The sequence below is a fragment of the Micromonospora sp. LZ34 genome (genome assembly GCF_052981855.1).
Map to the genome: position 1 here is coordinate 1 of NZ_JBRIQN010000001.1, position 56,755 is coordinate 56,755.

A 56,755-nucleotide genomic window follows, 5' to 3' on the forward strand; every position below is an offset into this window, starting at 1 on the left:
CCGGTACTAATAGGCCGAGGACTTGACTACAAAGCTGCTACGCGTCCACTGTGCAACTCCCGACAAACGAACACCCCACAAGTGTGGTGTTTGATAAGTCGATAGAGTTACGGCGGTCATGGCGGAGGGGAAACGCCCGGTAACATTCCGAACCCGGAAGCTAAGCCCTCCAGCGCCGATGGTACTGCACTCGGGAGGGTGTGGGAGAGTAGGACACCGCCGGACAACCTTTCCATTCAGGGCCACCCCCATTCGGGGGTGGCCCTGAATGCGTTTCCATCCCGAAACCACCGCGACCTCCGGGCGCGAGGGCGAGGCGACGATGACAGCCAAGGCGACGTCCCCGCGCGCCCGACGGTGGCAGCCAGGTGTATGGATGGACCCCCACCACGACGAGGGTGGGGCCGCCGTGCCCGGCTCAAGCCTGACCGCCCGGAGCCGGGCACGGCGGCCACACCCAACCGCGAGCAACTGCGGCGATGCACTGCGGCCAGCCACCGGGTGATCCGCCGAATCCACCCCCACCGGACGGCGCGTCTCGTACCGTCGTGGCGGGGCCCTGCCTCGTCGACGTGGGGAGCGGGTATGAAGATCGGCATCATCGGATCCGGGCACATCGGGGGGACGCTCACCCGCCGCCTTCGCGATCTCGGGCACGACGTCACGGTGGCCAATTCGCGCGGCCCGCAGACCCTGAGCCAACTGGCGCAGGAGACCGGCGCGACGGCCGGCACCATCGAGCAGGCCGCCAAGGACGCGGACCTGGTCGTGGTGGCGGTGCCGCTGAAGGCCGTACCGGACCTGCCGGCCGAGCCCTTCGCCGGCAAGGTGGTCGTCGACGCCGACAACTACTACCCCGAGCGGGACGGCGACATCCCCGACCTGCTGGACCGGAGCGTCACGTCCAGCCGGTGGACCGCCGACCACTTCACCGACGCCCGGGTGGTGAAGGCGTTCAACTCGATCATGGCGCAGCACCTGATGGAGTACGGGCGGCCGGCGGGCGAGGCGGGCCGGATCGCACTGCCGGTGGCCGGCGACGACGCCGCGGCCAAGCGGATGGTGATGGAACTGGTGGACGCTCTGGGCTTCGACCCGGTCGACGGCGGATCGCTGGACGAGAGCTGGCGCCAGCAGCCCGATACCCCGGTCTACGGTGCGGACCTGGACGCGGACGGCGTACGACAGGGACTGGCGCAGGCGCGGCCCTGAGCGCGTACGAGACAAGGATGCCCCGCCGGCGACAAGCCGGCGGGGCATCCGCGTGCGTGCGCCCGGCGGGCGTCAGGACGGTTCGGCGCCGCAGATGTAGCGGGGTTCCGCGTCGTAGCGCCAGGTGAACTTCTCCCGCTTGACGACCTTGCCGTCCTTGCGGATGACCCGGTACGCGTCCTGGGTGAAGCCGTCGATACCGTTCGCCGGGATGCACGACGGGCCCGGCTCCAGGTAGATGGTCTTCGGCTTGGTGATGTTCCGGCGCGGGCTGTACTCGGTCCGCACGCTGTCGTAGATCTTCGTGCTCCAGATCGACACGGTGATCGAGCTGGACGTGTACGAGGTGTCGATCAGCACGCCGTGCTCGGTGTTGTTGCGGAACTTGAAGTCCAGGTCTGGCCAGAAGATCGTCGACTCGATGACCGCCGGGTACCGGCTGAACCAGTAGGAGTGCGGCTTGTGCTCGACGTCCTCCAGCCCGGCGTAGTACGTGGCGTTGAACAGCGTGGTGGTGAACTGTGAGGTGCCGCCGCCCACGCCGGGCACCAGCTTGCCGTCCAGGATGACCGGGGCGTCCCGGTAGCCCTGGGCGTAACCGCGCTCGCCGGTGTGGCCGTTCAGCGAGAACGTCTCGCCCGGCAGCACCACCGTGCCGTCCACGTCCTTAGCGATGGTGACGATGTTCTGGCTGCGCGGCGAGGAGAGGCCGCCGGTGAACCGGGTGGTGAACGTGGAGACCTTCTCCTTGATCCCCAGCCCGGCCAGCTTCTCCGCGGTCAGCTCCGGCTGCGCCGGCTTCAGCTCGCCGGTGATCTCCCGGCCGTCCGTCTTCGGCAGGACCGCGAGCAGGTCGCGGGCGAGCGCCGCGCTGTCCAGCTGCTGCCCGGGCCGGCCGTTGTCGACCACCTTCGGCTTGCCGCCGGAGATGGTCATCCGGGCGTCCTTCGGCGGCGCCTCGATCGCCGCCAGGTCGTCCCCGAGCGCCGCGCGCAGCCGCTTCACGTCCACCTGCGGGGTCAGGGTGCCGGCCTTGTCGGCGGTGAACCGCAGGCTCTTCGCGATCGCCTTCGGCGGAATGCTGACCGAGCCCTTGTCGGTGGTGATCTTCACCGGCGCGGACACGGCCGGCTTCGCCAGCTCGGCGACCAGCCGGTCCACCTCCTCGGCGCTGGTCGCCGGGTGCGTCTCGACCAGCGGGACGGTGACCGGCTGCCCGCTCAGCCACCCCTGGCGCACCGCCTCGGCGGAGCGCTCCGGGTCGAGCGCCAGGCTCGGCTTCGGGTGGACCGCCTTGGGGGTGGTGCCGGAGAAGGTGATCGCCGGCATGGTCATCTTCCGGCCCTGGTCGCCGACGACCTTGCTCAGGGCGGCATCGAGCCGGGCCACGTCGACCGTGACCACCGGCGGGACCGTGCGGTTGCCGACCAGCCGGTCGACCGGGTGCGCCCGGGCCTCGGCCGCCGCCGCCACGGTCGCGTCCACGTCGACCGTGAGGCCGACGTCGGCCGGGTTGATCTCGGCGGTCCGCTCGCCCACCCGTACCGGCAGTGGCGCGGCGAGCTCGGCCGCGCGGCGGTCCAGTTCGGCGCGGAGCTCCCGGGCCGCGTCCGCCCGGCTCCGGCCGCCCAGCTCCGCGCCGAGCACCGTGGTGCCGCGCGGCACGTCACCGGCGTACGCGTAGGCGCCGACGCCGCCCACCGAGGCCAGCACCGCGGTGGCGACCCCGGCGGCGAGCAGCATCCGGACCCGGCGCCGCCGCGGCCGCCCGCCCGCGGGGCCGCCGGCCTCCGGCTCGTCACCGGGCCAACTGACCGCGGTGACCTGGACGGTGGGCCGGTCGTCGGCAGGTGGAAGTTTCTCGCCGTACAGCGTCACAGCAACCTCGATCGGGACGTGCCACGCGGGGAGCGTTCCCCCAGAAGACACCTACGGTAGCCAACGCCCGGGCGGTCGGGGAGTCTGCGCCCCGCGCCCGCCGGCACCGCGTGTCGCGCCGGCGTGTCGCCGGGGCCCGCCCGGTGCGCGGGCCCGTCGGCGGGCGTGACACGGTATGGGCATGCGGGTGGACGAGGTGGTCCTGGCGTACGGCGGCGGCTGGCTGGACCGGGCGGGGCCGCTGCGCACCGATCCGGACCGGATCGCCGCCCTTTTGGCCGATCCGAAGACCGGCGTGCTGCCGCTGTGGCGGGACCGCTGCCTGGTCACGGCCGACGAGGCGCCGGTGCGCCTGACCGCCGAGCGGGCCGCCGGGGTGCTCGCCGCCGCCGACGAGACGGTCTTCCTCGGCCTGGACGGTGACACCGCGGTCTTCGCCGTCGACCTCTCCGGCCAACCCGAGGCGGAGGCGGTCCGGCTGGCCGGGGCGGCCTCGGCGGTCGACGTGCGGACCCTGGTGGGCCGGCTCGGCCCGGCTGAGGCGTCCGCGCAGGCGTACGCGCGGGGCCTGCTGCACTGGCACCGGCAGCAGCGCTACTGCGGCAGCTGCGGCGCGCGGACCACGCCCCGCGACGGTGGGCACGTCCGCTCCTGCGCCGGCCCCCGCTGCGGGCGGCTGCTCTTCCCGCGGATCGAACCGGCGATCATCGTGCTGGTCGAGGCGCCCGGCACCCCGGACCGCTGCCTACTGGCCCGGCACCGCGGCGCGCCGGAGGGGGCGTACTCGACGCTCGCCGGGTTCGTCGAGGTGGGCGAGAGCCTGGAGGACGCGGTCCGGCGGGAGATGGCCGAGGAGGCCGGGGTGACGGTGACCGACCTGGCGTACCAGGGGTCGCAGGCGTGGCCCTTCCCGGCCGGGCTGATGGTCGGCTTCCGGGCCACCGTCGCCTCCGAGGCGGTGCGGGTCGACGGGGAGGAACTGGTGGAGGCGCGCTGGTTCACCCGCGACGAGCTGCGGGCGCGGGCGGCCGCGGGCCGGCCGCTCGGCCGGCCCGACTCGATCGACCACCACCTGCTGCACGGCTGGCTCAAGGGGTGACCGCCTCGACCGGCACCCCGTCCGGCCGCCGTCGGCTCGTCACCGCCATGCCGATCAGCGCCACCACGGCCGTGCCAAGGGCCGTCCACAGCAGGCCGGTGATGCTGCGGGGGGTGATCAGCACCGCGGCGACGACCAGCCCGGCGGTGGCCACCCAGAGCGGCGCGGCCGGCCACCGGACCCCGGCCGCCACCTGGGCGTTGAGCAGGACGAACACCACCGCGTACAGGGCTCCGATCGCGGCGAAGAGCGGGGCGTGGCCGCCGAGGTGGGTGTAGTCCGCCCCGCCGGCGAGCCGGAAGGCGAACCCGCCGGCGAGCGCCGAAGCAAGTACCAGTAGCAGCCCGCAGGCCCCGGTCAGGGTGAGCGCGACGGTCTGGCTGCGGCGGTCGCCGCGAGCCAGCCAGGGCAGGGCGAGCACGGTGACCACCTGGGGTGCCCAGAGCGCGCCCTTGGTGAGCACGGCGCCGATGGCGTACGCCCCGGACTCCGCCGGCGAGAGCAGCTGCCGGGCCAGGAACAGGTCGGCGTACGAGTCGACGAGCATCGCCAGGGTGGCTCCGCACCCGACGAGGATCTGGCCGGCGGTCAGCGGCGGTACTGCCGGGCCCGCCAGGGGCGCCGGCTCGGACGGCCGGGCCAGACGGGCCAGCGCCAGCGGGGCGAGGCCGGCGGTCAACGCACCCGCGAGCAGCGAACCGGTGAGGCCGGCGTCGAGCACGAGCCCGACGACGACCCCGCCGTAGCGGCCGGCGGCGAGCAGGGCCATCCCGACGGCCAGCCGCAGGAACTGCTGCCCGCCCTGCAACTCGCCGAGCCAGCGCGAGGAGAACACGACGGCCGCGGTGGTGACCGCGAGCAGCGCCGGAACTTCGACCGGTAGGTGGAGGGTCGTGGTGAGCAGCGGGGTGGCGGCGAGCAGCGCCCCGGCGGAGGTGGCGGTCGTGACCAGCGTCGCGCGCCCGGTGGCGGAGCGCCCGTGCCGGGCGTGGTGCACTGCCACCGCCAGTTGCAGACCGAGGCCGGGCACGCTGGCGATGGCGACCAGGCCGAGGGCGGTGGCGAGTGCGCTCAGATCGTCCGCGTCCAGCCGTCGGGCGGCGAGCACCGGCACCAGGTAGGCCAGTCCGTTGGTCAGTGTCGCGGCGATGGTGACGGCGACACCCGCGGTGCCCAGCCGCCGTGCCACCGAGTCCCTCGTCGTGGTCTGTGTCATACCGCTCCGTGTCCGCCTGCCGTTCCGCCGGCCACCCTACGGCGGCAGCGGTCACTGTAAATGAGCACCGCACAGCGGTGGTATCCGCCGATCCGGCTCGCTCCCGGGCTCCCGATCGAGCCCCGGACCGATCTCTGTCCTGTCGGCCAGCGCGCCAATCCCGCGGACGCGCTAACGTCTCGCGTCATGGCGCGTTCGAACGGTCTGCTGACCGAGGTGAGTTCCGGCATCGCTTCCCTGCTGCCCGAGCGGCTCGTCGCGGCCGCCATCCGGGGCGTGTATCCGCGCGTCGAGCCGGAGCTCGCCCGAATCGCAGACTTCGTGCCAGTCGGTGGCACCGCGGTCGATGTCGGCGCGTGGTACGGACCCTGGACCCGGCGCCTCCGCAGGCGCGCCGATCGGGTCGTCGCTGTGGAGCCCAACGCGCAGCTGGCTCGTTGCATCGGGGCCGCGTTCAGCGACGTGCGCGTGGTCGAGGCGGTCGCCTCGGACCGTCCGGGAAGTGCGGAACTGTTCCTTCCCAAGGCGGGGCCCGCGGTGGGTACCTCGTCGCTGGAGTACGGCGACGGGCAGTCGATCACCGTGTCCCGAGTGACGATCGACGGTCTGAGTCTCACCGACGTGCGGTTCATGAAGATCGACGTCGAGGGACACGAGCTGCCGACGTTGCGGGGGGCGGCGGAGACGATCCGGCGGGACCGGCCGGTCCTGCTGGTCGAAATCGAGGAGCGGATCCAGCCAGTCGAGCCGATCGTGGAGTTGCTCCAGAGCTGGGGCTACCGCGCCTACGTGCTTCCACGGGACCACTGGGTGCCGCTGGCGGAGTTCGATCTCGTCGGGCACCAGCGCTCCACGGTCGCCCGGGTACGGCAGAGCTTCGCCCGGCGCGTCATCGCGCCTCGCCCCCGCTACGTCAACTCCGTGCTGTTCCGGCACGACCGGCACTCGAGCTGAAAACCGTCAGGCGGGCGGTCACGGTTGGGGGACCAGGTTGCCGAGGGTGATCTCGTTCGTGCAGAGCCGCACGGTGCGGTCGGTGACCGTCAGCTCGAGCGTGTCGCCACCGCCGCCCATGAGTAGGAAGATCTGGCGTACCTCCCCGCCGCGGACCTGAAACTCTCGGGTCGCGCCGCCGTGGCGAAGGACGGCGCGGGAATCGCCGGTGCTGATGTAGGCGATCCGGACGACTCGCTCCCATTCATTCCTCAACCACTTGGTCAGCGGCATCCGGACCGTCTGCCCGCCGTCGACGCAGTGCCCCCAGACCCCCTCCGGGCCCGGCCGGATGGCGGTGCCCTCCACCCGCGCCAAGCGAATGTGGCCGGCCTCGTCGAACATCCACAGGGTCTCGGCCTCGGTGACGAACACCGGCTGCGGCTGGATCGGTCGGAAGAAGTGGGACTGCAGGTTGTCGGGCCGGGACAACGCCGCCACGACGCCTTCCGGGACCGGCTGATCGAAGAAGACCGTTCCCGGCGGCGCCTTGGAGAGCTCGCCCTGAGCTGTGTGCAGGTAGTCGCGGCCCTGTTTGACCGCCCAGTCATCTGCGAACTGGGCGCCGCTCCATGCGGTGCCCGACGCGGCGACCAGCGCGGCGACAAGCGCCCCGACGGAAGCCCTACGGCCCCACAGCGGCACCGGCCGGGTCCAGGACCGCGCCGGCGTCTCGCCCGTTGGATTGGCGAGACCGAGCAACGCGACGCCGATGCAGAGGGCGGCGACCACGACCACATCGCTGACGAAACGGGGCACCAGGCCCATCACCGCGCTGAGGCCCAGGCCGAGCCGTGTCGCCGCCAGCAGAGCCGCGACCAGCGCCAGGTATGCCCCGAGGAGCACCCAGGCCCGGAGGGCTGAGCGGCGTAGCCGGACGGTGACCACGATCAGCGCGAGGAAAACCGCCCCGGCCAGCCAACGGGCGGACACGTGCGGGGCGGCGGCCGCCGTGCCGTCGTCAGCGTCCAGCCAGTGCCAGGGGCCGCCGAGGAGCCCGGGAAGCAGCGTGTACCCGATCAGATGGCCCACGAAGGTCAGTACCGCGTCGGGTGAGCGGGACCCGGGCAGCGGTGACTGGGACCGGGACAGGTAGAGCCCGAGATACGCCAGGGAGAGGACGGTCAGTATCAACCAGGACGGCCAGTATCGGCGGACCGTGCGGATGATGCTGCCGACGGGTCCGCCGGTGACGGACAGGCAGGCGGTCAGCAGGAACACGAGCGGGACGATCAGCAGCGACTTCTCGAAGAAGAGCAGGCCGAGCAGCACCGACAAGGCGAGCGTCACCAGGTGACGTGCCTGCCGCGTTCGCACGTACCTCACCTGGGCGCTCATCGCCAGCACCATCGCCACCTGCATTGGCAGCAGCATCAGCCCGGTGGTGGCCATCGACGTCACTTCGAGGGTGAGCGGGCTGAACAGGAGCACGCACAGCGGGACGAGCAGACCCCAGCTCGGCGGCACGATGAGACGGAGCAGTCGGTAGAAGGCGACGCTGAGCACCGCCTGACCAGCCGTGAGCAGCAGTACGTACGGCCAGTAGGCGAGGCCTGCCGCGTGAGTGAACAGCCACGTGACGAGCAGCCCCGCCGGCATGAGGTGATTGTTGAACTGGCTGAGCAGGAAATCAACGGTCAGGTCCGACCCGGCAGCGCGGGCCGCGAGCACGAAGTCGTCCTGCGCGAGGTATCCCCGCGAGGCGATCTGCGCCCGCCAGGCCAACCCGATCACGATGAGCACGCCAGCCACAGAGCGGACAGGATCGGTCTTGACCCATGCGACGACCCGCGCGGCCCCGCCGATTCCGGCACTATCGGCCGCTGACGGAGGAGTCGCCGAATCGGCTGTTGCGGGTCCTGTCAGAGCCATGGCGCGAAGATTGCCACACGAGCGAGCGGACACCCATCGGACCAACGGGTCACGACATCGAATCCCTTGGTCCTATCCCTGTCTGGATTCCGCCATGACGGTGTGACGGCCGGCGCCGATCGGGGCGTACGCGGAGGGCCTGCCACGACCGCGACCGGCGACCGCGACGGCACGGCGGCCACCGGACCGAGCGAACTGTCGTCCCCAAGCTTCGGACACCCTCGTCCGGGCCGCGTACAGTGGCCGCGACTAGCGCGGCTCCGCGTCAAGCAAGCGTAGTGAAGAGGTCGGACGGTGCGGGAACGGCTGATGCTGCACGGCGTTGCCGTGGCGGTCACCGTACTGGTGCTGGCGCCGCTGGCCCGCCCCGGGTACGTACTCAGCTATGACATGGTGTTCGTGCCGCGTCAGGCGCTCGATTGGGAGTTGATCGCTCCGGCGCAGGCGCTGCCGCGGGCGGTGCCGCAGGACGCGGTGGTGGCGCTGGCCACCCAGGTCGCACCGGGGTGGCTGGTGCAGCGGCTCGTGCTTGCGGCGATCATCTACGCGGCCGCCGTCGGCGCCGGCCGGCTGGTGCCGACCAGCCGCCCGTCGGTCAGGGTGGTGGCGGCAGTCGGGTACGCGTGGACGCCGTACCTGGCGGAGCGGCTGCTGCTGGGTCAATGGGGGCTGCTGCTGGCGTACGCCGCGCTGCCCTGGTTGGTGTCGGCCGCGTTGGGAGTGCGGGCCGGGCGGCCGGGGGCGCTGCCCCGGCTCCTGCTGGCGGCTGCGGCGGCCGCGATCACCCCGACCGGCGGAGTGATCGCGTTCGTGGTCGCCGCCGCCCTGCTGCCCGGTCGGTACGTCCGTGCGGCGCGGTTCAGCGCGGTTGGTCTCACCGCGATTGCCGCGTTCAACACACCGTGGCTCGTCGCGGCGGTCCTTACGGCGGCTGATGGCCGGTCCGATCCAGCCGGGATCGTCGCCTTCGCCGCACGCGCGGAGAACTGGGGCGGCTCACTGGTGGCCCTGCTCGGCACCGGCGGGATCTGGAACAGCCAGACCACGCCGGCGAGCCGCAGTTCACCACTGGTGCCATTGGCGACCGCCGCGCTGCTGGTGATCGCAGCGGTGGGCGCCGCCGAGGCGTGGCGCCGGTGGCCGGCGGGCGTGGCGGCCCGACTGGGCCTGTTGGCCGTGGGTGGGCTCGCAGTGGCCGCGGCCGGCGTCCTCCCAGGCGGCACCGAAGGGTTGGGCTTCCTGGTCCGGCACGTGCCCGGCGCGGGGCTGGTGCGCGACGGGCACAAGTTCCTCATCCCGTACGCGCTGGCGCTGGCGCTCGGGTTGGCGCTCGGTGCGGAGCGTCTGGCTGACCGGTTGGTGCCGCGGCTCGGCAGAGTCGCCGCGCGGGTGCTGGTGGTGGGTCTGGCACTGCTACCGGTCGCGCTGCTGCCGGATCTGGTCTTCGGCGGGGCCGGCCGGTTGCGGCCGGTGAGTTATCCGACGGACTGGGACGCGGTGGCCCGGCAGGTTGCCGACCGCCCGGGTGAGGTGCTCTCCCTGCCCTTCCACGAATACCAGAGCTACCGGTGGAACGCCGGTCGAGTCGTGATCGACCCTGCGCCGCGCTATCTGCCCGCTCCGGTGCTGACCGACGACACGCTGCGGGTCGGTGACCTGGTCGTGGCCGGCGAGAACCCGCGAGCGGCGCGGGTCCGCGAACTGCTGGCCGCCGGTTCACCGGTGATCGGGACCGGCGTCCGGTGGGTGCTGGTCCGGCACGAGCCGAGCCTGCCCGTCACGCCGCAGACGCTGGCCGGACTCCGGCTTGTCCATGGCGGAGAGTACGTGTCGCTCTACGAGAACCCGGGATGGTCGCCGGACAGTACGGTCGGCCCGCTGTGGCCCGTTGCCGCGGCCCACCTCTTCGCAGCCGCGGCGGTCCTGGCGGCGGTGGCCGCCGGATTTCGGTCCTGCACCGCACCCCCGACCCGTGATACCGTCCGCGGCACGCGAGTCTCGCGGAAGGGAGAGGGTGCATGAGGTATCTGCCCGCGTTCGTCGCCGCCGGGGTCCTCGCGGTCGTGCTCGGCTTGCTCGGGAGCTTCGGCCTGCGGGCGGCTCTCAGCCCGTCGCCGGAGCAGATCTCCGCGGACGTCGCCCAGCAGACCGATACGGCGCCTCCGCCGCTTTACGGCGCGCGCTGACATTTCGCAGCCTCCGCCGATGGCGCCACCGCGCTATCGGCGGAGGCTTTGCTGGTCTGCCGAGGCGGACGCTCCCGCGATTTCGGCAACCAGGTTGGCGAAACGTGCTCCGGCAGCTTCCCAGGTGAACTGGGCGGCGTGCGCGTGCGCCGCCTCTCCCATCGCCTTGCGCCGTACGTCGTCGGCGAGGAGATCTCGCACCTGCGCGATGAACTCCTCCTCGTCGTCCGCGAGCATGCCGGTCTCCCCGTGCACCATCGCCTCCGCTACGCCACCGGCGTGACGGAACGCCACGGTCGGGGTGCCCCGCGCGCCAGCCTCCACGATTGTCAGCCCCCACCCCTCCTTGATCGAGGGGGTCAGCGCCAGCCATGCGGACGCGAGGGCCGCATGCTTCTCCTCTTCGGTGATGAAGCCGGCGAATCGGACGCGGTCCTGAATGTCCAGCTCGATGGCGAGATCGCGTAACGTCGACTCCCACCAGCCCTGCCCGGCAACGACCAGTTCCACGTCCGGCAGATCGGTGGCGAGCGCGGCGACTGTGCGCAGCGCGATTTCCACCCGCTTGTGCGGCACGAGCCGGCCAAGCACCAGCAGCGATGGGTGCGTGGTGCGCGGTGTGGATCCACCGATGACGTCGGGCGTGCCATTGGGGACGACATCGATCCGGTCTGCGGCCACGCCGAGTTCGGACAATTCGGTTTTGGTCGCTTGCGATACGGTGACGTATCGGCAGTGCCGATAGAGCCGAATGGCCAGCTTCGATTCGATCCACCAGCCGATCCGGGCGGACCAGGGGCCGAACACCACCGGCCACTGCTCGCGATGCACGTGATGGACGAGGGCGAGCACCGGGCGGCCGGCGTAGAGCGATGCGAAGAATGGCACGCCGTTGCAGACGTCGACAACCAGGTCTGGTCGGCCGAGCCCGCGGCGCCCCAGCCGGCCCATGCCGAGCCGCCCAGCGAGGTAGGTGAGGGCGGCCCGGGCGTAGACCGTGTGCCGGCCGCCCCGGCGCAGGATCCGCGTGCCGTCCGGTGTCGTCTCTTCCTGCGGCGCGCCATCGTGGCCCGCACACAGCAGGGTGACGCGGTGGCCTCTGCGGACCAGTTCTGCCGCGACCCGCTCGATGTAGACCTCGGACCCGCCTCCCTCCGGATTGCGGGTGTCCCGCCAGTTGAGGAACAGCACGTGGCGAGAGGGGGTATCGGGGGTATCCACGCTGCTCCTAGCTACTTGTGAGTAATCCCTCACGATCGCGTCACCCTAGGGCTCCCTGAGGTGCTGGCGCAACGGGTGCGTTTGACGCCCACCGCCGGAAGACCGTTCGTGACCAGGGGTTTGCCCGCAGCGGAAAACCTTGGCAGGGTGTTCCTGGCGCGCGGGCGGGCCGCCCGGCCGATGCGCGTTCTGCGGGCCGCTCCGGTGAGATGCGGCACGTCGGCATCTGGGCGGAGCGCTCACGGGTCAGGAGGTGGCAGCGAATGGGACGCGACGGCGCCGTACGGTGGCGGCGCCTTGTCGGCGGCTCGCCGTTGGTCCGGCGCCTCGCCGGCGCGTCTCCGGTGACGCTGCTGAGCGCGCTGTTGATCGTCGTGCTCGTCGCGTGGGCGGGCGTGGCCTACCTCAACTCGGTCTCCAACGGGGTCAACTGCGCCGAGCGGGTTCCCGTGCGCCTGGCTGTCGCGCCCGTGGTCGCCCCGGCGATCGAGCAGATCGCGAAGACGGCCGCGGATCGGCAGCCGTGCGTCTCGATTGCGGTGGAGGCCCGCCGGTCGGTCAGCGTGGCGGCGGACCTGGTGACTCCTGAGGCGGGGCAAGCCCCGGACGCCTGGCTGCCGGAGTCGACCTTCTGGCTGCGCCGGGCCCGTTCGGCCGGGGCGTTCGAGGTGCCGGAGCGGGGTACCCCGGTTGGCAGCTCGCCGGTTGTCCTCGCGCTGGCCGAGCCGGTCGCCGACCGGCTCGGTTGGCCGGCCAAGCAGATCAGCTGGGCCGCGTTGGTCGGCCCCGACGCGCAGGACGTCGAGGTCGGCATTCCCGACCCGGCCGAGGACTCGACCGGCGTCGCGGCCCTGCTGGGGATTCGGGCGCTGGCCGCCGGTGAACCGGAACCCGTCGCCGCCGTCGCCGCCGCGATGCGCCGGATCGCACCGAATACCGTCACGGCCGACGCCGGTGCGGTGCTTCCCACCCGGGCTGGTCTGCCCGAACGCGTGGATGCCGTCGCGACGACCGAGCAGGCCGTGATCCGGCACAACTCGCTGGCGGGCGCCAAGAAGTTGGTCACGGCGTACCCGGGCGACGCCGTGCCCTCCCTGGACCTGCCGTACGTCGTGTTGCCCGGCGCACGGGGCCCGGTCCGAGAGGCCGCGACCGGGTTCCTCGACGTGCTGCTCTCCCCGTCAGCTCGCGCCACCTTGGCCGCCCAGGGCTTCCGGACGGCCAATGGCTCCGCGCCAGAGGGCGCGTCCACCGACGGCCGGGTGCGGCTCGACGTGCGCGGTCCCGTCGCCCTGCCACCGGATGAGACCCTCACCGAGCTGCTGAACGGCTGGAGCGGTGTGCGGCGCAGTGCCCGGATCCTGACCGTCCTCGATATCTCGGGATCGATGGCGGCCCGGGTGCCGGACACCGGCGAGACCCGAATGTCCGCCACCATCAAGGCCGCCCAGGATGGTGCCGGACTGCTGCTCGACAGCAGCGAGATCGGTCTCTGGGTGTTCTCTACCCGTATCGACGGTGACCGCGACTACCGGGAAGTCCTGCCCGTCGGGCCGTTGCGGGAGCAGCGCGGGGAGCTGGTGGCTCGGCTCGGTGAGGTGCGGGTCAAGCCGAACGGCGGGACGGGTCTGTACGACACTGCTCTCGCCGCCTACCGCGAGGCCCGGCAGCACTGGACGCCGGGCCGGATCAATCTAGTGTTGATCATGACGGACGGGCAGAACGAGGACGTCGACAGCATCCGCCGCGACCAACTGCTTGCCGAGCTGGCGAAACTGCAGGACCCGCGGCGTCCGTTGCCGATTCTCTTCATCGGCCTCGGTGATGATGTCGACCGCGCTGAGCTGGAAGGGATCGCCGCCGCCACCCGCGGCAGGGTCTTCCTCGCCAAGCAGCCAGGCGGCATCCGCAAGATCTTCTTCTCTGCGCTGGCCGACCTGAGCTGCCTGCCACCAGAATGCCGTCGATGACCGCGCCCGCGTACTCACTACCATCCAGCGCATGCCAGCCGAGGTGACGGCACCCCGAGATCCCGGGCGGTCGCGCCAGCGCCTGCTCGGGAGCATCCCCCATGCGGTCGGACGGGCAGCCGGCTCGCCGGTCGCCACGCTGCCCATGCTCGTACTGACCGTGTTGGCGTTCCTGCAGCGACCGGGCGAGGTCACCTTCGACACGAAGCTGGATCTCGCCGCCAACCCGATGGACTTCCTCGGCCGCGCGCTGCATATGTGGAACCCCGAGGCCACCTCCGGCGAGCTGCAGAACCAGGCGTACGGCTACCTGTTTCCGATGGGTCCCTTCTTCGCCGTCGGCCAGCTGCTCGACGTGCCACCGTGGATCACCCAGCGGGTCTGGTGCGCGGCGCTGCTCTGTGGCGCCTTCCTCGGGGTGCTCCTGCTTGCCCGGGTTCTGCACATCGGCACCGAACCGACGCGGTGCGCCGCCGCGCTCGGCTATGCGCTGGCGCCTCGGATGCTCACCGAGATCGGGCTGCTCTCGGCCGAAATGCTGGTCGTGGCGCTACTGCCGTGGGTGCTGCTGCCATTGGCAGGCGTGCGCCGGCTCGGGTCTCCCCGACGCGCGGCGGCCCTGTCCGCGTTGGCAGTCCTGTGCATGAGCGGCGTCAATGCCGCCCTCGTGCTGACCGCGCTGGTCTTGCCGGGATTGTGGCTGCTGACGCGCCGGTGGGATCGCGCGCATCTGCGGCTCGTGGCGTGGTGGTGCGTCGCAGTCGCCGGCGTCACGCTCTGGTGGATCGTGCCGCTTCTGCTGCTCGGCCAGTACAGCCCGCCCTTCCTCGACTTCATCGAGTCGTCTACCACCACGACCGCGGTGGCCTCGCTGTTCCAGGCGGTACGCGGAACGAACCAGTGGGTCGCCTTCGTGGTGCAGGGCGAGCCGTGGTGGCCCGCAGGCTGGCTGCTGGTCGACAACCCGATTCTTATGGTCTTGACCGCGCTGGTGGCGACGGTCGGCCTGGCCGGCCTCGCTCGCCGCAGTCTGCCGGAGCGCCAATTCCTGGTTCTTGGCTTCCTGGCCGGGCTGACCCTGATGACCATCGGGTACGTGGGCAGCCTCGACAGCCCGCTGTCCGGCTCCGTTCGGGAACTGCTGGACGGCCCGCTCGCACCACTTCGCAACGTACACAAGTTCGAGCCGGTGCTGCGTCTGCCGATCATGCTCGGCCTCGCCCACGCAGTCGCAGTTGGCCTCCGTCGATTCCAGGACAGCAGTCTCGTCAGCCGCGGGCGTGCCGGCTCGCTGAGCCCGGTGCCCCCACTGCCTACCGGGGGCCTCCGGCGGGTGACCGACTCCGACGCGGCCCGACAGTGGCTTACCGTCGTACCCGTCCTCCTGCTGATCGCCGGAGCCGCCGCACCCGCATGGTTGGGCCAGCTCCGGCCCGGTCCGGGCTGGTCCGACCTGCCGGCGCACTGGCGGCAGGCGGCGTCCTGGCTCGGCGCCCACGATCCCGCTGCGCGGACCCTGGTCGTCCCGGCCTCCAGCTTCGGCCAGTACACGTGGGGCCGGACGGTCGACGAGCCGATCCAGGCGCTCGCGGAGGCGCCCTGGGCGTTGCGCCACCAGGTACCGCTGGGTTCGGCGGGACACACCCGCGTCATGGACACCGTCGAGGCGATTCTCGCACAGGGCCGAGGCTCGCCCGGTCTCGCCGACTTCCTGGCCCGGGCCGGCTACCGGCACCTGTTGGTGCGGCATGACCTCGACCGCACTCAGGTGAAGGCGCCGCCGGTGGCGGTGCTGCGTCGCGCGCTGGCCAACTCGCCCGGCCTGGTGCCGGTCGCATCGTTCGGCCCGGCCGTGCGCATGGATGACCGGCAGAGCAGCCCGGTCGACGTCGGCGCTGGCTCCGTGCCCGCAATCGAGGTGTACGAGGTCCGGCGGCCGGTGCCGCCGGCTACCGCCGTGCTCGCCGGCGACGTGCCAACCGTCAGCGGTGGCCCCGAATCGCTGTTGCCCCTGCTGGAACAGGGCCTGCTGGAACGCGACAGGCCGACAGTCCTCGCCGGGGATCGCCTCGGGCAGGGCGCCAACCAATGGATCGTGACCGACGGACTGCGCCGTCGGGAGCGCAACGTCGGCCGGGTCCACGACAATCTGAGCCAGACCCTCACCGCGGACGAGGCTGGGCGACAGGGTCGGGTCGCGCTGGATGTCGTGCCGTTCCCTGGGGATGAACACCAGACGGTGGCCGCGTACCAAGGGATCGAGTCGGTGACCGCGTCGACGGCGGCCAGCTTCGCCGACAATTTGGTCGCCGCTGAACCCTCCCACCTGCCGTTCGCGGCCATCGACGGCGAGCCAGGAACGGCCTGGCGGTCGGCGCCGTTGACCGAGCCGGTCGGCCAGTGGCTCGAGGTTGCCCTGGATACGCCGGGTCAGGTCAACGAGATCCGGTTGACCTTCGTCGACGACCTGGGCGTCGGCTGGCCGGTGACGCGCTTTCTCGTCACCACCGATCAGGGTTCCGTGGAACACGAGGTGGTGCCGAGCCGCGCCGACCACGCCTACTACACCTTGCCGGGCGTCACCACGAAGGTACGAGTGACCGTGCTCGCGGTGGCCGGCGGGCGCAACGAAGGCGGCGTCGGCATTCAGGAACTCTCCGTGCCGGACGTGGCGCCTCGCCGAGCGCTGCGGGTCCCGGCCGATCTGCCCAACTACGCCGGCCCCCCGCCGGCCTACTCCTTCAGCCGTGGGCCGGCCACGCGCGCCGCCTGCGTCGCCGATGGCGCAACGAACGGGCATGACGGCGGGGCCGTTCCCGACGCGAGGCGGTACGCGGCACCCGTCCGGTGCGACCGGTTCCTGGCCCGGGTCGGCGAGGAGCCGCTGGGCATCGATCGGCTCTTCCGCACCCCGACCGCGGCTCGGTATCAGGTGCACCTCACCGCCGTGGCGCGGCCTGGCGGGCAGGTGCCCCTGACCGGCAGCCCGCGGGCCGCCATGGTCTCCGCGTCGGCATCGTCGAAGCTGGCCGGCGATCCGGCGGTGGCCCCCCACGCCGCGGTCGACTCGGACCCGACCACGGCCTGGGTCGCCGACACCACCGACCCGCGACCGACGCTCCGCCTGTCATGGGAGGAACCTCGGCGCATCGGCGAGCTGCGGATCCGCGCTGCGAAGGGGCCGGTCGCCTCGGTGCCGCGCGTCGTCGAGCTGCGTACCTCGCGGGCCAGCCAGGTGGTGCGGCTCGGGCCGGACGGCTTGGCGCGGTTCACCCCGGTCCGGACCGATCGGATCGAGATCACCGTCCGCGAGGTCGACGTGCGGGTGGCGGACCGGCGGGGCGAGTGGCCCGCACCCGCCGGGATCGCCGAGATCGAGGTGCCGGCGCTGGCGGACCTGATCAGGCCGGTACGGGCGCCGACTCCGATCCGGGTTCCCTGCGGCGCCGGCCCGGCCGTGGAGATCGACGGGGTCCGCTACGAGACATCGGTCGCCGGCACGCTCGGCGACATAACCGCCGGGCGGCCGCTGCCGGTCACCCTCTGCGATGACGTCGCCGCCGACGGGGTGGACCTACCGCCCGGCGAGCACCGCCTGCGGACGACGGTGTCGGAGTCGTTCGTCGCGCAGGACGCCTGGCTCACGCCCGACGGCCCGACCCGCGCGGCCCCCCGCCACCGCGACGTGCAGGTGGTGGACTGGGCTGCGACGGACCGGACGGTGCGCGTTGGGGCCGGCGGGGAAGCCCTTCTGGTTGTGCCCGAGAACATGAACGCCGGCTGGCGCGCCACTCTGGACGGGCGAGTGCTGCCGACCACGCGGGTCGACGGCTGGCAGCAGGCGTGGGTGGTGCCCGCTGGCGAAACTGCTGAGGTGCGGCTGACATTCGTACCGGACACCGCGTACCGGGGCGGCCTGGCCATAGGGGCGCTGACTGCACTCGCCGTGGTCTGCCTGGCCGTCTGGCCGGTACGCCGGCGGTCGCCGGCCGGGCCGACGACGGGTCAGGCCAACGACGGGTGGATAGCCGGGGCACTGGTGGGGCTGATAGTCGCGCTGGGAGGCGTGCTCCCGGTGGTCATCGGCATCGCCGCGATGCTGCTGCGCCAGTTCATGCCCCGGGTGCTCCCGGCCGTCGTTCTCGCCGGGATGGCTGCGGCAACCGCGGGCGCCGTGGCCGGACGGCTTCAGGGCCACGGCCAGGAGTGGGCGTTCGGTCCATGGGTGCAGGCCGCGATGCTGGTGGCGGTGGGCGCGGTCGTCGCCTCGGCCATCCCTGTGCCGGGCCGGCGGAAAACCGATTCAGAACTCTCGACCGTGACCGCACAAGACGAGGACGGGACGACGCCGGGATGAGCCAACACCGACACGAAGGGGCCGACCCGCTGGTGCCTGACGGGCCGCGACCAGTCACTCCCGCCCGGGCCGGCGCCCGGAGCTTCGCGACCCTGCGCAGGTCGGTGACGCTGTTCCGCGGGTTCCTGCGGGAGCAGTCCGACCCCGACTACTTCTATCGCCTGCTGGCGGACGATTCGGTACGCCAGGTCGGCGGCTACGCAGATCTGGCGGGGCGGGTCGTGCTGGACGTCGGCGGTGGGCCCGGCTACTTCGCGGCGGCCTTCCGTGCCGCCGGTGCCCGTTACGTCGGCCTGGACCCCGACGTCGGGGAGTTCTCCGCTGGCGGGGAGTTGGTCTCGGGCATGGTACGGGGCAGCGGCACCTCGCTGCCGATCGGTCCATCCACAGTGGATATCTGTTTCTCCTCGAACGTACTCGAGCACGTAGCGCAACCCACCTTGATGCTCGACGAGATGGTCCGGGTCACCAAGCCCGGTGGCGTCGTCTTCGTGTCGTTCACACCGTGGCTGTCTCCCTGGGGTGGGCATGAGACGTCGCCCTGGCACTACCTGGGCGGCGAGCGCGCCTCGCGGCGGTACGTGCGGCGCACGGGCCGGGAGCCGAAGAACCAGTACGGGCAGAGCCTGTTCCCCGTCTCGATCGCCGACGCTGTCCGGTGGGCGCGGGCAAACCGGGCAGCGGTCGCGCTGATCGACGCCCTGCCCAGGTACCACCCCTGGTGGGCCCGGTGGATCGTGCGGGTGCCGGCTGTCCGAGAGGTCGGCTCGTGGAACTTCGCCATGGTCTTGCGCAAGGCGCGGCCGGCGGCGACCAACGCGGAAAAAGTTCGGCTGACTGGGGGTCGCCAGCAAAGTAACCAGGTAGTAACCTCGCCGCCGTATGACCAATGAACCGGGCGAAGTTTAAGGCCTCTTGGGGAGGAAACATGAAGCACCGCGCCATCGGTGCCGTGCTGTTTGGCCTCGGTGTCCTGCTCCTGATGTTCGCCGCCGGCCTGGCCTTCGTCGTCGCGCCCGCGGTGACGAAGCTTCCGTACGACCTCGATCGGTCGGCCTCGGTGGCAGAGGCACCTAAGGCGCGTTTCCTTCAGACCAAGAAGGTCGGCGACAAGGTCGAAATCAAGATCCACCAGGCCACCCTGCGCTCGACCGTCGCCGTCCAGCCGAACGTGAAGGCGACGGCGGACCTGACCGGGAACCTTGACTCGACTGCGGTGGTGTGGACGGTCGGCCAGACCGTCGACCGCACCGACCTCAAGGAACAGGTCAGCGCGTACGCGGCCGAGTTGGCCGTCGACCGGGTTTCCGGCGAGGGGTTGCCGTGGAGCGGGCAGTGGCTCGACGAGGCCCAGGAGCGGGCGGCCGTGCAGTTCGAGGGCCAGGTCTACAAGTTCCCCTTCAACACCGAGAAGAAGGAATACCGGATCTACGACCGGGACCTGCGCAAGGCGCTGCCCGCCCACTACAAGGGCACCGAGAAGGTCGACGGGGTCGAGGTCTATCGGTTCGAGCAGGTTATCGCCGGCCAGCCGCTCCAGATGGACGCCGCGCGGGTGGCGGCGCTGCTGGGAACCTTCGCCCCGGGCGCGACCGAGGGGAAGGTCGTCTACAGCAACACGCGTACGGTGTGGGTGGAGCCACTGACCGGGTCGTACGTCAAGGTGCGGGAAGTCCAGCGCAAGGTGCTCGTGCCCAATTCCGGGGCGGGGACGGTCCTGCTGGACGCCACGTTCGACAGCACCTCGGATTCGGTGGCCGCGTCGCTGAAACGCGCGCGGGAGAGCCGGCTGCAACTGCAGGCCATCGGGCTGTACGGGCCGATCACGCTCACCGTCCTCGGCATTGCTGCCATCATCGGTGGTCTGCTGATGGCGCGCCGCCGAGGAGATTTGTCGCCGGCGCCGCGGCACCGGGTCGGAGACGACGTGACGACGGAGGGGCATCAGGTTCCGCTCACCGACGAGATCCCGCCAGCGTCGCGTAGGTCGGACGACACGACCGCGCCGCTCCAGCGTTCCGCGTCCGATGAGGTGGAACGACGCTGACGTGATGAGACGGGGGTGGGCGGCCGGTCTCCCGGCCGCCCACCCCCGTCTCGCATCATGGCGGGCATGCAGCCAGGTCCCGCTGCCGACCATGACCGATCGCGCAGCCCCGGCCGGTGCGATCCCGTCCTCAGCGCTTGACCGCGAGCACCACCAGGATGGAAGCCAGCGACGGGCGGCGACCGAAGGCGCCATCCAGCCAGTGCAACGACCTGGGTACCCCGGGGAACCGGGCGCCGCGCACCGTCAGCGGGCGGAACCCCTCACGGCACAGCAGGTCGACGAGCGCCGTGCGGTTGAACAGGCGCAGATGGCCGACCGGCCGGGTGTCCTGCTTGAGCCGGCGCAGCGGCCCCGCTCCCACCTCTGTGGAGCGGCTGGACGTTTCATGGAACACGGGCTGGATGCCGGCGAGGAAGAGGATCCGGTTGTACCAGGCGTGCAAATTGGGCGTGGTGACGACCAGGTGACCCCCGGGCCGCAACACCCGGGCGCACTCCTCCACCAGCAGGTCCGGGTCGTAGAGGTGTTCGATCACCTCGGCGGCGTGCACCAGGTCGACCGACGCGTCCGGAAGTGGAATGCCCTCGCCCAGGTCGCACTTGTGGAATTGATAGGGCAGCATGGCGGCCTTGGCAAGTTGATGTTCCGAATAGTCGACCCCGACCCAGCTCACCGCGGGGTCGCCCACCTGGGCGTCGAGCTGAGCCAAGAAGCTCCCGTCGCCGCAACCCGCGTCGAGCACGGTCGCGGGCGGGCCGGACCGGCCGGCCAGCGTGGCGACGACCAGGTCCCGGGCAATGCGCTGGCGGGGCTCCAGCGCCGTGGAAACCTCGTCGCCCCACCCCTGCGCGTTGTAGTAGTCAATCAACCGCACCGTCACGCTGTCTCCCCGCGACCGCCCGAAACCAGCGAATGCACTCTACGGGAAAGCCGGCTGGTCACGAGAGTCGTGCTCGGGGGCCTGGTTTGGCCGATGGATGCTTACGAGGGCTCAGCGCATACCGTGTGCATCGCCAATCCTCGACGTACGGCAGATCCGGCTTCTGCCCGACAATCTCACCACCGTGCGCGGTAACCATGCCGGCCATGTGGCGGTCGGACACCACCGTCATTCTCATCGGCGCCGGGTAGCCGAGCAGTCGGCGCTGGCCCCAACTGATGAGCCGGTATGGCGCGAGCCGCCATACCATGCCTTTGACCGTCGGCATTGTCTTCGTCGGCACCTGAACGACAGCGACTCCGCCCGGTCGCAGTACGCGCAGGAATTCGATCAAGTAACGATCGATCGCCGCAGTGGGCAGGTGTTGCAGCACCAGTGCGCTGTAAACCAGGTCGAAGTGCCCGTCGGGGAATTGGCTCAGGTCGGCGGTGTCGTTGAGGAGGAACCGGCACTTCCCGCCGCTACGGTCCAACCGACGGGCAGCATCGAGCATGGGTGGGGCGATGTCCACGCCGATCACCTCATCGGCGTGGCTCGCCAAGGCCTGCGACAGCCGACCCACCCCGCAGCCGAAATCCAGCACTCGACCCCATCGGATGGGCAGGGCGAGTTGATCCAGCCAACAGACCGTTTCGTCGACATCGGCGCGCCCGGTGGACAGAAACTCCTCTATGTCCCAACTGCCTGCGCGCTTTCCAGGCAGCGACAACACCGCCCAGAGGGGGTCTTTCGTGCCCAGCGTGCTCCAGTCGCGCTGTAGCTCATCCAGTTCCACAGGTCACACACTAGGCCAGCCCCTCCCGGGGTCAACGGCTTCGTGCCCGCCCGCTCCGCACCGTCCGTACGGCCCCGCCGGGCGCTGACCGGCCCGCGAGGAGCGGCTCCGAGTCGGGTGCTTTACAGCCGTTACATTATTGTAATCTGTCGATATCATGGCCACGAAAGGTAGTGGCATCAGTATCTTATGTCCGCTTTGATGCCCTAATCGGGTCATGGCGCTCCGCTTCGGTCAACGGTCCGTCACACCGGCACATCAACCTGTCGCGCTCGTGTTACCGCCGGGTAGCGAGGGCCCTTGTGACCTACGCCGCCGTAGGTGCACCATCATCGGCACGCTCGTTACCCGCCGGTAGCCGAGCGGGGCCCGGTGCGGGGCCCCCTCACCTCCGCCGGCCGGCCACCGCCGCGACACCCCCCGAGGAGGAGCACGTGCAGGATCGGATCGAGAATCCGGGTCGTACCCGGTGGCGGCGCTTCGCCGCCATGATGGTGCCCGCGACGGCCGTCGCCGGCGCGATCGTCTTCGGCATGGCCAACGGGGCGATCGCCGCCTCGTTCGCCGTCTCCGGCCAGACGTTCAAGGTCTCCGCCTCGGAACTGCGCGGCGAGGGCTTCGTCCAGTACGGCGGCGTCGTCGAGGAGTCGGACGGCACCCGGCACCCGGTGGCCGTCTCCGGCATCCGCAACGCCAAGCTCTACGACCTCTGCCAGTCGGTGAAGGTGCCGGGCGCGCCGGTGGTGCTCACCATCAACGCAGGTGGCGGCGGCAAGCCCGCCGTGGCCAGCGGCCTGCTCATCGACATGGACTCGCTGCAGGGCGACGCCGAGTTCAAGAACATCAACATCGGGCAGGACGCCGCCACGCTCAAGGGCGGCCCGGAGGGCGCCAAGGGCGACAAGAAGGCGTTCGGGCAGCAGTCCGACACCATCGTCATCAAGGACCTGAAGCAGGTGGCCCGCTCCACCCACGCCGGCACCTTCACCCTCACCGGCCTCGACCTGCGGGTGAACGTCGGCGCGGACGCCAAGGAATGTTTCTGAGCTGACCCCGGGCCCGCGGCGGGCGTCCGCCGCGGGCCTGTTCTCGCCCCCGTCCCCTCAGTTCCGGCAGGAGGCGTACGTGACAACCGCCGAACCACAGCCCGCCCGGCCCGGCCGGCTCAGCGAGGCGTGGCGCCGGTTCCGCCGTTGGCGTCGGGCCCGGCCGTTCTGGGGCGGCCTGCTGACCGTGCTGGCCGGCCTGGAGATCTTCGGCACCACCCAGATGTCGCTGGGCGGTCTCTCCTTCCAGATGGGACCGACCGGCTTCCTCTCCTGGCTGATCCCCACCATCCTGGTGGCCTGCGGCCTGCTGATGTGGTTCAGCCCCCAGCAGCGGCTCTTCTACGCCGTCGTCGCCTCGGTGACCGCGGTCTTCTCGCTGATCGGGGTCAACCTCGGTGGCTTCTTCGTCGGCCTGCTGCTCGGCATGGTCGGCGCCGCGCTCGGTTTCGCCTGGGTCCCGGGCACCCGGCCGGCCGGCGACGGGTCGCCCACCCCGGCAGCGGAGCCGCCCGCGGACGAGCCGGTGGCCGCGGACGGCGGTGCGCTCGGGTCGACCCGGGTCGACGAGCCGGTGCCCGGCGACGCCGGTCCGCGGCCGGCCGCTCCGGCGTACGGCGAGGCCGGCCGGCCCGGCACGACCCGGCTGGCGGTGGACGACACCCCGACGCTGCCGGGGCAACGGGACCCGCTGCTGTACGCGGTGCTGCCGTTGCTGCTCGGGCTCTCCGCCGCGGTGGCGCTCACCGGGCCCGGTTCGGGGGCGGCACAGGCGGCCCCGCTCGCGGTGGCCGGCCCGGCGCCGGTGCAGGCGGCGCCCGGCTGCCCGACCCGGCCGGCGCCGAGCGGCACGTCGGGCGGGGCGAGACCGACCCCGAGCGCGCCGAGCGCGTCGCCCTCGCCCAGCCCGGAGGCGAGCTCGGGCGGCAACATCATCACCGACATCCTGGACGGGCTCGGTGACCTGTTCGGCCGCGGGGACGACGACGAGGCCGAGCCCGCCCCGAGCCCGACGCCGACCGGGACGCCCACCGCCCGGCCGAGCGCCACCCCCCGACCGACCGCTCCCGGCCGGGCCTGCGCGACGCCGAAGCCCGGCGCCACCGGCAAGGTCGAGGCGGGCAAGCCACTGCCGCGGATCGCGGCCGAGCCGGGGCAGCCGGTGGTGGCGGCGACGCCCTCGAAGCTGACCGGCTCCAAGGTGACGATGAGCGGCCTGCGCTTCGAGGGGATCGTCGACCTGCCGACCGACGACGGCACGCTCCGGGCGCTGAAGTTCAGCATGGACCGGGCCGTCACCGACGACTTCCTGCTCCGCTCGCCCGGCCCGGCCGGCCGGACCCTGCGCTTCGCCACCAACCAGCTGACCGTCCGCGGCGACGTCGCCTTCTACGCCACCCGCTTCGTCGGGCGGATCCTCGGCATCAAGGTCACGCTCACCCCGGACCTGCCGCTGCCGGACGGCATCCCGATCACGTCGCCGATCCCGATCACGTTCACCGAACCGGCGATGGACCTGGCCTTCGTCACCTGCGACACGCTGACCGCGCGGCCGACGCTGAAGCTCACCCTGGACTGAACTCCCCACCACCGGCTCGGGAGCCGGCGGCACCCGCTCGTGTGCCGCCGGCTCCCGGCCTCACAGCCGGGCGAGCGCCTTGCGCAGCGGGTCGAGCCCGAGCGCGCCGAGGTCGAGCGCCTGCCGGTGGAACTCCTTGAGGTCGAAGTCGGCGCCCTTGCGGGCCTTCGCCTCCTCCCGGGCCTGGAGCCAGATCCGCTCGCCCACCTTGTACGACGGGGCCTGCCCCGGCCAGCCCAGGTACCGGTTCAGCTCGAAGCGCAGGTTCTCGTCCGGCACCCGGCAGTGCGCCCGCATGAACTCCCAGCCCAGCTCCGGCGTCCAGCGCTCGCCGGGGTGGAAGCCGAACGGGTTGTCCCGCGGGATCTCCAGTTCCAGGTGCATGCCGATGTCGACGATCACCCGGGCCGCCCGCATCGCCTGCCCGTCGAGCATGCCGAGCTTGTCGCCCGGGTCCTCCAGGTAGCCCAGCTCGTCCATCAGCCGCTCGGAGTAGAGCGCCCACCCCTCGCCGTGCCCGGAGACCCAGCAGAGCAGCCGCTGCCACCGGTTGAGCAGGTCGGCCCGGACCGCGGTCTGGGCGACCTGGAGGTGATGGCCGGGCACGCCCTCGTGGTAGACCGTGGTCACCTCACGCCAGGTGGATAAGTCGGTGATGCCCTGCGGCACCGCCCACCACATCCGCCCCGGCCGGGAGAAGTCCTCGCTCGGCCCGGTGTAGTAGATGGCGCCGTCGCTGGTCGGGGCGAGGCAGCACTCGATCCGCCGAACCTGCTCCGGGATGTCGAAGTGGGTGCCGTGCAGCTCGCTGATCGCCTTGTCGGCGAGCGCCTGCATCCAGTCCCGGAACGCCTCCTTGCCCTTGATGGTGCGGGCCGGGTCGGCGTCCAGCGCCGCCACGGCATCGTCGATGCTGGCGCCGGGGCCGACGATGCGGGCCGCAACCGCCCGCATCTCCGCCTCCAGGCGGGCCAGCTCGGCGAAACCCCAGGCGTACGTCTCGTCCAGGTCCACCTTGGCGCCGAGGAAGTACTGCGAAGCCAGCTCGTAGCGTTCCCGCCCGGCGGCCTGCTTCTCCCGGCCGTGCGGGGCGAGTTCGGTACGGAGGAACTGACCGAACTCGGCGGTCGCCGCGGTGGCCGCCGCCGCGCCCCGCCGCAGTTCGGCGCCGACGCTGCCGTCGGCGCCCAGCCGCTCGACCAGGCCGTGGAAGAAGTTGTCGCCGTTCGGGTCGACCCAGGTGTCGCACTGCTTGGCCACCTCGATCAGCTGCACCTTGGAGCTGACCTGGCCGGCGCCGAGCGCCTCGCGCAGCGTGGTCTTGTAGCCCTCCAGCGCGGACGCGAAGCCGTTCAGCCGCGCCGCGATGTTGGCTCGGGCGTCCTCGCCGTCGGTCGGCATCAGGTCGAAGACCATCCGGATGTCGTGCAGCCCGCTGGCGATCACGTTGACCTCGCTGGTCGCCTCGCCCGCCTCGTACCGGGCGAGGTCGAGGCCGAGCCGCTCCTGCATAGCCTCCTTGGCGGTCCGCTCCGCCTCGGTGTCCGGCTCGGTGACGTCCAGGTCGGCCAGGGTCCGTCGGGTCAGCTCCGCCCGGGCGGCGTAGCCCTCGGGCGACAGGTCGTCGAGCTGGTCGTCGTAGCCGGCGATGCCGACGTAGGTGGCGCCGGTCGGGCTCAGCGGCGCCCACTCGGCCACGTACCGGTTCGCGAGGTCATCGATTCGTCCCACGGCCCCGACCCTACGTGACCGGACGGCCTCGCTGTCGAGCGTGTTACCCGTGTTCACGGCGGCGACTGGTCCGCGGTCGGCGCCTCCTCCGTGGGCGCGGGTATGTCGGCTCCGGCACGGTGGAGCTGAATGCGGCGAACAGATCCCTCCGCCCGCCCGGACACCGCGACCTGCCGCAGCGGGAGTCGATCCCCGAGCGGGGTGCCATGAGCCGGGGTGAATCGTCTGCGACATCAGCTCCACAGCGCCCGGGGACCAGTGGCTCGGCCGGGCGTCCGCCGGCGGGCGGCTGTGGTGGTCGACACGGCGTCCGAAAGTCGCGGGACATTGTCGTACCGCTGCGGCAGAGTGTCAGGGGTGACCACGGACTTCACTCCTGACAGGGCCGCGCTGCGCAGCTGGCTGCCCGGTTTCGTCGCCCTCGCCGCGATCTGGGGTTCCAGCTTCCTGTTCATCAAGGTCGGCGTCGAGGAGCTGCACCCGCTGCACCTCACCCTCTACCGGGTCGCGACCGGCGCGGTGACCCTGCTGGTGGTGCTGGCCGTGCTGCGCGACCGGCTGCCCCGCGAGCCCCGCGTGTGGGCCCACCTGGCGGTGGTCGCCGCGTTCGGTGTGGCCATCCCGTTCACCCTGTTCGGCTACGGCGAGCAGCGGGTCGAGTCGATGCTCGCCGGCATCTGGAACGCCACCACCCCGCTGATCGTGTTGCCGCTGGCGGTGCTGGTCTTCCGCACCGAGCGGCTGACCGCACGCCGGGCGGTCGGGCTCGCGCTCGGCTTCGTCGGCGTGCTGGTGGTGCTCGGCGTCTGGGAGGGCGTCGGCGGGGCGCACTTCACCGGGCAGCTGATGTGCTTGGGCGCCGCGGCCTGCTACGGCGTGGCCATCCCGTACCAGAAGAAGTTCGTCGCGGGCAGCTCGCACTCGGGCGTGTCGCTCTCCGCGGCCCAGCTGCTGCTCGCCGCGGCCCAGCTCGCGGTGGTCGCGCCGCTGGCCGCCGGCGCGCCGCCGGTGCCGACCGAGCTCTCCGTCGAGGTGGTGGCCAGCGTGCTGGCGCTCGGTGCGCTCGGCACCGGAATCGCCTTCGTGATCAACATGCGGAACATCCGGCTCGCCGGGGCGAGCACCGCCTCCACGGTCACCTACCTGATCCCGGTCTTCGCGGTGCTGATCGGCGCCCTGGTGCTCGACGAGCGGCTCACCTGGCACCAGCCGGTCGGCGCGCTGGTCGTGCTCCTCGGCGTCGCGGTGTCGCAGGGCATGGTCGGCCGGCGCCGCCCGGCCGTCCCGGTCGGCGTCGGCGCCCCGGCCGTGCCGGCCGCGGAGGCGGCCGCCGGTCGGTGAGCCCCCGGCAGCTCAGCGGGCCGGGCGGTCCTGGGCCCAGGCCACCAGTTCGTCGGCCGGCCAGGCGTTGACCACCCGGTCGGCGGCCACCCCGCAGCGGGCCGCCCGCTCGCAGCCGAACCGTTGCCAGTCCAGCTGGCCCGGGGCGTGCGCGTCGGTGTTGATGGCGAACAGGCAGCCGGCCTCCAGCGCCCGGCGGATCAGCCGCTTCGGTGGGTCCTGCCGCTCCGGCCGCGAGTTGATCTCGACGGCGACGCCGTGCTCGGCGCAGGCCGCGAAGACCGCGTCGGCGTCGAAGTCGCTCTCCTTCCGGGTCCGCGCCCGGTGCCCGCGGTCGCCCGGACCGGTCACCCCGGCCGGCCGCGACGACACCATCCGCCCCGTGCAGTGGCCGAGGATGTCCAGGTGCGGGTTGGCGACCGCGGCCAGCATCCGCCGGGTCATCTTGGACCGTTCGTCGCTCAGGCCGCTGTGCACCGAACCGACCACCACGTCGAGCCGGGCCAGCAGCTCCTCGTCCTGGTCGAGCGAGCCGTCGGCGAGGATGTCCACCTCGATCCCGGTGAGGATCCGGAAGCCCGCGGGCAGCGCCGCGTTGACCTGCTCGACGTGGTCGAGCTGGCGGCGCAGCCGGTCCGCGGTCAGCCCCCGGGCCACCTTCAGCCGGGGCGAGTGGTCGGTCAGCACCAGGTACTCGTGGCCCAGCTCGACGGCGGCGAGCGCCATCTCCTCGATCGGCGAGCCGCCGTCGGACCAGTCGGAGTGGGTGTGGCAGTCGCCGCGCAGCGCGGTGCGCAGGTCGGTAGCCGCCGCGTCCAGGTCGCTGCCCTCGGTGGCGACCAGCCGGCGCAGGTAGACCGGCTCCTCACCGGCGAGTGACTCGGCGACGCACCGGGCGGTCACGTCGCCGACCCCGGCCAGCTCGGTGAGTGTGCCCGCCCGGGCCCGCTCGGCCACCTCGGCGGCGGGCAGCGCGGACAGCGCCTTGGCCGCCGAGCGGAACGCGCGGACCCGGTAGGTGGCCTCGTTGGCCCGTTCCAGCAGGAACGCGATCCGGCGCAGGTCGGCGATGGGGTCGCGGGCGCTCATTCCCTGGAACCTACCCGGACGCCGCCGGTCGCGGGACGACCGGCGGCGCGGCGGGCGTGCTTCAGGAGTACGGCAGCCGGACGACGGACCGGTCGCCGATGCCGAGGGCGCTCGGGTTGGTGCCGATCGCCGACCAGACCTCGACCCGTACCCGGCCGTCGGCCAGGTTGCCCAGCGTGCCGCTGGCGGAGCGCAGGCCGGCCTGCTGGGTGTAGTGCTCGTAGCCGGGGACCGGATCGGTGGCGAAGTAGCGGTACGTCTCCACCCGTTCCCAGGAGCCGTCGCCGGTCAGGTCGTAGGAGACCCGGACCTGCACCCCGTTGCCCACCGCCGTGCCGGCGTCGAGGAACAGGTCGAAGCCGGTCTGCCCGCCGCCGTACGTCAGGTCCAGGCCGGTGGCGGTGAACACCTGCGGGTTGCTCGGCGTGCCGTCGTGGTTGGCGCCGTTGGCGCTGGCCACCGTGGCGGTCGCCGGGGTGCCGGCCGCCGCCAGGCCGCCGCCGGGGAGCAGGTACCGGACCGGCGAGTCCGGCGTGCCGGGCGGGGGCGTCGTCGGCGGCGGGGTGGTGGGTGGCGGCGTGGTCGGCGGTACGCCCCCGCCGGCGCTGCCACCGCTCCAGGTGTGCGCGCCGGTGGTGGCCGTCCGGCCGGGCGGCACGACCAGCGTGGTGCCGGTGGAGAAGGTCACCGTCAGCGGGGACGCGCTCGGGTTGGCCGCCACGTACGTCCGGGCGCCGTTGCGGTTGAAGACCGCGGCCAGCGGGTGGTCCGCCCGGACGCCGGTGTCGACGGTGCCGAGCGCGGCCAGGTTGCGGATCCAGTGGAACGTGTGCGCCCGGCTCTCGCCCTCCTCGGGGGTGTAGCCGGGGTTGGCCCGCAGGTTGGCCAGCGCGGCGTCGGGGTCGCCGAGCGCCTGGAACTGCCAGAGGATGTCCTGCCACACGCTCGGCGGACCGTTGTTGTTGCGGACCAGTTCGGCGTAGTTGGCCCGCACGTAGGCCGGGTGGTGGCCGAGGTAGAGGTGCCCGCCGGTGACCGGCAGCAGGTTGATGCCCTGGATCATCTCCGGTTCGGCGCTGAACCAGGTGGCGTACGCGCCGCCGTCGCCCCACACCATGCCGACGGTCGAGTGCCCGAACGCGGCCGGGAAGTTCTGGTCGCCGACGTCGAACCAGTACTCCTGGATCGCGGCGGCCTGGGTGGTCCAGAGGAAGATCCCGGCGTCCCGCACGGCCGGATCGCCGGTGACCTGGCCCCACTGGATCAGCGCGTTGGCGAAGTTCATCCCCTCGGACGACGACTCCTGGTTGTTGCCCGCGCCGAACGAGCCGTGCCCGGAGGCCCAGTCGTGGCCGGCGTAGATGTCGAAGTCGCGCAGGTACGGGAAGCGGGTGTCGGCGCGGTCGTAGTTGTCGGCGTCCCGGATGAGCAGGTCGACCATGCCGCCGTACTGGTCGTCGGCGGCCCAGCGCGGGTCGAACTTGGCCAGGGTGGCGGCGGCCGCGATGAAGTAGCCGTAGTGGAAGTGGTGGTCGTTGAGTTCCTGGTCGGAGCCGTACGAGGCGGGGTAGCCGATCAGCGTGCCCCAGTTCCGGTCGTAGTAGAAGACCCGCGCGGTCTTGCCGGCCGGCGCGGTGAACCAGTCGGTGAGCGTGCCGCGGATGGCGTTCAGCGCGGCGTCCCGGGTGGCGGTGTCGCCGACCAGGTCGGCCACCTCGGCGATCCGGGCGGCCCGGCCGAGTCCCTTGCCGGTCCAGTAGGTGTCGCCGCCGCGCTGGTCCATCGGGTTGCCCCGGACGGCGGCCAGGTGCGCGCGGAGCGTCTCCAGGTCGGCGCCGGCGCCGTCACCGACGGCCGGGAGTTCCGGCAGCACCCCGTGGAAGGTCATCGCGGTGCGGAACTCGCCGACGCCGCTGAGCACCTTCATCCGGCCGCGGGCGGACGGGTAGGTCTGCGTGATCGGGGTGGAGCCGGTCAGCGACTTCCACTGGTGCGGGTAGAGGCTCACCACGGTCCGGGTGGCGGTGCCCTCCCGGGGCGTGGTGGTGAACGCGTACGTGGTGGTCACCGTGCTGGTCGCCGGCGCGTAGGCGTACGACAGGCGGGTGCCGGTGACGTGGGCGTGGGCGTACGTGCCGAAGGTGGTGGCGAGCCCGGCCCGCTCCGCCGCGCCGGTCTGCGGCGTGGTGGGCAGCAGCGCCACCGAGAAGTAGCCGCGGCCGGCCAGCGTGGACGAGATGCGCCCGCCGGCGACCGTCCAGCTCGCGCCGGTCGGGGCGTAGCCGACGTAGTCGTGGCCGTTGACGGTGAAGCCGATGGTGCTCCCGCTGTTGGACCAGACCGTCGGGGTGCCGGTCGTGGTGAGCACCGCGTCCCCGCCGGTGGCCTGGAAGTACGCGAACGGCAGGCCGTGCCCGATGGTGGCCCGCAGGGTCCGGGCGCCGTCGCTCCAGTACGGGGTGACCGTCCAGTCGGACCAGCCGGCGACCCGGACCACCGGTGCCGCCAGCCCGGCCACCCCGACCCGGATGTCCTGCACGTACGGGTAGTGGAACTCGCCGACGCCGGTGGCGGTGCCGCTGATGGCCGGGGTGGAGTTGGCCGAGAAGCCGAGACCGTCGGTGAACGTGTCGTAGGACAGCGGGTGGGCGTGCAGCGGCTCGCTGAACGCGCAGTCGGTGCGCTTGAACAGCAGCGACGACCACCAGTCGTTGGTGGGGACGGCCCCGGCGGGCGCGTCGGCGGTGACGAACTGCCGGGGGTTGCCGGCGAGCTGGCCGCAGCCGGAGGGGAGCGGGCCGACCGGGGTGGTGGTGTAGCTGCCGGCGCCGACGGTGGCGGCCCGGGCGGGGGTGGTGGCGACGACGGCCAGGCCGCCGACGACGAGGGCCAGGGCGGTGGCGGCCGCCAGGGCCCAGGGACGGGGTGACGCAGGAGGTGTCACGGTGCCTCCCATCGCGCCGGGCGCCGGTCGGCCCGGGCCCGGTGCTGAGTCGGAATTGTGAAGAAAGTTGACTCAGAGAGCGCTCTCTTGACGCGGGACGTTAACCGAACGGCAAGACTTGCGTCAATGTTTCCGACCGGCGACGCGCGGATGCCGCCAATCACCGGCCCCCGAGCCGACCGGACCGTCCAGGGGTCAGCGGCTGGCGGGCGCCTTCGGGCAGCCGTGCCTGCGGTGCCACGCGGCGACCTCGGCGGCCGGTTCCCGGTTGCCGCCGCGCCGCCACGAGTCGAGGTAGCGCGCCGGCCAGACCACGCCCCGGCGGATCCACCAGCCGTCCCGCCCCGGGCACGGTGGCGAGATGCCGAAGTGCAGGTGGCAGACGTTGTTCGCGTTGCCGGTCCGGCCCACCTCGCCGAGCCGCTGTCCGGCGCGGACCCGCACCCCGGGGTCGATGCCCCCGGCCACCACGCGCAGGTGCGAGCCGTAGTACCGCACCCCGTCGTCGCCGAGCAGCGACACCGACAACCCGCCGTTGTACGGCCCGAGCGGCCCCCGCTTGTCGAACCGGTCCACCCGGCTGACCTCCAGGATCGTGCCGTCGGTGACCGCCACGACCGGTTCCCCGCAGTCGGCGAAGATGTCCGTGCCCGGGTACCCGGAGTGGGTCGGGTGGTAGGCGACGTTGCTCGCGCGTACCGGGAAGACGTGCCGCAGCCCGGTGCGGGTCGGCGCGGTCGACGGGCCGGCGGTGGTCGGGGCCGGGGTGGCCGGCGCGGCCGACGGCGCCGCCGGCTGCCCGCCGGTGGCCCCGTTCGCACCACCGGTGGGTGGGGTACCACCGGGCACCGGACGGCTGGTCGCGCAGCCGGCGGCCAATGCCGGCACGATCAGCAGCAGGACGGCGTACGCCCGGCGGCGCCCGATCGTCGACGAGGACATCCGGCCATCCTGGCAGAGTGGGTACGGTGAGGACGAACCGTCGCCGGGGAGGTACGTCGTGACGACTCCACCCGCCTACCCGCCCGGCCCGGACGCCGGGCCGCGCGCGCTGCCGCGTACCCCCTCGGGGCTCTTCCCGGCCGGGCCGCCGCCCCGGCCCACCTACCGCGAGCCGCACCCGGTCACCGGCGCGGGCGTCGCCGTCGGCGGCGCCGCGGCGATGCTCTGGCTGCTGCTCTTCGGGCTGCTCGGCCGGAGCGTCGCCGGGTACGCCTGGTGGACCCTGGTCGCCGGAGCGTTGGCCTGGCTGGCCGCCCTGGCCCTGGTCCGGTTCGGCGACCGGGGGGTGGCCGCCGGCGTCGCGATCGTCACCGCCGGCGGGTGGAGCATCGCCGCTGCCGTCGTGGCGGTGCGTTGGGCGGGCACCGGCAACTGGCCGCTCTGGTGAGCCCTCGTCGGCTGCGCTGCGTCGCGGGGTGGCTGCGCAGCGAATCCCGGCTTGACGTGGCCGCCGTCACTGGAGCACTCTCGGCGTTATGGCCTGGACCACTCCGCGGCTCGATCCCGACCGAAGCCGCCGCCGCCTGCAGATCCTTGCCGAGTTGGCGGGTGCCCGGGCGGTACGCCAGCGCGAGCGGCCGCAGCGGGCGCGCTCCGAGCAGCTCCGGCAGCTGATCGCCACCCGCCGGCGCATCGCCGGCTGATCCGGCGAGCCGAGTTTCCCAGGAATGACCGGCCCGTCGGGGCGTTGACCGGTCGCCTGCCGACCCGACCGGCTAACGTGCACGCGTAACGAGTCGGCGTGCTGTGCCGAGGCAACTTGGGGGAACGGTGTCGTACTTCGCTGCGGCCGTGGTGCGAGACGAGAGCGGCTGGACGGCCGCCGAGGTGAGCCTGCGTGGCGTCACGGACATCGACGAGGTCGCCGAACGACTGCGCGACGTCGATCCCGACGCCGACCTGTCGCTGCTCTTCGTCGAGGCGGACGACACCTACCTGGTGATCCTGCGCCTGGACGAGGGGGAGGACCTGCGGGTCTTCGGCTCCGACTCGGCGTACGCGGAGGAGTCGCGGCTGGGCGCCCTGCTGGTGGGTGATCTGAAGGCCTCGGTCACCGGGCTGGACGACACCGATGAGGTGCGGCCCGCCACCGGCGACGACTCCGAGCAGCCCGCGGTCGACCCGGAGGCCGACCCGGTGGGCGACGCGGACATCCTCGCCGACCTGGGCATCTCCGCGCAGAAGCTGCTCGCCCTCTGCGCGCACGAGGGGATGATGCCGGCCGACGTCACCGCCGAGGTGTGCCAGGTGCTCGGCTGCGCCGACGAGGTCGAGGAACTGCGTGAGGTCTGATCCGTCCGGGCCGTGGCCGGTGCCGGCGGGCGGCGGGGAGCCGATCCTGCCGCACGGCGGCGAGCCGGCCGACGTCACCGACCCCGCGCTGGAGACCGTACGCCCGGGGCAGCCGACGCCCGGCCGCGCCGGGCGGGTCGGGCCGGGCGTGGACGAGGGGCTGGCCGACCCGGACGGGGCCGGCCGGCGGCAGCGCCACGAGGTGTGGATGCGCCGGGCCCTGGAGGTGGCGGTGACCGGCCCCGCCTCCGCCGGCCCGGACGGCGACGGCGGTGCGGACGACATCCCGGTCGGCGCGGTGCTCTACGGGCCGGACGGGACCGAGCTGGCGATCGGGCGCAACGAACGGGAGCTGACCGGCGACCCGACCGGGCACGCCGAGGTGCTCGCGCTGCGCCGGGCCGCGCAGCGGCTGGGCCGGTGGCGGCTCGACGGCTGCACGCTGGTGGTCACCCTGGAACCGTGCACCATGTGCGCGGGCGCGCTGGTGCTGGCCCGGGTCGCCACGGTGGTCTTCGGCGCCTGGGAGCCGAAGACCGGGGCGGCCGGCTCGCTCTGGGACGTGCTGCGCGACCGCCGCCTCAACCACCGGCCGGAGGTCTACGGCGGGGTCTTGGAGACGGAGAGCGCCGCGCTGCTGCGCGCCTTCTTCCGCTGAGCGTCAGGCGGCCGGCGGGCGTCAGGCGGCCGGCAGCTCGACGGTGACCACCAGCCCGCCGCCGTCGCGGGGCCGGGCCGTCACCGTGCCGCCGTGCGCCCGGGCCACCGCCCGGACGATGGAGAGCCCCAGGCCGAACCCGCGCCCGCCGCCGACCCGTTCGCCGGAGAGCCGGCGGAACGGCTCGAAGATGGTCTCCACGTCGTAGCCGGGCACCACCGGGCCGGTGTTGCGTACGGTCAGCGTCGCCCGGCCGGCCACCAGCCCGGTGCTGATCCCGACCGACCCGCCGGACGGCAGGTTGTGCCGCAGCGCGTTCTCCACCAGGTTGGTGGTGAGCCGCTCCAGCAGCACCGGATCGCCGGTCACCGGCGCGGCCGCCAGCTCCCGGGTCACCGCCGGCCCGTCGGCCGCCCGCGCCGCCTGGTCGACGACGTGCGCGGCCACCTCGGCCAGATCCACCCGGGACCGGGCGGCCAGCTCGTTCTCCGAGTCGGCCAGGGTGAGCAGCCCGTCGATCAGCCGCTCGTGCCGCTCGTTCACCGCGAGCAGCGACTCGCCCAGCCGGCGGACGTCCTCGGACGCGCCGGGCCGGGTGACGGCCAGCTCGATCAGCGAGCGGTTGAGCGCCAGCGGCGTACGCAGCTCGTGCGAGGCGTTCGCGACGAACCGGCGCTGCCCGTCGAACGAGCGGTCCAGCCGCTCCACCATCTCGTCGAAGGTGTCGGCCAGCTCGCGGACCTCGTCCCGGGGGCCGGAGAGCGAGATGCGTTCGTGCAGCCCACGTCCGGCCACGTCGGCGCCGGCGATCCGGCGGGCGGTCCCGGTGATCTGGTGCAGCGGTTGCAGCGCCCGGCCGGCGACCAGCCAGCCGAACGCGATGGCCACCGCGGAGACCAGGACCAGCGCGATGCCGCCCTGGGTGAGCAGCGAGTACAGGGTCTGCTCCCGGGCGTCGTCCTGGGCCTTGTTGACCAGCACCCGCAGCTGTTCGGCCTGCACGCCGTTGAGCTTGGTCTCCATTCCCTGGACCACCGGCTTGACGTCGCGCAGCGCCACCCCGAAGGGCTGCGCCGTGCGCTGCTCGACCAGCACGTAGGTGACCGCGAGCAGGACCAGCCCGGCGGCCAGGAACAGGCCGCCGTAGATCAGGGTCAGCCGGGCCCGCAGCGAGAGGCGCTTCACGGGATCCGGTATCCCACACCGGGCACGGTCTCGACCACCGGCGGGTCCCCCAGCTTGCGGCGCAGCTTCATCACGGTGACCCGGACCACGTTGGTGAACGGGTCGATGTGCTCGTCCCAGGCCCGCTCCAGCAGCTCCTCGGCGGAGACCACCGCGCCGTCGGCGCGCAGCAGCTCGACCAGCACGGCGAACTCCTTGCGGGACAGCGGCACGTACCGGCCGTCCCGGTGCACCTCCCGACGGCCCGGGTCGAGCACGATGCCGGCCCGGGCCAGCGTGGGTGGCGCGGCCCGGCGGGACCGCCGGCTCAGCGCGTGCACCCGGGCGGAGAGTTCGACCAGGGCGAACGGCTTGGTCAGGTAGTCGTCGGCGCCGAGCGCCAGGCCGGCCACCCGCTCCCGAACGGCCGCCGCCGCGGTGAGCATCAGCACCCGGGTCTCCCCGCCGCTGTCGACGATCGCCCGGCACACCTCGTCGCCGTGCACCACCGGCAGGTCCCGGTCGAGGACGACCACGTCGTAGTCGTTCACGCCGAGCCGTTCCAGCGCCGCGTCGCCGTCGTACGCGACGTCCACCGCGAACGCCTCCCGGCGCAGCCACTCGGCGATGCTCTCCGCGAGCAGGCTCTCGTCCTCCACCACCAGCACCCTCACCCGCCAATGGTGCCCCGCCCCCGGATAACGCCGCCGTTAACGCCGACGGTTACGCCCGGGATACGCCCCTTGTCGTCGACTGACCGGGACGCCCGGCGGACCGCCGGGCCGATCGGGGGATGCCCGGCGGCTTCCGTCGGGCCCATCGGGAAACGCCCGGCGGCTCTCGCCGGGCCCGGAGAGGAAGCGTGTCATGCGACGAGGACTACTCGCGGTGCCGCTGCTGCTCGCCCTGGCCGTCGCCGGCTGCGGCGGGTCGGGCGACGAGCCGGCGGTGGCGACGGCGGGCGGGGCCGGTGGTGCCGAACCGGTGCCGGCCTCCGCCGCCGCCCAGCTCAGCGACGAGGAACGGCAGCTGAAGTTCACCGAGTGCATGCGGGAGAACGGGGTCGAGGTGCCGGACCCGGAGCCGGGCGGCGGCCGGCTGTTCCGGTTCGACGGGAAGACCGACCCGGCGAAGGTGCAGGCGGCCATGGAGAAGTGCCGCCAGCACCTGCCCAACGGTGGGGAGAAGCGGAAGCTCGACCCGGAACAGGTGGAACGGCTGCGCAAGTTCGCCGCCTGCATGCGGGAGAACGGCGTGCCCGAGTTCCCGGACCCGTCCGCCGAGGGCGGCATCCAGTTGCGGCTCGACGTGGTGAACGTCAAGGACCCGAAGGTGAAGGCCGCGATGGAGAAGTGCCGGCAGTACGCGCCGAAGATCGCCGGAGCCGCGCGGTGAGCGCTCGCCGGTTCCGGACGGTCGCGGTGGCCGCCGCCGTCGTGGTCGCGGCCGGCGCCGGGGTCGCCGCCGCGATCGGCTTCGGCGGGACCGACCGGAGCACCGCCGCCGCCGACACCGCCCCGCCGGCCACCGCCACGGTGACCCGCCAGACGCTGACCGACGCCCAGACGGTCGACGGCGAGCTGGGGTACGGCACCACCCGCACCGCCACCGCCCGGCTCGCCGGGACGATCACCGCGCTGCCGGACACCGGTGCGACGGTGAAGCGGGGTGGGCGGCTCTACGCCGTGGACAACGACCCGGTGGTGCTGCTCTACGGGTCGCTGCCCGCGTACCGGGTGCTCCAGCCGGGCGTGGAGGGGGCGGACGTCGAGCAGTTCGAGCGGAACCTGCGGGCGCTCGGCCACGACGGGTTCACGGTCGACGACGAGTACACCGGCAGCACCGCCGACGCGGTCCGACAGTGGCAGGAGGACCTGGGGCTGGCCGAGACCGGCCGGGTCGAGCCGGGCCGGATCGTCTATGCCGCCGGCGCGGTCCGGGTGGAGAGCCACCAGGCGGCCCCCGGGGACGCGGCGCAGCCGGGCCAGGGGGTGCTGACCTACACCGGCACCAACCGGCTGGTCACGGTGGAGCTGGAGGTCGACGACCAGCGGCTGGCGAAGAAGGGCGGCGCGGTCTCCGTCAGCCTGCCCGACGGTGCGCCGGTCACCGGGAAGGTCGAGACGGTGCAGACCGTGATCGACGCCGGCACCGGTGGCGCCGCCGGGCAGTCCACCGAGGCGGAGACGAAGATCGAGGTCACCGTGTCGGTGGCCGACCCGGCGAAGCTGGCCGGCTACGACCAGGCGTCGGTGGAGGTCACCTTCACCGCCGCCGAGCGCCCCGACGTGCTCACCGTGCCGGTGGCGGCGCTGCTCGCGCTCGCCGAGGGCGGCTACGGGGTGGAGGTGGTCGACGACGGGCGGAGCCGGATCGTGGCGGTCACCACCGGGCTCTTCGCCGCGGGCCGGGTCGAGATCAGCGGCCCGGACGTGGCCGAGGGGATGACCGTGGGGATGCCGGCATGACCGCGGACGCCGTCGTGCTGGACGGGGTGAGCCGGACCTATCCGGGCGGGGTCACCGCGCTGCGCGAGGTGTCGCTGCGGATCCGCCACGGCGAGCTGCTGGCGATCGTCGGCCCGTCCGGTTCGGGCAAGTCCACCATGCTGCACCTGATCGGCACGCTGGACCGCCCGTCCGCCGGCCGGGTCCGGATCGACGGGTACGACGTGGCGGCCCTGCCGGACCGCCAGTTGGCCGCGCTGCGGGCCCGCCGGATCGGCTTCGTCTTCCAGCAGTTCCACCTCGCCGTCGGCACGTCGGTGCTGGACAACGTCGCGGACGGGCTGCTCTACGCCGGCGTACCCCGACGGGAGCGGCGGCGGCGCGCGGAGGTCGCGCTCAACCGGGTCGGGTTGGGACACCGGCTGACCCACCGGCCGCACGAGCTCTCCGGCGGCGAGCGGCAGCGGGTCGCGGTGGCCCGGGCGGTGGTCGGCGAGCCGGCGGTGCTGCTCGCCGACGAGCCGACCGGCAACCTCGACTCGGTGGCCGGCGCCGGGGTGCTGGCGCTGCTGCGCGAACTGCACGCGGCGGGGACCACGGTCGTGGTGATCACGCACGACCGGGAGATCGCCGACGGGCTGCCCCGGCAGGTGCGGATGCGGGACGGCCGGGTGGTCGCCGACTCGGCGGCACCGGTCTTCGAGGGGGTGCGCTGATGGCCGTGGACACCCGGCGGGACCGGGGTGGGCTGACGGTGGTGGACAACCGGCCCCGGCTGGTGCCGGCCCGGCTGGGGCCCGCCGACGTGCTCCGGGTCGGTGGGGTGGGGCTGCGCACCCGGCCGCTGCGCGCGTTCCTCTCCGCCCTGGGCATCGCGATCGGCATCGCGGCGATGGTGGCGGTGGTCGGCATCTCCTCGTCGTCCCGCGCCGACCTGGACCGCACCCTGGACCGGCTCGGCACCAACCTGCTCACCGTGGCCCCGGGCAACACCCTCTTCGGCGACCAGGCCCGGCTCCCGGTGGAGTCGGTCGCCATGATCCGCCGGATCGGCCCGGTGACCGGGGTCGCGGCCACCGGGCAGGTGCCGGACACCCCGGTCTACCGCTCCGACCGCATCCCGGCGGGGGAGACGGGCGGCATCGCCACCCGGGCCGCGCAGCTCGGGCTGCTCGACACCGTCGGCGCGACGGTACGCAGCGGCACCTGGCTGAACGGGGCCACCGAGCGGTACCCGGCCGTGGTGCTCGGCGACGCCGCCGCCCGGCGGCTCGGCCTCGGCGCGGCCGGCCCGGACGTGCAGGTGCACCTCGGCGGGCGGTGGTTCACCGTGGTCGGCATCCTGGCGCCGGCCCCGCTCGCCCCGGAGCTGGACAGCTCGGCGCTGGTCGGCTGGCCGGCCGCGGAGACGTACCTGGGCTTCGACGGGCACCCGACGACCGTCTACACCCGGTCCCGGGAGGCGTCGGTGGAGGCGGTCCGGTCGGTGCTCGGCGCGACCGCGAACCCGGAAGCGCCGAACGAGGTGGAGGTGTCCCGGCCGTCGGACGCGCTGGCGGCCGCGGAGGCCACCGACGAGGCGTTCACCGGGCTGCTGCTCGGTCTCGGCGCGGTGGCGTTGCTGGTCGGTGGCGTCGGGGTGGCGAACACCATGGTCATCTCGGTGCTGGAGCGGCGGGCCGAGATCGGCCTGCGCCGCTCGCTGGGCGCCACCCGGGGGCAGGTCCGCACCCAGTTCCTGGCCGAGTCGCTGCTGCTCTCCGCGCTCGGCGGGGCGGGCGGGGTGCTGCTCGGCATCCTGGTCACCACCGGCTACGCGTTCTCCCAGGGGTGGCCGACCGTGGTCCCGGCCTGGGCGATGGTCGGCGGCGTGGCGGCGACCCTGGTGATCGGCGGCTGCGCCGGCCTCTACCCGGCCGTCCGCGCCGCCCGGCTCGCCCCCACCGAGGCGCTCGCCTGACCACGTCCCCACCTGCCGGGGCTTCGGGTGCATCTGTTGTCGTTCCAGCGACAACAGATGCACCCGTACGGCTGGCGGGTAGGCGCGGTGGCCCGCCGGCGCGGTCGCCGGGCCACCGGGCAGCCCGGGGCGGTGGGTCAGGCCGGGGTCGGGGCGGGGCGGAGCAGGGTCGCGCCGACCGCCAGCGCGGCTTCGGTCCAGGGCGCCGGTCGCAGAGTGGCCGGGTCGAGCCGGACGATCGCCCGCCGCCCCTCCGCGTGCAGGGTGTGGCCGTCGACCGAGCGGAACTGGTAGGCGTACTCGGCGCTGCTGGTGCCGAGGTGTTCCAGCCAGAAGTGCACGGCCACCGGCCCGGTGCCGGTGATCGGGGCCCGGAAGGTGATGGTGAACTCGCGTACCGCGTGGAACAGGTCGGGCGGGGTGTCCTGCCCGCCCCGGTAGGCGATGCCCCGCTCGGCCCAGTACGGGGTCAGCGCCCGTTCCAGCAGCACCGCGTACCGGGCGTTGTGCAGGATGCCCATCGCGTCGAGGTCGTCGAAGTGCACGGTGACGTGCTCGACGTGACCGAACTCGACGGTGGGCGGGGTGGCGACGGCGTGGCTCATTCCAGGCCTTCCGGTAGCAGGGTCGGGTCGGGGCACAGGGCCCGCAGGCGGGTCAGCAGGCCCTGGCGGGCGTGCCGGTAGGCGGTGTCCGGGTCGAGCAGCCGGGAGTGCATCGCGGCGCTCATTCCGAGCGCGTCGATCTCGTACGCCAGTTGCGGGACGTCGGTGTCGGCGGGCAGCTCGCCGGCGTCGACGGCCTGCTGGACGAGCTGTTCGAGGAACGTGGTCCACCGGCCGAACGCCTCGGCGAGCCGGTCGCGGACCGGGCCGGGACGGGCGTTGTACTCGAACTGGGTGTTGGCGAAGAAGCAGCCCCCGGGGAGCACCCGGGCGGCGTAGAAGCCGATCCGGGCGGCGTGCAGGGCCCAGATCCGCCGGACGCCGGCCGGGGCGGCCAGCGCCGGTGCGACGATCCGCTCCTGCCACTGCTCGACGGCCCGGTCGACCGCCGCGAGCTGGAGCGCCTCCTTGGAACGCCAGTGCGCGAAGAGCCCCGACTTGCTCACCCCGAGGGCGTCCGCGAGCTGGGCGAGGGAGAGCCCGTGCAGGCCGACCTCGGTGGCCAGCACCACCGCCCCGTCCAGCGCCGCGGTGCGGGTGCGATCACCGCGCGCGACGCGCCCGTCGACTGTCATGCCGGTCAGCGTACGAAAAAAAGCACGACCGGTCGTATAGATTCCGGGGGTGACGGTGGTCACCGCGGGCCGGAGACGGCGCCGCCCCGCCGTCGACGGACGGCGGGGCGGCGGGGCGCTGCGGGGGTCAGGCGATGATCGTGTCCAGGGCGATCTCCACCATCTCGCTGAACGTCTGCTCGCGCTCCGCGGAGGTGGTCTTCTCGCCGGTCTTGATGTGGTCGCTGACCGTGAGCACGGTCAGCGCGCGGGCCTTGAACCGGGCCGCGATGGTGTAGAGCGCCGCCGACTCCATCTCCACCGCGAGCACGCCGTAGTCGGCGAGGGTGTCGTAGAGGTCCGGCCGGTCGGTGTAGAAGGCGTCCGCCGCCAGGATCGGCCCGACCCGCATGGTGATGCCGCGCCGCTCGGCCACCTCGACCGAGGTACGCAGCAGCCCGAAGTCGGCCACCGGGGCGTAGTCGATCAGACCGTCGAACCGCATCCGGTTCATGTTCGAATCGGTGGACGACCCGATCGCCGCGATCACGTCGCGCAGCTGGAGGTCCTCGCTCAGGGCGCCGCACGAGCCGACCCGGATCAGCGTCTTCACGCCGTACTCGTTGACCAGCTCGTGGGCGTAGATGGAGGCGGAGGGCATGCCCATGCCGGAGCCCTGGACGGAGACCTCGACGCCGTTCCAGCGGCCGGTGAAGCCCAGCATGCCCCGGACCGTCGAGTAGCACCGGGCGTCCTCGAGGTAGGTCTCCGCGATCCACTTGGCCCGCAGCGGGTCGCCCGGCATCAGGACCCGCTCGGCGATCTCTCCCGGCTTCGCGCCGATGTGCGTACTCATGGCGAAGATCCTGCCAGGCCGCTGCCCGGGATACCGGTTCGGCGTCCGAACCTGCGGTCCTGTACCCTACTCGGCGGTGGTGTGTCCGAGTGGCCTAAGGAGCACGCCTCGAAAGCGTGTGAGGGTGCAAGCCCTCCGCGGGTTCAAATCCCGCCGCCACCGCTCATGAGGTGCGAGAACGCCCGGTCGGTCCGTGAGGACCGGTCGGGCGTTCCGCTTCCGGTCTCAGTTTCGGTCTCCGTTCGTGTCCAAGGGGCCTGTTTCGAGTCCTCTGTCTGGCTGTCCCGCTAAGGATGCAGCCTGTCGGGATCATCGAGAACGGCTTCTGCCAGCCGCTTCGGAAACATGCGCTGCACGCTCGCGGAGTATTCACTCCCGTCGAGAGGCCGCGTCACCCGGTCGCCGTCGACGCGGACGGGCATGGAGACAGCAGAAGTGACCCCTGGCTCCGGTGCGCCTTCGCAGTGAGCCCAGCCGAACGACGAGGAACCCTCCTGCCCAAGCAGTCGGACCTTGCAGGTGCCCGGTCCGTTGAGCAACGCGCCAGGGAGGAGTGCGGCGAGACGCTGCTCCTCAGCCTGTGCGGCAGCCGTGCTCCGGTCAGGTAGCGCGTACGGCGGCTCGGAACAGCCAGCGAGCAGCCCGACCGTCAACCCGAGCCAGACGGCGTATCGACCATTCACCCTCCGAGCATCCCAGACCCGAGGGCTGGACAGTGCCCAGGAAGCAGCCAACCGAGCAGCCGAGTCAGCGCGGACGGGCGGAGGGGCTAACCGACGTACCAGTCGAGCAGTTCCCAGCCGGGCGGCGTCGCCATGACAAGCAGCATGGCGATGCTGGCGGCACTGACCAGGGCCAGCAGACGCCACCGGGACTGCTCGGCCCGGAAGTCGGCGGAAGCCAGCAACGGCAACGCCACCAGCAGACAGAGCAGGGTCGGGATGAAGCCCACGCCGACCGCAACAACTGCTGGCCAGGCCCAGGTGGGCGGCGCCTGCTCGGGGAAGTAGTCAGCATCAGTGACGAGGTATGCGAGCACCGCGTAGCTGTAAGCCGCAAGAACGATCAGCTGGGGCCACACGAGTGTCCACACTGGTCGACTGGTAGCCGCTGCTCTCTCCACTGTCGCCTGCATCGCGGCAGAATAGCGGGCTGCGGTGCCCGAACGCCTCCCTCGCTTTCATGTCCCGGTGACGAGGGTGTGGACGCCTCCGCGGAGCCGTCCCGACGGGCCGAGGTGGTCGCGTTAGCGCTGGCTTAGCCCGGCGTTATCGCACCGCGCGCGAGGCTCGTCCCTGCCCGTGCCGGGATGGACCGGTCCGGGTCCATCGTCACGGGAGGATCGCGCATGCGAATTCGTACCCTCGGGGTGCCCGCCCTGGTCGTCGCACTGCTGACGGCCGTCACCCCGGACGCCGCCACCGCCGCGACCGCCAGCTTCGGCCCACCGGTCGACGTGGCGACCGGCGCCGTGCCGGGCGCCATGGCCACCGGCGACCTCGACGGCGACGCGCGGCCCGACCTGGCGGTCGCGCAGACGGACGCGGACCGCGTCTCGATCCTGCTCGGCCAGGGGGCGACCGGCTTCCGGGCCGGGACCGTTTTGGCCCTCGGCGGCGCGCCCCGCTCGGTCGCCCTCGCCGACGTCGACGGCGACGGCCGGCGAGACCTGGTCGCCACTGTCGTCGACATCGGTCTCGACCAGGTGGTGGTTGCTCTCGGCCGAGGCGACGGCCGGTTCCGCGCACCCCGGGTGATCGACCTGGCCCCGAACAGCATCCCCCGCAACCTGGTGCCGGCTGACCTCGACGGTGACCGGGACGTCGACCTGGCGCTGACCCTCGCCGGGCGGGAGCAGGTCCAGGTGCTGCGCAACGACGGCCGGGGCCGGTTCGCCCCCGGCGCGACCCTGGCGGCCGAGCCGACCGCCAACAACGGTCTGGCCGGCGCCGACCTCAACGGGGACGGTCACGTCGACCTGGTGGCGACCGGCGGTGTGTACGGCCGGGTGGTGACCTGGTCGAACGCCGGCGACGGCACCTTCGCGCCGGGGGTGTGGCGCGAGCTGTGGGCCCCCAGCAGCCCGGCCGTGCTCGCCGACTTCGACACCGACGGCCGGGTCGACGCGGTCGTAACGGACTTCGAGTGGGGCGGCACGCTCTATCTGCCGGGCAACGGCGATGGCACCTTCGCCGAGGAGCGCAGCCTCTTCCTCGGACTGGGTGAGCGGAACGCGACCGCCGGCGACTTCGACGGGGACGGCCGGGCGGATCTCGCCTTCGGCGGCAGCTACTACGGCGTGCTGGTGGTGCTCGGCAACGGTGACGGCACCTTCCAGGCCCCGATCACCCTGGCCACGCCCGGTATTCCCGGCGCGCCCGTGGTGGACGACTTCACCGGGGACGGGCGGGACGACATCGTCGTGCCGAACGCCGACGGCCTGAGCGACATCCTCTGGTTCTTCCCGACCGTGTGAGCGCCGGGCGGGCGGCCGTAGACGAGCGGACGGTCAAGCTGGCCTAGGTCTCCCCAGGTGCGAAAACGTCCGGCCGGTCCGTGGGGATCGGTCGGGCGTTTCGCCTTTGATATCGGTATCGGCAGACCACCAGCTGGGCGCGCTGAACGGCCGCCGGTCAGCGCCGGTCGAGTTCCGACTCCATCCGCTGGATGAGCGTCTTGCGGGCCTTGCCGTCGCGCTCGCGCCGCAGCGCCGTCTTCAGCTGGCCCGTGTCGAGTCCGCGGACCAGCTTGGCCGCCTCGGCGACCGGCAACTCCGTCAGCCGCCCGACCGACGTGGCGTCCCTGCGGGCGCGTCTGGCCGGCCCGGTGTTGCTGACCCGCTGCCGGCCGGTCCTCGACTCCCTCCGCTTCTTGAGGTCGGTCGCGCGACGCTGCTCGTCGGAGAGCTGCTCCCAGGCCTGCTTGGGCAGGTAACGACTCGTCTCGCCGCCGTGCCGCGCACGGGTGTCGCCCTCCCTGGTCTGCCACTTCTCGCCGCCCCACCGCTGCAGCGACTTCTGCCGCTCGTCCCTCGGCCCCTCGTAGCCCCCGCCGCGCTTCTGGTACTCCCGGGTGAGCAGCTGCGACTTGCGCGCCGACCACTGCCCCTGCCGGCCGCCCTTGTCGGAAGCCTTGATCTCTTCCTTGAGCTGCTCTCTGAGTTCGGGCTTCGTGTACCGCGCCATGCCCGGCGGTTACCCGGCACGCCACGGCCCATGCCGCTCGTGCCGTCGACCTCGTCGATGCCTCGCGCTGCTCGGCCGATCCGGCGGGCCGAAGACTCCTACTTTCGGCCGGTAACTTCCCGGCGGTGCCACTCCGCCCCCCTTGCGTGCCATGCCTACCCCTAGGCTTGCCCCCAGGTGGATCTTGGTCGGAGGGTGGGGTGGGAACGTGCGCATCAAGCGCTTCGCACGTCTCATGGTCGCGGCGCTCGGCGCCGCGTTCGTCGTCGTACCGTCGCTAGGTCCAAGCGTGGCGCACGCCGACAGCACGGTCGATCTCGGCATCGAGACGTACGCGGCGATGGTCCTCGACTCGGCGCACGGACAGCTCTTCTTCAGCCCGGGGCGCGGCGGGACGGGCGTGCGGGTGACGGACCTGTCGGGCGGTTCACAGCGGACGATCCCGGACCTGCCGGATGCCGCCGGCATGGCGCTGAGCCCGGACGGCTCGACGCTCCACGTAGCCCTCGTCGAGACGGGCGCCATCGCCGCGATCGACACCACGACGCTGACCGAGACCCGTCGCTACAGCATCGGAGCCGGCACCTGTCCCACCTGGTTGGCGCCGGCCGGAGGGAAGCTCTACTTCGGCTACGGCTGCACGTTCGGGAAGGGCAAGCTGGGCTCGCTCGACGCGCGCGGGGAGACGCCGGCGGTGGCCCTGCAGCTGCCGCTCCCCGACTTCTCCTACCCGCCGCTGCTTCGCAGCAGCCGGGCCAACGCGGATCTGCTGCTCGCGGTGAACCGATCCAGCGTCACCGCGTCCTACTCGGCCAGCCCGATCCTCTACGACGTCTCGTCCGGGACGCCGTCGCGGGTGCCGGGATCTCCGCCGGGGGACAGCTGCACCGGCCTCCATGACGCCGCGCTGACGTCCGACGCCAGCAAGCTGATCCTGGCCTGTTCCCACTTCTTCGATCCCGACACGGGCGACCGTTCGATCGCCAACGAACACGTGGCGCTCTCGACGACGGACCTGTCGGCGGCGGGCAGGTATCCGTCCGGCACGTACCCGACAGCCGTGACGACCTCCCCGGACGGCGCCTTCGTCATCCTCGGGGTGACCGACAGGTCGGACTGGGCGAGGACGTCGAGCATCCACGTCGAGCGGCCGGACGGGACGCTGGTCCGCCGGTACGACCTCCCGCAGGACACCTACCTGGAGCGGCAGGGCCTTGCCGTCAGCGCCGACAACGGCACGCTCTACGCCGTCACCACCGACCAGTACGGGAAGAAGCCCACCCTGCGTCTGCTGACGGACTTCACCAGGACCGGATCCTCGCTCACGCTCTCCGCGCCGTCGACGAGCAGGTACCGGGCGACACTCACGGTCACCGGCGCGCTGGCGTTCACCGACGCGTCCGCGCCGGGGCCGCGGCAGCTGCAGGTGGTGCGGAAGGACGTCACCGGCACCCACGTCCTGTCCACCGTCACCACCACCGGGACCGGGACGTTCTCCTTCTCCGACATCCCGCGGGCCCTCGGGGCCGTCACCTACACGGTCACCTTCCTCGGCGACGCCGCCCACTTGGGGGCGAGCCGGTCCGTCACCGTGCAGGTCTCCTTCCGTCCCACCCCGACGGTCACCACCACGACTGGGGCCGCACCGCGCCGGTGACCTCAGCGGGCCGGCCGGCTCTCCGCGACCGGCTCGGTCGCCGGCTCCGCCGGCTGGCGGGGGATCGCCTCCGGGCCGGCCGCGAAGTGGTCCAGCAGTTCCCGGTGCACGAAGATGTATCCGTCGCCGACCTGGCGGAGGAAGAGGCACTGCACCGCGTAGGTCAGGAACGGCAGCAGCGGGTACGGCACCACCTGCTGACGGTCGAGCCGCCGGCGGAGCAGCCACTGCTCGACCATCGGGCCGAGCGCCACCAGGATCAGGACCAGCAGCATCGCGCCGAGGCCGACCACGGCTCCGAACCGGACGCCGTCCGCCACGCGTCCCGTGGCCAGCGCGACGACCGACCCCGCGAGGAAGCCGGTGACCAGCCCGAGCGGCGCCAACCCGCGCAGGGTGAAGGCGAGGCGCTGGCGCAACAGCGGGCTGGGCAGCTCACGCCGGTCGGTGCCGAGTTCGGGTGGGCGGAGGGAGAGCGCCGCCAGGGCGCTGTCCAGCGCCGCGAACGCGACGACAGCGGCGAGGAAGAAGCCGGCGCCGTAGCCGAGGGCGGCGTCCCAGGCCGGGTCGTCGGTGCCCGCTCCGCCGCCGAGCAGGCCGACGCCGAGGGCGGCCGGCCCGATCCGGAGCACGATGTTCGGCTGATCCAGCACGACGGCCACCAGGCTCGGCGGCGCACTCGCCAGCCACCCCTGGCCGCCCGGTAGGTCCCGCCGGCGGCCGGTGACCCGGCTGAGCAGCCGCAGGTCGTTGTAGTGCGTGAGGTGCAGCATCACGGTGAGGGTCAGCAGCGCGGCCGCGGCGACCAGACCGGCCCGGCCGGCGAGCCACCATCCGGCGGCCACCAGCACCAACCCGAGGGCGAGCATGCAGGCGAGCCGGGCGACCAGGCTCCCCAGCCGGGCGGCGGCGTACCGGGGCGACCAGCCCTCGTCGAGCAGGTCGAGCACGAAGACGGTCTGCTTGCGGCGCCGTAGTTCGGTGGCCAGCGTGGTGAGCCAGGCGGTGGTCCGCTCGGCCGGGTAGCGCGGGTGCGGGCGACGGTGCAGCATCGTGTCGACGTAGCGGGCGAAGAGCCGCTGGCGGCTGGTGCCCGCCGGCCCGGACTCCGCTCGCGTGGGCTGGGCGTCCATGGGGTCGGCGTACGCGAGGGCCATGATGCTGAGCAGCAGCGGCGAGTCGGCGAGCTGCCACAGGTCCGGGTCGGCGGCGAGCGCGGCCCGCAACCCGGTCAGTCCGGCCCGTTCGACATACCGCTCGATCTGGTCCCGGGTGAGTGGCTGGAGGGTGACGGTGCCGTAGACCGGCAGCTCGCTGGCGAGCCGCTCGTACTCCGCGCTGCGGCAGCAGACGGCGATCGGGGTGAGCGGCTGGCCGGCGTGGAACTCGGCGATGGCCCGGGCGCAGGCCTCCCGGTGTTCCTCGGCCACCTCGTCGAGCCCGTCGAGCAGGGGAAGGAGTTCGCCGGCCACCACCCAGGCCGACCCCTGCTCGGCCGGGATGCCGTACCGCTCGGTGAGCTGTTCGACCAGCCAGCGGGCGAGCGGCCGGCGGTGGGTCGCCCAGGAGGCGAGGTTGAGCACCACCGGGATCGGCGCCTCCGGGTCGGCCTCGGCCCGGTCGAGCAGGTCGCGGGCGAGTTCCAGCAGCGTCGTCGTCTTGCCGGACCCCGGCGCGCCGAGGATCACGACCGCCCGGTCGAGCCGGTCGAAGAGCGCCGACATCGCGGTACGGGCGTCGAGGACGTCGGCGAACCCGTCCCGGTGGCTGGCCCGTACCGTCCACGGGTGCCGGCGGTCGTCGGCGGTGGCCGTGATGCCCAACTCGATCCGGACCTCCTCGTGCAGCGAGCGGTCCAGCACGCTGGTCACCCAGTAGCGGCGGACCCGGTCCAGCAGGGCCCGGCGGGCCCGCGCCTCCGATGCCGGGCCGACCCCGCGCGGCTCCCGCGCCCCGGACACCTCCACCACGACCAGGACCAGCACCAGGAGGATGAGCAGGGGCCAGGCCACCCAGAGGTACGGCGACCAGCCCTGCGGCAGCGCGCCGGTGGCGACGTTGGTGGCGACGCCGAGCAACGCGACGCAGATCACCGAGAGGACGATCGTGCTCACCCGACGCATGCGTCGTCTCTACCGTCCGCGGGCCGCCGGCACAACCCGCGGTCAGCAGGGGCCCTGGCCCTCGTCGAAGAGGCGTCGCGCCCAGTCGGCGTACCCTGTGATGATCTTGCGAACCGTCCGGCCGTCGTGCAGGAAGAGGTACGCGCGGTCGCCGCGGCGGGCGAGCAGCCCGTCGAACCGGTACGTCCCCTGTGGAGCGCGTAGCCGGACGGCGTCCGGGTAGTGCGCCCGGACCTGGTCGACCGGGGTGCCGGCGGTGACGCCCTCCGGGGTGCGTACCGGGTCGCCGAGCCAGAGCAGCACCAGCCGGTCCTCGACGAAGACCGGGCTGACCGTCTCGTGCCCGGCCAGCGTCGGCCCGCAGGCCGCCACGTCGGTACGCAGGATGCCCCGCCGGGTCAGCTCGCTCTCGGTGTCGCCGAACTCGATGTCGGGCAGCCCGTCGAGGCCGACGACCTGCGCGACGCCGGTCGGCCGGCCACTGACCGGCGCATGTGGACGGACGCCGCTGCCGGCCACGGAGGCAGCCGTCACCAGCGCCGCGATAAAGGCGAATTGTCGCAATTTCATGGAATCCCCCGGGTCTCCAACGGGACCGGGGCGTTCAGGTTGCTGCTAGCCGGCAGATTGCCGGTCTTCCCATTCCTCGGCGAGCTCGTCCCAGTAGTCGGCGCTCAGTCTCCGGCGTCCGTGGGCCAGCCAGCCCTCGGTGCTCCGCTCCACGTGCAGCCCCAGCTCCGCGAACGGGTCGATCCACGGTCCGGGCTCCACGCCGAGCCGGAGCAGCGCCGCGTTGAGCGGCCACTCCGCCCGGGGTCCGTCGAAGACCGCCTCCACCCGCGGGCCCCAGCTCAGCCTGCCCCCGAGCCAGACCGCCGCCGACTGGTAGCCGGCGCCCCCGGCGAACTCCGCCTCCAGGTACGCCACTGGGCCCTGCCGCGACCAGCGCGCCAACACCTCGCTCAGGGCCGGCGAGAGGACCAGGTCGAACGGGTGCTCGACGTCGCGCGCCTCGACCGAGAAGTCGGGCAGGGCGCCGGTCAACTCCTCGACCAGCTGCGGGGTGACCGGCAGCAGGGCGAAGTCCTGGCGCAACTCGCCGCAAACCGCGTGATCCAGCTCGGCCGTCTGCTCGCGGAGCAGCTCGGCGTCCGCGACGACCGCGCTGAGCTGGTAGCTCATCCGATCCCTCCGGCATCCACAGGCTGTGGATGGAACATGTGTACGACGGGTTCCGTGGCTTCCGCCGGGTCGTTGCCGACGTTGTTTCAGTGCCTCAGGACATCATGGCCATCGACAGGCTGACGAGGCACCGCCCAGGGAGAGGGACGCCGATGGCCGAGATTGTGTTGTTCCACCACGCGCAGGGGTTGACCCCCGGCGTCCGCGACTTCGCCGCGCGCCTCGAGGACGCCGGCCACACCGTCCACCTGCCCGACCTCTACGACGGCCAGGTCTTCGACACCCTCGACGAGGGTCTGGCGTACGGCCGGAAGGTCGGGTTCGGCACGGTCCTCGAGCGGGGCCGGCGAGCCGCCGACGGGCTGCCCGACGCCCTGGTCTACGCCGGGTTCTCACTCGGGGTGATGCCGGCGCAGGCGCTGGCCCAGACCCGGCCCGGCGCGACCGGCGCGCTGTTCTACCACTCCTGCCTTCCGACCTCCGAGTTCGGCGGGGCGTGGCCGAAGGGGGTGCCGGTCCAGATCCACGGGATGGACGCGGACGAGTTCTTCGTGGCCGAGGGCGACCTCGACGCGGCCCGCGCCCTGGTCGCCGAGGCCGACGACGCCGAATTGTTCCTCTACCCCGGCGGCCAGCACCTCTTCGCCGACAGCAGCCTGCCGGCGTACGTCCCGGAGGCCGCCGCGCTGCTCACCGAGCGCACGCTGGCCTTCCTCGACCGCGTCCGGTAGCCCTCGCGGTCCCGCGCCACCGGACCCCGCGCCCGCGGGGCCGGTGGGGACCAGCCGTGGCGGCCGTCGGGCCACAACCACCCAACTCGCCGACCTCGACCCCCGGGCTCCCGCCACCCGACCTTGCTGACCGCTTCCTCACCTGGACCTGCCCCCGCGACTGACCGCCTGCCGCCCGTCCCTGCCCGGCGACTCCTAGATCTTGGAAGGAAAGGGCCCCGGTAAGGGCCCTTTCCTTCCAAGATCTCCTTGGAGGCTGGGGGCTACCTGGTGAGGGGGGTCAGGCCTGCCGGGCTCGCTCGCGGGGTGGGATGGGGTCGTCGTACGCCCCGGACGGGCCGGTGTAGCGCTCACCGTCGAGGTACGGCCAGGCGTTCGCGGTGCAGCCGTGCAGGCCCAGCGTCTGCTGCTGCATCACCGGTGCCGGTCGGCCCCGCCCCGGGCACCGCTCGTGACCCATGCCGAGCCGGTGCCCGACCTCGTGGTTGACCATGTACCGCCGGTAGGTGGCGAGGCTCGTGCCGTAGCCCGGCACCCCCTTCACCCAACGGGCCACGTTCAGCACCACCCGGTCGCCGTTGCGGCAGGAGGTGTAGCCGTCCGACACGTCCTGGCACAACTCGTCGCGAGTGCCCGGGGTGACGAGGTAGATGGTGAAGTCCGCCGACTGGCCCCAGCCGACCCGGCGCAGTCTCAGCTCCCCGTCGGCGGTCCACCCCTGCGGGTCGTTCAACGTCCTGGTGATCTCCGCCGCGAACTCCGCCACCGGCAGGCCCCGGATGTCGCGCTCCACCGCCACCCGGTAGCGCAGCAGTCTCCCCGTACCGCGTGGGGCCGGCGTCTCGGCGGCGGCGCCGTACCACCGGTTGCCGCCGTCGGCCGGATAGCTGATGGCGGCGGATCGCGGCCGTGCCGGCACCGATGGCGGCGCGGAGGTCGTGGCCGTCCCGGCCGCCTGACCCGTGGCCGGCGCCGCTGGCTGACCCGCCGCCGGCGTGCAGCCAGCCAACGGCGCGGTCAGCAGCAGGGCTGCCAGCGCCGGAACGAGGCTGGCGCGAGCCCGGCCCGTAGGCTTCGTTGTCATGTGTCTCCCCTCGCCGCACAGCGCCGGCCGGTGCTGCGTAGCGAGGAGGACGGGTGGCCCGGCCCTAAAGTTGATCTCCTGCGGGCTCAACCTTTCCGCCGCCCCGCTCGTCCTGTCCCGCGTGAGCTGTGGGAAGGGCCGGCATGGCCCGGGGTGACGAGGAGTTCGTCGAGTTCGCCCGGACGGCGTCCGGGCGGCTGGTGCACGCCGCCTTCCTGATGACCGGCGACTACCACCAGGCCGAGGAGGCGGCGCAGACCGCGCTGGTCCGCACGTACGCGTCGTGGTCCCGGATCCGGAACGACGACGCCTACGGGTACGCCCGGTCCGTGCTGGTCAACCACCTGGTGGACGGCTGGCGGCGGCCGATCCGGGAGTACCCCAGCGAGAACCTCCCCGAGCAACGCCGCGGCGACGTGGCGGACGAGGTCGCCACCCGCCGCTGGCTGCTCGCCATCCTCGGCACGCTCAGCCCTCGCGAGCGCGCCATCGTCGTGCTGCGCTACTACTTCGACCTGCCGGAGACCCAGGTGGCCCGCGAACTCAACGTCTCGGTCGGGACGGTCAAGAGCACCAGTTCCCGCGCCCTGGAGAAGCTGCGTATCGTCGGCGCCGACGCCCCGGAGACCCTCGGGGCGCGCCGATGAACGACGTGAACGAGCTCCGCCAGGCCATGCGGGCGGCCGAACGGCCCGATCGGCCCAGCCTGGACCTGACCGCCATCCTGCGCGACGGTCGCCGCCTGCGCCGGCGTCGCCGGCTCGCCGGGACCGGCGCGGCGGCCCTGTCGGTGGTGGTGGTCGCCGTCGGCGTCGCGGTCGGCGTACAGCAGACCCGCCCGCCCGACCCGGAGCGGCGCAGCGTCCCGGCCGCCACCGCACCGGCGGTCGGCCCCACGGCGAGCCCGCGGGAGCCGGCACCACGGCCGGTCGGCGGGGTGGTCGACACGGGGATCCGGTACGGCACTGAGGAGCGGGTCCTCTACTTCGTCCCGGTGGACGTGCCCCAGCTACCCGAGGTGACGATCGGACTGGTCGCCGGCCGCCGCACCGCCGACGGGGAGCTGATCTCGGACTTTCTGGCCAACGACGTCGAGGGCAGCGACCGCCGGCCGGGATTCCACCAGATCGGCCGCGACCAGTCCGGAACCCGCCCGAACCCCGCCCCGGTGCCCACCTTCGGATACTTCGTCGGTCCCGCGGCGCGGATCGTCGGCACCGCCGACGGCCGTCAGATCGCCGCCCGGCTGGCGCGGTGGAGCGAGGACCCGCAGGTGGTGATCTTCTGGTTCGACCCGGCACAGCTGGCGCCCGGCGTGCGGCTGGACGGCATCCTCGCCCGCGACGCGCAGGGCCGGAAGCTCTGACCGGTTGACGCGGGACGACGAAGGGCCGGCCCCGTGCGGGACCGGCCCTTCATGCTGCTCCGGCGGCGGAGGAGGCGTCAGTAGATCGGGCCGCCGCTCTGCGGCCCGGCGATCCGCACGCCGTACCGCTGGGGCCAGACAATCTCGGTGCGCAGGGCCAGGCCGCTCCACGAGGTGCTCAGCGCGACGATCCCATCGGTGCCGGCGCGGAACGGGATCAGGACCCCGGACTCGTATCCGGCGATGTCGCCGGCCACCTCTTCACCCGTCGATGCCACGACGGCGTCGTATCCGGGGTCGCCGTTGAGGTTCAACAGGGCGACGGAGGCGCCGAACTTGTCTCCGCTCTCGGCGGTGTCCGGGAGGATCTGGTGGTTCTGGTCGAAGCCCTGGGCGCCGCTTCCGGTCAGCCCGCTGGCGGAGCCCTTGAGCAGAGTGACCATGCCGGCCTCGGTCCGCGAGCCGATGGCCTCGCCGGGGGCGCCGATCAGCACGTCCGCCCTGCCGTCGCCGGTCACGTCGCCGGTCGCGAGCGTCCCACCGAAGCGGTCTTCGTCCTCCGGGTCTCCCGGCACGCCGGCCGTGCGCTGGGTGATGATCCGTACGGCGCTGGCGGACAGGCCGCCGGAGCGGCCGGTGAAGACCGCGACGAGTCCGCCGTTGAGGTGCGGGGTCTGTGCGCCGGGTGCCCCGGCGACCACCTCGCCCAGCCCGTCGCCGTTCACGTCGCCGATCGCCAGCGCGTCACCCAGGTACCAGGCGATGGTCTCGCTGTGGCCGATCGCGGGGCCCACCCCCGCGCCGGTGACCGCGGTGGCCCCGGTGGACGACACCCCACTCGGCGACCCCCACATCAGGGTGACCATGCCGGAGCCGTCCCAGGACACGCCGTCGTTCTCCCGGGGAGCGCCGATGACCAGGTCGTTGTACCGGTTGTTGTCGACCTTCCCGATCGCCAGTGTGAAGCCGAACTGGTCGCCCCGCTCGGCCGCCCCGGGCACCGCCGCCTGGTCCTGCTGGAGGTACTGGGCGCCGGTGGCCGTGAGGCCGGTCGATCCACCGAAGAGGACGGTGACCGCGCCGGCGTCCGCCTTGCTTCCGATGGACTCCCCGTACGCGCCGATCGCGAGGTCGTCACGGCCGTCCCCGTTGATGTCGCCGGCCGCGAGCGCGGCACCGAACCGGTCGTAGTTCTCGGGGCCGTCGGGAACGCCCGGCGAACTCTGGTTGAAGTGGACCGCCGAGTCGACCACCAGGCCCGTGCTGCTGCCCGGGATGACCCAGACCCCGCCGGCGTGTGCCTTGTTTCCGGGATCCACCTCGTCCATGTCGCCGATCGCCAGGTCGTCGTAACGGTCGCCGTTGAAGTCCCCCGCCACCAGCGCCAGGCCGAAGCATCCGCACCCACCGTCGGACAACGACAGGACACCCAGGAAGTAGTCGACCTGCGGGGCGGACGAGTAGCGCACGGCGACCACACCCGTCGGGTTCTGCGGCAGGCTGTAGTAGAAGGGGTCGCCGGTGGCCGCGACGTCGTCGACGCCGTCGCCGTCGAAGTCGGAGCGGGTGTCACCCGTGCCCGTCACCGGGGTGGCCGTCTTCGCCACCCGGTGGTGCTGGAGGACGACGCCGTCCCGGGTGATGGTCTGGACGCCCTCCGCGGCCTGCGCCGGGACACTGACTGTCAAACCGGCTATAACCGCCAGAACAGATACGCTCGCGATGCTGCGACGCATGAGAACCCCCGCTCTCCATGGATGCCCCGAACCGTAGAGGGGCGGGTCGATCGCCGTAACCAGACGAACGGGCAGGGCGGGCGACGACCGGGCATCCCCTCCACCTGAACGGACGGCGCGGCCGAAAACCGGGTCGAGCGACGGCAGAGACGACGAAGGGCCGTCCCTGACGGGCCGGCCCTGTCGCTTTTCCTGCTCAAGAGAGCGGAGGATACGAGATTCGAACTCGTGAGGGTGTTAACCCAACACGCTTTCCAAGCGTGCGCCCTAGGCCTCTAGGCGAATCCTCCGTCGAACAGGATACAGGTCCCGGCGGGATCGCCCACCCCACCACCCCCGGTGGATCGGCCGGCGGTCGGGTACGCTTGTGGCACCTCCCGTGCGGCGGTACCTCGTGAACCTCCCCAGGGCCGGAAGGCAGCAAGGATAAGCGAGCTCTGCCGGGTGCACGGGAGGCCTTTCTGTCTCTGCGGCCCGTTGATCCACTCGACACACCGGATGTCGGGTTTCCGGAACATCCCGCACGGCGTGTGTGATCAAGGTGGCGCCGCCCTCGCCGGTCCGGCGGGGTGGGTGGTCAGCGGCGGCGGACCGGCGCAGAATGGCTCGGTCGAGAGGAGGCGGGACGAGTGGCACTGGCGCTCTACCGCAAGTACCGGCCGCGTACCTTCGCCGAGATGATCGGCCAGGAGCAGGTCACCGAGCCGCTGTCGCAGGCGCTGCGCAGCGGCCGGCTCAACCACGCCTACCTCTTCTCCGGCCCGCGGGGCTGCGGCAAGACCTCCAGCGCCCGGATCCTGGCCCGCTCCCTCAACTGTGAGCAGGGCCCCACCCCCGAGCCGTGCGGGCAGTGCGAGTCCTGCCGCGCGCTGGCCCCCGACGGCGGCGGGTCGATCGACGTCATCGAGATCGACGCGGCCAGCCACGGCGGCGTCGACGACGCCCGCGAGCTCCGCGAGAAGGCGTTCTTCGCGCCGGCCAGCAGCCGCTTCAAGATCTATATCATCGACGAGGCGCACATGGTCTCGTCGGCCGGCTTCAACGCCCTGCTCAAGCTGGTCGAGGAGCCACCGGAGTACGTCAAGTTCATCTTCGCCACCACCGAGCCGGAGAAGGTCCTCGGCACGATCAAGTCGCGGACCCACCACTACCCGTTCCGGCTGTTCCCGCCGAAGGTGCTCCGGCCGTACCTCGAACAGCTCACCGAGGCCGAGGGCGTCAACGTTGAGCCGGCGGTCTTCCCCCTGGTGGTGCGCGCCGGTGGAGGCAGCATGCGGGACAGCCTCTCCGTGCTCGACCAGCTCATCGCGGGCGCCGGCCCGGAGGGCGTCACCTACTCCCGGGCCGCCGCGCTGCTCGGCGTCACCGACTCGGCGCTGATCGACGAGATGTGCGACGCGCTCGCCGCCGGTGACGGCGCCGCCGCGTACGCCACCGTCGACCGGGTCGCCGAGGCCGGCCACGACCTGCGCCGCTTCGCCTCCGACCTGCTGGAGCGGCTGCGCGACCTGATCGTGCTCCAGCAGGTGCCGGACGCCGCCGTCAAGGGCCTGATCGACGGCCCGGCCGACCAGATCGAGCGGATGACCGCCC

The 56,755-nt window shown here is 72.6% G+C and carries 48 protein-coding genes, 2 tRNA genes, 1 rRNA gene and 1 other RNA gene (1 of these 52 cut by a window edge); 29 read left to right on the top strand and 23 right to left on the bottom strand.

All coding sequences use genetic code 11. From position 1 onward, the window contains the following. Window positions 1–108 precede the first annotated feature (108 nt). Together rrf and ACVCAH_RS00010 are read left to right on the top strand one after the other, a co-directional pair. A 5S ribosomal RNA gene (gene rrf / locus ACVCAH_RS00005) occupies window positions 109–225 on the top strand. Between the two features lie 147 nt (window positions 226–372). Next, window positions 373–1,212 (top strand): NADPH-dependent F420 reductase, encoded by an 840-nt coding sequence (locus ACVCAH_RS00010; protein WP_447133936.1) that lies wholly within the window; start codon window positions 373–375, stop codon window positions 1,210–1,212. A 72-nt stretch (window positions 1,213–1,284) separates the two neighbouring features. Here the strand turns inward: ACVCAH_RS00010 and ACVCAH_RS00015 are convergent, their stop codons facing one another. Further along, window positions 1,285–3,090 carry a VanW family protein gene (locus ACVCAH_RS00015; protein WP_447133937.1) on the bottom strand — a complete coding sequence of 602 codons (1,806 nt, stop codon included), beginning with the start codon at window positions 3,088–3,090 and terminating at the stop codon, window positions 1,285–1,287. 181 nt (window positions 3,091–3,271) lie between these two features. Between ACVCAH_RS00015 and nudC the strand changes: the two genes are divergently transcribed. Then, the gene (gene nudC, locus ACVCAH_RS00020) at window positions 3,272–4,189 is read left to right on the top strand and encodes an NAD(+) diphosphatase (protein ID WP_447133938.1); all 918 of its coding nucleotides are present in this window, start codon (window positions 3,272–3,274) and stop codon (window positions 4,187–4,189) included. Here the strand turns inward: nudC and ACVCAH_RS00025 are convergent. Continuing rightward, window positions 4,179–5,405, bottom strand: coding sequence for a polysaccharide biosynthesis protein (locus ACVCAH_RS00025; RefSeq protein WP_447133939.1), 1,227 nt, complete (start codon window positions 5,403–5,405; stop codon window positions 4,179–4,181). The genes nudC and ACVCAH_RS00025 overlap by 11 nt on opposite strands. 60 nt (window positions 5,406–5,465) lie before the next feature. Here ACVCAH_RS00025 and ACVCAH_RS00030 point away from each other — a divergent pair, with 60 nt between their 5' ends. Then, window positions 5,466–6,359, top strand: a complete 894-nt coding sequence (locus tag ACVCAH_RS00030) for an FkbM family methyltransferase (RefSeq protein ID WP_447133940.1) — start codon at window positions 5,466–5,468, stop codon at window positions 6,357–6,359. A gap of 18 nt (window positions 6,360–6,377) precedes the next feature. Here ACVCAH_RS00030 and ACVCAH_RS00035 read toward each other — a convergent pair whose 3' ends face one another. Further along, window positions 6,378–8,150 carry a hypothetical protein gene (locus ACVCAH_RS00035; protein ID WP_447133941.1) on the bottom strand — a complete coding sequence of 591 codons (1,773 nt, stop codon included), beginning with the start codon at window positions 8,148–8,150 and terminating at the stop codon, window positions 6,378–6,380. 429 nt (window positions 8,151–8,579) lie between these two features. Between ACVCAH_RS00035 and ACVCAH_RS00040 the strand changes: the two genes are divergently transcribed. Next, on the top strand, window positions 8,580–10,292 hold the full coding sequence (locus ACVCAH_RS00040; protein ID WP_447134342.1) for a hypothetical protein: 1,713 nt from the start codon (window positions 8,580–8,582) through the stop codon (window positions 10,290–10,292). Then, window positions 10,289–10,456, top strand: a complete 168-nt coding sequence (locus tag ACVCAH_RS00045; RefSeq protein WP_447133942.1) for a hypothetical protein — start codon at window positions 10,289–10,291, stop codon at window positions 10,454–10,456. The genes ACVCAH_RS00040 and ACVCAH_RS00045 overlap by 4 nt, the downstream gene beginning before the upstream one ends. 33 nt (window positions 10,457–10,489) lie before the next feature. Here ACVCAH_RS00045 and ACVCAH_RS00050 read toward each other — a convergent pair whose 3' ends face one another. After that, window positions 10,490–11,677 carry a glycosyltransferase family 4 protein gene (locus ACVCAH_RS00050; RefSeq protein WP_447133943.1) on the bottom strand — a complete coding sequence of 396 codons (1,188 nt, stop codon included), beginning with the start codon at window positions 11,675–11,677 and terminating at the stop codon, window positions 10,490–10,492. Window positions 11,678–11,940: 263 nt separating this feature from the next. Here ACVCAH_RS00050 and ACVCAH_RS00055 point away from each other — a divergent pair, with 263 nt between their 5' ends. The 4 genes from ACVCAH_RS00055 to ACVCAH_RS00070 all read left to right on the top strand — a co-directional run bounded on the left by ACVCAH_RS00055 (window position 11,941) and on the right by ACVCAH_RS00070 (window position 20,051). Next, a complete protein-coding gene (locus tag ACVCAH_RS00055) occupies window positions 11,941–13,647 on the top strand; it encodes a substrate-binding and VWA domain-containing protein (protein WP_447133944.1) in 1,707 nt (568 codons plus the stop codon). 31 nt (window positions 13,648–13,678) lie between these two features. After that, on the top strand, window positions 13,679–18,004 hold the full coding sequence (locus tag ACVCAH_RS00060; protein ID WP_447133945.1) for an alpha-(1->3)-arabinofuranosyltransferase domain-containing protein: 4,326 nt from the start codon (window positions 13,679–13,681) through the stop codon (window positions 18,002–18,004). Between the two features lie 104 nt (window positions 18,005–18,108). Next, window positions 18,109–18,897, top strand: a complete 789-nt coding sequence (locus ACVCAH_RS00065) for a class I SAM-dependent methyltransferase (protein WP_447133946.1) — start codon at window positions 18,109–18,111, stop codon at window positions 18,895–18,897. A 35-nt stretch (window positions 18,898–18,932) separates the two neighbouring features. Continuing rightward, window positions 18,933–20,051, top strand: a complete 1,119-nt coding sequence (locus ACVCAH_RS00070) for a DUF3068 domain-containing protein (RefSeq protein WP_447133947.1) — start codon at window positions 18,933–18,935, stop codon at window positions 20,049–20,051. A 130-nt stretch (window positions 20,052–20,181) separates the two neighbouring features. Here the strand turns inward: ACVCAH_RS00070 and ACVCAH_RS00075 are convergent, their stop codons facing one another. Both ACVCAH_RS00075 and ACVCAH_RS00080 read right to left on the bottom strand, forming a co-directional pair. Then, window positions 20,182–20,934, bottom strand: coding sequence for a class I SAM-dependent methyltransferase (locus ACVCAH_RS00075; protein ID WP_447133948.1), 753 nt, complete (start codon window positions 20,932–20,934; stop codon window positions 20,182–20,184). 58 nt (window positions 20,935–20,992) lie between these two features. Then, window positions 20,993–21,769: a class I SAM-dependent methyltransferase gene (locus ACVCAH_RS00080; protein WP_447133949.1), complete on the bottom strand. Its 777-nt coding sequence runs from the start codon at window positions 21,767–21,769 to the stop codon at window positions 20,993–20,995. A gap of 434 nt (window positions 21,770–22,203) precedes the next feature. Here ACVCAH_RS00080 and ACVCAH_RS00085 point away from each other — a divergent pair, with 434 nt between their 5' ends. Both ACVCAH_RS00085 and ACVCAH_RS00090 read left to right on the top strand, forming a co-directional pair. Then, window positions 22,204–22,815: a DUF6230 family protein gene (locus tag ACVCAH_RS00085; RefSeq protein ID WP_447133950.1), complete on the top strand. Its 612-nt coding sequence runs from the start codon at window positions 22,204–22,206 to the stop codon at window positions 22,813–22,815. Between the two features lie 79 nt (window positions 22,816–22,894). Further along, entirely contained in the window at window positions 22,895–24,394 is a 1,500-nt protein-coding gene (locus ACVCAH_RS00090) for a DUF6114 domain-containing protein (RefSeq protein ID WP_447133951.1), read from the top strand. Window positions 24,395–24,454: 60 nt separating this feature from the next. On the opposite strand, the gene ACVCAH_RS00095 is transcribed toward ACVCAH_RS00090, so the two are convergent. Next, a complete protein-coding gene (locus ACVCAH_RS00095) occupies window positions 24,455–26,125 on the bottom strand; it encodes a DUF885 domain-containing protein (protein ID WP_447133952.1) in 1,671 nt (556 codons plus the stop codon). Window positions 26,126–26,482: 357 nt separating this feature from the next. Here ACVCAH_RS00095 and ACVCAH_RS00100 point away from each other — a divergent pair, with 357 nt between their 5' ends. Then, window positions 26,483–27,466 carry a DMT family transporter gene (locus ACVCAH_RS00100; RefSeq protein WP_447133953.1) on the top strand — a complete coding sequence of 328 codons (984 nt, stop codon included), beginning with the start codon at window positions 26,483–26,485 and terminating at the stop codon, window positions 27,464–27,466. 12 nt (window positions 27,467–27,478) lie between these two features. On the opposite strand, the gene ACVCAH_RS00105 is transcribed toward ACVCAH_RS00100, so the two are convergent. The 3 genes from ACVCAH_RS00105 to ACVCAH_RS00115 form a co-directional block, all read right to left on the bottom strand. Further along, complete coding sequence (locus ACVCAH_RS00105; RefSeq protein WP_447133954.1) at window positions 27,479–28,555, bottom strand: PHP domain-containing protein; 1,077 nt, start codon at window positions 28,553–28,555, stop codon at window positions 27,479–27,481. 61 nt (window positions 28,556–28,616) lie between these two features. After that, window positions 28,617–31,511: a glycosyl hydrolase gene (locus tag ACVCAH_RS00110; RefSeq protein ID WP_447133955.1), complete on the bottom strand. Its 2,895-nt coding sequence runs from the start codon at window positions 31,509–31,511 to the stop codon at window positions 28,617–28,619. A gap of 183 nt (window positions 31,512–31,694) precedes the next feature. Next, complete coding sequence (locus ACVCAH_RS00115) at window positions 31,695–32,441, bottom strand: M23 family metallopeptidase (RefSeq protein WP_447133956.1); 747 nt, start codon at window positions 32,439–32,441, stop codon at window positions 31,695–31,697. A gap of 58 nt (window positions 32,442–32,499) precedes the next feature. On the opposite strand from ACVCAH_RS00115, the gene ACVCAH_RS00120 reads away from it, so the two are divergent. The 4 genes from ACVCAH_RS00120 (at window position 32,500) to ACVCAH_RS00135 (ending at window position 34,452) form a co-directional block, all read left to right on the top strand. After that, a complete protein-coding gene (locus ACVCAH_RS00120; protein ID WP_447133957.1) occupies window positions 32,500–32,889 on the top strand; it encodes a hypothetical protein in 390 nt (129 codons plus the stop codon). 88 nt (window positions 32,890–32,977) lie between these two features. Continuing rightward, window positions 32,978–33,145 (top strand): hypothetical protein, encoded by a 168-nt coding sequence (locus tag ACVCAH_RS00125; RefSeq protein ID WP_447133958.1) that lies wholly within the window; start codon window positions 32,978–32,980, stop codon window positions 33,143–33,145. 127 nt (window positions 33,146–33,272) lie between these two features. After that, a complete protein-coding gene (locus ACVCAH_RS00130) occupies window positions 33,273–33,794 on the top strand; it encodes a tRNA adenosine deaminase-associated protein (RefSeq protein WP_447133959.1) in 522 nt (173 codons plus the stop codon). 148 nt (window positions 33,795–33,942) lie between these two features. After that, window positions 33,943–34,452: a nucleoside deaminase gene (locus ACVCAH_RS00135; RefSeq protein ID WP_447134343.1), complete on the top strand. Its 510-nt coding sequence runs from the start codon at window positions 33,943–33,945 to the stop codon at window positions 34,450–34,452. 21 nt (window positions 34,453–34,473) lie between these two features. On the opposite strand, the gene ACVCAH_RS00140 is transcribed toward ACVCAH_RS00135, so the two are convergent. Both ACVCAH_RS00140 and ACVCAH_RS00145 read right to left on the bottom strand, forming a co-directional pair. Continuing rightward, complete coding sequence (locus ACVCAH_RS00140; protein WP_447133960.1) at window positions 34,474–35,637, bottom strand: sensor histidine kinase; 1,164 nt, start codon at window positions 35,635–35,637, stop codon at window positions 34,474–34,476. Next, complete coding sequence (locus tag ACVCAH_RS00145) at window positions 35,634–36,290, bottom strand: response regulator transcription factor (RefSeq protein ID WP_447133961.1); 657 nt, start codon at window positions 36,288–36,290, stop codon at window positions 35,634–35,636. Before ACVCAH_RS00145 ends, ACVCAH_RS00140 begins: the two co-directional genes overlap by 4 nt. A gap of 193 nt (window positions 36,291–36,483) precedes the next feature. Between ACVCAH_RS00145 and ACVCAH_RS00150 the strand changes: the two genes are divergently transcribed. The 4 genes from ACVCAH_RS00150 to ACVCAH_RS00165 are packed head-to-tail and all read left to right on the top strand — an operon-like array spanning window position 36,484 to window position 40,023. Beyond that, on the top strand, window positions 36,484–37,011 hold the full coding sequence (locus ACVCAH_RS00150; RefSeq protein ID WP_447133962.1) for a hypothetical protein: 528 nt from the start codon (window positions 36,484–36,486) through the stop codon (window positions 37,009–37,011). Beyond that, window positions 37,008–38,084, top strand: a complete 1,077-nt coding sequence (locus ACVCAH_RS00155; protein ID WP_447133963.1) for an efflux RND transporter periplasmic adaptor subunit — start codon at window positions 37,008–37,010, stop codon at window positions 38,082–38,084. Before ACVCAH_RS00150 ends, ACVCAH_RS00155 begins: the two co-directional genes overlap by 4 nt. Continuing rightward, the gene (locus ACVCAH_RS00160; RefSeq protein WP_447133964.1) at window positions 38,081–38,779 is read left to right on the top strand and encodes an ABC transporter ATP-binding protein; all 699 of its coding nucleotides are present in this window, start codon (window positions 38,081–38,083) and stop codon (window positions 38,777–38,779) included. The genes ACVCAH_RS00155 and ACVCAH_RS00160 overlap by 4 nt, the downstream gene beginning before the upstream one ends. After that, window positions 38,779–40,023 (top strand): ABC transporter permease, encoded by a 1,245-nt coding sequence (locus ACVCAH_RS00165; protein ID WP_447133965.1) that lies wholly within the window; start codon window positions 38,779–38,781, stop codon window positions 40,021–40,023. The genes ACVCAH_RS00160 and ACVCAH_RS00165 overlap by 1 nt, the downstream gene beginning before the upstream one ends. A 137-nt stretch (window positions 40,024–40,160) precedes the next feature. Here ACVCAH_RS00165 and ACVCAH_RS00170 read toward each other — a convergent pair whose 3' ends face one another. The 3 genes from ACVCAH_RS00170 to deoD form a co-directional block, all read right to left on the bottom strand. Beyond that, a complete protein-coding gene (locus tag ACVCAH_RS00170) occupies window positions 40,161–40,628 on the bottom strand; it encodes an acyl-CoA thioesterase (protein WP_447133966.1) in 468 nt (155 codons plus the stop codon). After that, window positions 40,625–41,263 (bottom strand): TetR/AcrR family transcriptional regulator, encoded by a 639-nt coding sequence (locus ACVCAH_RS00175; RefSeq protein ID WP_447133967.1) that lies wholly within the window; start codon window positions 41,261–41,263, stop codon window positions 40,625–40,627. The genes ACVCAH_RS00170 and ACVCAH_RS00175 overlap by 4 nt, the downstream gene beginning before the upstream one ends. A 127-nt stretch (window positions 41,264–41,390) precedes the next feature. Then, complete coding sequence (gene deoD, locus ACVCAH_RS00180; protein WP_447133968.1) at window positions 41,391–42,098, bottom strand: purine-nucleoside phosphorylase; 708 nt, start codon at window positions 42,096–42,098, stop codon at window positions 41,391–41,393. 75 nt (window positions 42,099–42,173) lie between these two features. Here deoD and ACVCAH_RS00185 point away from each other — a divergent pair. Next, window positions 42,174–42,260: transfer RNA gene (locus ACVCAH_RS00185), tRNA-Ser, on the top strand. A gap of 607 nt (window positions 42,261–42,867) precedes the next feature. Here ACVCAH_RS00185 and ACVCAH_RS00190 read toward each other — a convergent pair. Then, complete coding sequence (locus ACVCAH_RS00190) at window positions 42,868–43,137, bottom strand: hypothetical protein (RefSeq protein ID WP_447133969.1); 270 nt, start codon at window positions 43,135–43,137, stop codon at window positions 42,868–42,870. Between the two features lie 309 nt (window positions 43,138–43,446). Between ACVCAH_RS00190 and ACVCAH_RS00195 the strand changes: the two genes are divergently transcribed. Beyond that, on the top strand, window positions 43,447–44,574 hold the full coding sequence (locus tag ACVCAH_RS00195; RefSeq protein ID WP_447133970.1) for an FG-GAP repeat domain-containing protein: 1,128 nt from the start codon (window positions 43,447–43,449) through the stop codon (window positions 44,572–44,574). 157 nt (window positions 44,575–44,731) lie between these two features. Here the strand turns inward: ACVCAH_RS00195 and ACVCAH_RS00200 are convergent, their stop codons facing one another. Then, window positions 44,732–45,283 (bottom strand): hypothetical protein, encoded by a 552-nt coding sequence (locus ACVCAH_RS00200; protein ID WP_447133971.1) that lies wholly within the window; start codon window positions 45,281–45,283, stop codon window positions 44,732–44,734. Between the two features lie 208 nt (window positions 45,284–45,491). Here ACVCAH_RS00200 and ACVCAH_RS00205 point away from each other — a divergent pair, with 208 nt between their 5' ends. After that, complete coding sequence (locus ACVCAH_RS00205; RefSeq protein ID WP_447133972.1) at window positions 45,492–46,940, top strand: YncE family protein; 1,449 nt, start codon at window positions 45,492–45,494, stop codon at window positions 46,938–46,940. Window positions 46,941–46,942: 2 nt separating this feature from the next. Here the strand turns inward: ACVCAH_RS00205 and ACVCAH_RS00210 are convergent, their stop codons facing one another. The 3 genes from ACVCAH_RS00210 to ACVCAH_RS00220 all read right to left on the bottom strand — a co-directional run bounded on the left by ACVCAH_RS00210 (window position 46,943) and on the right by ACVCAH_RS00220 (window position 50,245). Continuing rightward, on the bottom strand, window positions 46,943–49,054 hold the full coding sequence (locus ACVCAH_RS00210) for an NACHT domain-containing protein (RefSeq protein ID WP_447133973.1): 2,112 nt from the start codon (window positions 49,052–49,054) through the stop codon (window positions 46,943–46,945). 51 nt (window positions 49,055–49,105) lie between these two features. Continuing rightward, window positions 49,106–49,597, bottom strand: coding sequence for a hypothetical protein (locus ACVCAH_RS00215; protein ID WP_447133974.1), 492 nt, complete (start codon window positions 49,595–49,597; stop codon window positions 49,106–49,108). 81 nt (window positions 49,598–49,678) lie between these two features. Then, a complete protein-coding gene (locus ACVCAH_RS00220) occupies window positions 49,679–50,245 on the bottom strand; it encodes a hypothetical protein (protein ID WP_447133975.1) in 567 nt (188 codons plus the stop codon). A 152-nt stretch (window positions 50,246–50,397) separates the two neighbouring features. On the opposite strand from ACVCAH_RS00220, the gene ACVCAH_RS00225 reads away from it, so the two are divergent. Further along, window positions 50,398–50,976 (top strand): dienelactone hydrolase family protein, encoded by a 579-nt coding sequence (locus ACVCAH_RS00225; protein ID WP_447133976.1) that lies wholly within the window; start codon window positions 50,398–50,400, stop codon window positions 50,974–50,976. Window positions 50,977–51,256: 280 nt separating this feature from the next. Here ACVCAH_RS00225 and ACVCAH_RS00230 read toward each other — a convergent pair whose 3' ends face one another. Next, window positions 51,257–52,060 carry a DUF3152 domain-containing protein gene (locus ACVCAH_RS00230; RefSeq protein WP_447133977.1) on the bottom strand — a complete coding sequence of 268 codons (804 nt, stop codon included), beginning with the start codon at window positions 52,058–52,060 and terminating at the stop codon, window positions 51,257–51,259. 143 nt (window positions 52,061–52,203) lie between these two features. Here ACVCAH_RS00230 and ACVCAH_RS00235 point away from each other — a divergent pair, with 143 nt between their 5' ends. Both ACVCAH_RS00235 and ACVCAH_RS00240 read left to right on the top strand, forming a co-directional pair. After that, a complete protein-coding gene (locus tag ACVCAH_RS00235) occupies window positions 52,204–52,707 on the top strand; it encodes a SigE family RNA polymerase sigma factor (protein WP_447133978.1) in 504 nt (167 codons plus the stop codon). Continuing rightward, a complete protein-coding gene (locus ACVCAH_RS00240; RefSeq protein WP_447133979.1) occupies window positions 52,704–53,426 on the top strand; it encodes a hypothetical protein in 723 nt (240 codons plus the stop codon). The genes ACVCAH_RS00235 and ACVCAH_RS00240 overlap by 4 nt, the downstream gene beginning before the upstream one ends. 77 nt (window positions 53,427–53,503) lie before the next feature. Here ACVCAH_RS00240 and ACVCAH_RS00245 read toward each other — a convergent pair whose 3' ends face one another. Together ACVCAH_RS00245 and ACVCAH_RS00250 are read right to left on the bottom strand one after the other, a co-directional pair. Beyond that, window positions 53,504–55,114, bottom strand: a complete 1,611-nt coding sequence (locus ACVCAH_RS00245) for a hypothetical protein (protein ID WP_447133980.1) — start codon at window positions 55,112–55,114, stop codon at window positions 53,504–53,506. A gap of 253 nt (window positions 55,115–55,367) precedes the next feature. Then, window positions 55,368–55,452 (bottom strand) — tRNA-Ser (locus ACVCAH_RS00250). An 81-nt stretch (window positions 55,453–55,533) separates the two neighbouring features. On the opposite strand from ACVCAH_RS00250, the gene ffs reads away from it, so the two are divergent. Both ffs and ACVCAH_RS00260 read left to right on the top strand, forming a co-directional pair. After that, an RNA gene (gene ffs, locus ACVCAH_RS00255) (signal recognition particle sRNA small type) lies at window positions 55,534–55,623 on the top strand. A 168-nt stretch (window positions 55,624–55,791) separates the two neighbouring features. After that, window positions 55,792–56,755: the 5' portion of a DNA polymerase III subunit gamma and tau gene (locus ACVCAH_RS00260; RefSeq protein WP_447133981.1), read on the top strand. Its footprint extends 1,469 nt past the window's final position; 964 of the gene's 2,433 nt are visible here — the first part of the coding sequence; its start codon is at window positions 55,792–55,794; its stop codon lies off the right edge, out of view.

Bases quoted from the DNA above. Each gene is read 5' to 3' on its own strand.
- ACVCAH_RS00230 (WP_447133977.1), bottom strand. From the start codon at position 52,060: ATGACAACGAAGCCTACGGGCCGGGCTCGCGCCAGCCTCGTTCCGGCG.
- ACVCAH_RS00115 (WP_447133956.1), bottom strand. From the start codon at position 32,441: ATGTCCTCGTCGACGATCGGGCGCCGCCGGGCGTACGCCGTCCTGCTG.
- ACVCAH_RS00160 (WP_447133964.1), top strand. From the start codon at position 38,081: ATGACCGCGGACGCCGTCGTGCTGGACGGGGTGAGCCGGACCTATCCG.
- ACVCAH_RS00010 (WP_447133936.1), top strand. From the start codon at position 373: ATGGATGGACCCCCACCACGACGAGGGTGGGGCCGCCGTGCCCGGCTC.
- ACVCAH_RS00175 (WP_447133967.1), bottom strand. From the start codon at position 41,263: ATGACAGTCGACGGGCGCGTCGCGCGCGGTGATCGCACCCGCACCGCG.
- ACVCAH_RS00170 (WP_447133966.1), bottom strand. From the start codon at position 40,628: ATGAGCCACGCCGTCGCCACCCCGCCCACCGTCGAGTTCGGTCACGTC.
- ACVCAH_RS00125 (WP_447133958.1), top strand. From the start codon at position 32,978: ATGGCCTGGACCACTCCGCGGCTCGATCCCGACCGAAGCCGCCGCCGC.
- deoD (WP_447133968.1), bottom strand. From the start codon at position 42,098: ATGAGTACGCACATCGGCGCGAAGCCGGGAGAGATCGCCGAGCGGGTC.
- ACVCAH_RS00225 (WP_447133976.1), top strand. From the start codon at position 50,398: ATGGCCGAGATTGTGTTGTTCCACCACGCGCAGGGGTTGACCCCCGGC.
- ACVCAH_RS00235 (WP_447133978.1), top strand. From the start codon at position 52,204: ATGGCCCGGGGTGACGAGGAGTTCGTCGAGTTCGCCCGGACGGCGTCC.
- nudC (WP_447133938.1), top strand. From the start codon at position 3,272: ATGCGGGTGGACGAGGTGGTCCTGGCGTACGGCGGCGGCTGGCTGGAC.
- ACVCAH_RS00055 (WP_447133944.1), top strand. From the start codon at position 11,941: ATGGGACGCGACGGCGCCGTACGGTGGCGGCGCCTTGTCGGCGGCTCG.
- ACVCAH_RS00195 (WP_447133970.1), top strand. From the start codon at position 43,447: ATGCGAATTCGTACCCTCGGGGTGCCCGCCCTGGTCGTCGCACTGCTG.
- ACVCAH_RS00110 (WP_447133955.1), bottom strand. From the start codon at position 31,511: ATGGGAGGCACCGTGACACCTCCTGCGTCACCCCGTCCCTGGGCCCTG.
- ACVCAH_RS00030 (WP_447133940.1), top strand. From the start codon at position 5,466: ATGAGCACCGCACAGCGGTGGTATCCGCCGATCCGGCTCGCTCCCGGG.
- ACVCAH_RS00045 (WP_447133942.1), top strand. From the start codon at position 10,289: ATGAGGTATCTGCCCGCGTTCGTCGCCGCCGGGGTCCTCGCGGTCGTG.
- ACVCAH_RS00025 (WP_447133939.1), bottom strand. From the start codon at position 5,405: ATGACACAGACCACGACGAGGGACTCGGTGGCACGGCGGCTGGGCACC.
- ACVCAH_RS00165 (WP_447133965.1), top strand. From the start codon at position 38,779: ATGGCCGTGGACACCCGGCGGGACCGGGGTGGGCTGACGGTGGTGGAC.
- ACVCAH_RS00200 (WP_447133971.1), bottom strand. From the start codon at position 45,283: ATGGCGCGGTACACGAAGCCCGAACTCAGAGAGCAGCTCAAGGAAGAG.
- ACVCAH_RS00240 (WP_447133979.1), top strand. From the start codon at position 52,704: ATGAACGACGTGAACGAGCTCCGCCAGGCCATGCGGGCGGCCGAACGG.
- ACVCAH_RS00150 (WP_447133962.1), top strand. From the start codon at position 36,484: ATGCGACGAGGACTACTCGCGGTGCCGCTGCTGCTCGCCCTGGCCGTC.
- ACVCAH_RS00060 (WP_447133945.1), top strand. From the start codon at position 13,679: ATGCCAGCCGAGGTGACGGCACCCCGAGATCCCGGGCGGTCGCGCCAG.
- ACVCAH_RS00105 (WP_447133954.1), bottom strand. From the start codon at position 28,555: ATGAGCGCCCGCGACCCCATCGCCGACCTGCGCCGGATCGCGTTCCTG.
- ACVCAH_RS00070 (WP_447133947.1), top strand. From the start codon at position 18,933: ATGAAGCACCGCGCCATCGGTGCCGTGCTGTTTGGCCTCGGTGTCCTG.
- ACVCAH_RS00220 (WP_447133975.1), bottom strand. From the start codon at position 50,245: ATGAGCTACCAGCTCAGCGCGGTCGTCGCGGACGCCGAGCTGCTCCGC.
- ACVCAH_RS00040 (WP_447134342.1), top strand. From the start codon at position 8,580: ATGCTGCACGGCGTTGCCGTGGCGGTCACCGTACTGGTGCTGGCGCCG.